54 protein-coding genes, 1 tRNA gene and 1 riboswitch (2 of these 56 running past the window's edge) are annotated in these 57,024 nt (G+C 69.4%); of the genes, 39 read left to right on the top strand and 16 right to left on the bottom strand.

The genetic code is table 11. From position 1 onward, the window contains the following. Positions 1–847, bottom strand: partial view of an aminotransferase class I/II-fold pyridoxal phosphate-dependent enzyme gene (locus tag BJY20_RS00545; RefSeq protein WP_185989733.1) — the 5' portion only. It extends 491 nt beyond the left edge of the window; 847 of the gene's 1,338 nt are visible here — the first part of the coding sequence; it begins with the start codon at positions 845–847; the stop codon falls past the left edge of the window. Positions 848–974: 127 nt separating this feature from the next. Between BJY20_RS00545 and pdxS the strand changes: the two genes are divergently transcribed. After that, entirely contained in the window at positions 975–1,871 is an 897-nt protein-coding gene (pdxS, locus tag BJY20_RS00540) for a pyridoxal 5'-phosphate synthase lyase subunit PdxS (RefSeq protein ID WP_185989732.1), read from the top strand. An 11-nt stretch (positions 1,872–1,882) separates the two neighbouring features. Here pdxS and BJY20_RS00535 read toward each other — a convergent pair whose 3' ends face one another. After that, positions 1,883–2,164, bottom strand: a complete 282-nt coding sequence (locus BJY20_RS00535; protein ID WP_185989731.1) for a YtxH domain-containing protein — start codon at positions 2,162–2,164, stop codon at positions 1,883–1,885. 134 nt (positions 2,165–2,298) lie between these two features. Between BJY20_RS00535 and pdxT the strand changes: the two genes are divergently transcribed. From pdxT to BJY20_RS00485, 10 genes are all read left to right on the top strand, one after another. After that, positions 2,299–2,931, top strand: a complete 633-nt coding sequence (gene pdxT, locus BJY20_RS00530) for a pyridoxal 5'-phosphate synthase glutaminase subunit PdxT (protein WP_185989730.1) — start codon at positions 2,299–2,301, stop codon at positions 2,929–2,931. A gap of 99 nt (positions 2,932–3,030) precedes the next feature. Further along, positions 3,031–3,789, top strand: coding sequence for a YebC/PmpR family DNA-binding transcriptional regulator (locus BJY20_RS00525; RefSeq protein ID WP_185989729.1), 759 nt, complete (start codon positions 3,031–3,033; stop codon positions 3,787–3,789). A gap of 112 nt (positions 3,790–3,901) precedes the next feature. Continuing rightward, positions 3,902–4,438, top strand: a complete 537-nt coding sequence (gene ruvC, locus BJY20_RS00520) for a crossover junction endodeoxyribonuclease RuvC (protein ID WP_185989728.1) — start codon at positions 3,902–3,904, stop codon at positions 4,436–4,438. Continuing rightward, positions 4,435–5,037, top strand: a complete 603-nt coding sequence (gene ruvA, locus BJY20_RS00515; RefSeq protein WP_185989727.1) for a Holliday junction branch migration protein RuvA — start codon at positions 4,435–4,437, stop codon at positions 5,035–5,037. Before ruvC ends, ruvA begins: the two co-directional genes overlap by 4 nt. Then, positions 5,034–6,158 carry a Holliday junction branch migration DNA helicase RuvB gene (gene ruvB / locus BJY20_RS00510; protein ID WP_185989726.1) on the top strand — a complete coding sequence of 375 codons (1,125 nt, stop codon included), beginning with the start codon at positions 5,034–5,036 and terminating at the stop codon, positions 6,156–6,158. The genes ruvA and ruvB overlap by 4 nt, the downstream gene beginning before the upstream one ends. A gap of 137 nt (positions 6,159–6,295) precedes the next feature. Beyond that, entirely contained in the window at positions 6,296–6,595 is a 300-nt protein-coding gene (gene yajC / locus BJY20_RS00505) for a preprotein translocase subunit YajC (protein WP_185989725.1), read from the top strand. Position 6,596: 1 nt separating this feature from the next. Beyond that, on the top strand, positions 6,597–8,480 hold the full coding sequence (secD, locus tag BJY20_RS00500) for a protein translocase subunit SecD (RefSeq protein WP_185989724.1): 1,884 nt from the start codon (positions 6,597–6,599) through the stop codon (positions 8,478–8,480). Further along, positions 8,480–9,706, top strand: a complete 1,227-nt coding sequence (gene secF, locus BJY20_RS00495; protein WP_185989723.1) for a protein translocase subunit SecF — start codon at positions 8,480–8,482, stop codon at positions 9,704–9,706. Before secD ends, secF begins: the two co-directional genes overlap by 1 nt. Next, positions 9,706–10,233 carry an adenine phosphoribosyltransferase gene (locus tag BJY20_RS00490; protein ID WP_185989722.1) on the top strand — a complete coding sequence of 176 codons (528 nt, stop codon included), beginning with the start codon at positions 9,706–9,708 and terminating at the stop codon, positions 10,231–10,233. The genes secF and BJY20_RS00490 overlap by 1 nt, the downstream gene beginning before the upstream one ends. Before the next feature lie 9 nt (positions 10,234–10,242). Next, complete coding sequence (locus tag BJY20_RS00485) at positions 10,243–12,537, top strand: RelA/SpoT family protein (protein WP_185989721.1); 2,295 nt, start codon at positions 10,243–10,245, stop codon at positions 12,535–12,537. Positions 12,538–12,630: 93 nt separating this feature from the next. Here the strand turns inward: BJY20_RS00485 and BJY20_RS00480 are convergent, their stop codons facing one another. Further along, positions 12,631–14,007 (bottom strand): DUF349 domain-containing protein, encoded by a 1,377-nt coding sequence (locus tag BJY20_RS00480; RefSeq protein WP_343062717.1) that lies wholly within the window; start codon positions 14,005–14,007, stop codon positions 12,631–12,633. Between the two features lie 57 nt (positions 14,008–14,064). Here BJY20_RS00480 and BJY20_RS00475 point away from each other — a divergent pair, with 57 nt between their 5' ends. Both BJY20_RS00475 and hisS read left to right on the top strand, forming a co-directional pair. Then, the gene (locus tag BJY20_RS00475) at positions 14,065–14,766 is read left to right on the top strand and encodes an MBL fold metallo-hydrolase (protein ID WP_185989719.1); all 702 of its coding nucleotides are present in this window, start codon (positions 14,065–14,067) and stop codon (positions 14,764–14,766) included. Next, on the top strand, positions 14,766–16,139 hold the full coding sequence (hisS, locus tag BJY20_RS00470; RefSeq protein ID WP_185989718.1) for a histidine--tRNA ligase: 1,374 nt from the start codon (positions 14,766–14,768) through the stop codon (positions 16,137–16,139). The genes BJY20_RS00475 and hisS overlap by 1 nt, the downstream gene beginning before the upstream one ends. 30 nt (positions 16,140–16,169) lie before the next feature. Here hisS and BJY20_RS00465 read toward each other — a convergent pair whose 3' ends face one another. Further along, positions 16,170–16,601: a helix-turn-helix domain-containing protein gene (locus tag BJY20_RS00465; RefSeq protein ID WP_185989717.1), complete on the bottom strand. Its 432-nt coding sequence runs from the start codon at positions 16,599–16,601 to the stop codon at positions 16,170–16,172. A 609-nt stretch (positions 16,602–17,210) separates the two neighbouring features. Here BJY20_RS00465 and BJY20_RS00460 point away from each other — a divergent pair. From BJY20_RS00460 to BJY20_RS00400, 13 genes are all read left to right on the top strand, one after another. Then, positions 17,211–18,122 carry a site-specific tyrosine recombinase XerD gene (locus BJY20_RS00460; RefSeq protein ID WP_246297183.1) on the top strand — a complete coding sequence of 304 codons (912 nt, stop codon included), beginning with the start codon at positions 17,211–17,213 and terminating at the stop codon, positions 18,120–18,122. A 23-nt stretch (positions 18,123–18,145) separates the two neighbouring features. Then, on the top strand, positions 18,146–19,072 hold the full coding sequence (locus BJY20_RS00455) for a ParA family protein (protein WP_185989716.1): 927 nt from the start codon (positions 18,146–18,148) through the stop codon (positions 19,070–19,072). Beyond that, complete coding sequence (locus tag BJY20_RS00450; protein ID WP_185992384.1) at positions 19,069–19,962, top strand: segregation and condensation protein A; 894 nt, start codon at positions 19,069–19,071, stop codon at positions 19,960–19,962. The genes BJY20_RS00455 and BJY20_RS00450 overlap by 4 nt, the downstream gene beginning before the upstream one ends. Then, positions 19,955–20,608 (top strand): SMC-Scp complex subunit ScpB, encoded by a 654-nt coding sequence (gene scpB / locus BJY20_RS00445; RefSeq protein WP_185989715.1) that lies wholly within the window; start codon positions 19,955–19,957, stop codon positions 20,606–20,608. Before BJY20_RS00450 ends, scpB begins: the two co-directional genes overlap by 8 nt. Then, on the top strand, positions 20,605–21,531 hold the full coding sequence (locus tag BJY20_RS00440; RefSeq protein WP_185989714.1) for a pseudouridine synthase: 927 nt from the start codon (positions 20,605–20,607) through the stop codon (positions 21,529–21,531). The genes scpB and BJY20_RS00440 overlap by 4 nt, the downstream gene beginning before the upstream one ends. After that, the gene (locus BJY20_RS00435; RefSeq protein ID WP_185989713.1) at positions 21,528–22,652 is read left to right on the top strand and encodes a prephenate dehydrogenase; all 1,125 of its coding nucleotides are present in this window, start codon (positions 21,528–21,530) and stop codon (positions 22,650–22,652) included. Before BJY20_RS00440 ends, BJY20_RS00435 begins: the two co-directional genes overlap by 4 nt. Before the next feature lie 22 nt (positions 22,653–22,674). Then, entirely contained in the window at positions 22,675–23,373 is a 699-nt protein-coding gene (gene cmk, locus BJY20_RS00430; RefSeq protein ID WP_185989712.1) for a (d)CMP kinase, read from the top strand. 127 nt (positions 23,374–23,500) lie between these two features. Then, on the top strand, positions 23,501–24,925 hold the full coding sequence (der, locus tag BJY20_RS00425; RefSeq protein ID WP_343062948.1) for a ribosome biogenesis GTPase Der: 1,425 nt from the start codon (positions 23,501–23,503) through the stop codon (positions 24,923–24,925). 99 nt (positions 24,926–25,024) lie between these two features. After that, positions 25,025–25,098: transfer RNA gene (locus BJY20_RS00420), tRNA-Pro, on the top strand. A 175-nt stretch (positions 25,099–25,273) separates the two neighbouring features. Further along, positions 25,274–26,668 (top strand): ABC transporter permease subunit, encoded by a 1,395-nt coding sequence (locus tag BJY20_RS00415; RefSeq protein WP_185989710.1) that lies wholly within the window; start codon positions 25,274–25,276, stop codon positions 26,666–26,668. A gap of 21 nt (positions 26,669–26,689) precedes the next feature. After that, positions 26,690–27,682, top strand: a complete 993-nt coding sequence (locus BJY20_RS00410) for a branched-chain amino acid ABC transporter permease (RefSeq protein ID WP_185989709.1) — start codon at positions 26,690–26,692, stop codon at positions 27,680–27,682. Between the two features lie 43 nt (positions 27,683–27,725). Then, the gene (locus BJY20_RS00405; protein WP_185992383.1) at positions 27,726–28,601 is read left to right on the top strand and encodes an ABC transporter ATP-binding protein; all 876 of its coding nucleotides are present in this window, start codon (positions 27,726–27,728) and stop codon (positions 28,599–28,601) included. Next, a complete protein-coding gene (locus BJY20_RS00400; protein ID WP_185989708.1) occupies positions 28,594–29,337 on the top strand; it encodes an ABC transporter ATP-binding protein in 744 nt (247 codons plus the stop codon). Before BJY20_RS00405 ends, BJY20_RS00400 begins: the two co-directional genes overlap by 8 nt. Positions 29,338–29,428: 91 nt before the next feature. On the opposite strand, the gene BJY20_RS00395 is transcribed toward BJY20_RS00400, so the two are convergent. Together BJY20_RS00395 and nhaA are read right to left on the bottom strand one after the other, a co-directional pair. Continuing rightward, entirely contained in the window at positions 29,429–30,682 is a 1,254-nt protein-coding gene (locus BJY20_RS00395; protein WP_185992382.1) for an ABC transporter substrate-binding protein, read from the bottom strand. Between the two features lie 210 nt (positions 30,683–30,892). Next, positions 30,893–32,185, bottom strand: a complete 1,293-nt coding sequence (gene nhaA, locus BJY20_RS00390) for a Na+/H+ antiporter NhaA (protein WP_185989707.1) — start codon at positions 32,183–32,185, stop codon at positions 30,893–30,895. 183 nt (positions 32,186–32,368) lie between these two features. Between nhaA and BJY20_RS00385 the strand changes: the two genes are divergently transcribed. Then, positions 32,369–32,641, top strand: coding sequence for a DUF7218 family protein (locus tag BJY20_RS00385; RefSeq protein WP_185989706.1), 273 nt, complete (start codon positions 32,369–32,371; stop codon positions 32,639–32,641). 69 nt (positions 32,642–32,710) lie between these two features. On the opposite strand, the gene BJY20_RS00380 is transcribed toward BJY20_RS00385, so the two are convergent. From BJY20_RS00380 to BJY20_RS00365, 4 genes are all read right to left on the bottom strand, one after another. Beyond that, the gene (locus BJY20_RS00380) at positions 32,711–33,100 is read right to left on the bottom strand and encodes an ectoine synthase (protein WP_185989705.1); all 390 of its coding nucleotides are present in this window, start codon (positions 33,098–33,100) and stop codon (positions 32,711–32,713) included. A gap of 36 nt (positions 33,101–33,136) precedes the next feature. Next, positions 33,137–34,417 carry a diaminobutyrate--2-oxoglutarate transaminase gene (ectB, locus tag BJY20_RS00375; RefSeq protein ID WP_185989704.1) on the bottom strand — a complete coding sequence of 427 codons (1,281 nt, stop codon included), beginning with the start codon at positions 34,415–34,417 and terminating at the stop codon, positions 33,137–33,139. Between the two features lie 55 nt (positions 34,418–34,472). Continuing rightward, positions 34,473–34,988 carry a diaminobutyrate acetyltransferase gene (gene ectA, locus BJY20_RS00370; RefSeq protein ID WP_343062715.1) on the bottom strand — a complete coding sequence of 172 codons (516 nt, stop codon included), beginning with the start codon at positions 34,986–34,988 and terminating at the stop codon, positions 34,473–34,475. 127 nt (positions 34,989–35,115) lie between these two features. Beyond that, on the bottom strand, positions 35,116–36,261 hold the full coding sequence (locus BJY20_RS00365) for a MalY/PatB family protein (RefSeq protein ID WP_185989703.1): 1,146 nt from the start codon (positions 36,259–36,261) through the stop codon (positions 35,116–35,118). A gap of 106 nt (positions 36,262–36,367) precedes the next feature. On the opposite strand from BJY20_RS00365, the gene BJY20_RS00360 reads away from it, so the two are divergent. The 9 genes from BJY20_RS00360 (at position 36,368) to gcvP (ending at position 44,487) form a co-directional block, all read left to right on the top strand. Further along, complete coding sequence (locus BJY20_RS00360) at positions 36,368–37,321, top strand: DUF881 domain-containing protein (RefSeq protein WP_185989702.1); 954 nt, start codon at positions 36,368–36,370, stop codon at positions 37,319–37,321. Then, on the top strand, positions 37,318–37,650 hold the full coding sequence (locus BJY20_RS00355) for a small basic family protein (RefSeq protein ID WP_185989701.1): 333 nt from the start codon (positions 37,318–37,320) through the stop codon (positions 37,648–37,650). Before BJY20_RS00360 ends, BJY20_RS00355 begins: the two co-directional genes overlap by 4 nt. Before the next feature lie 8 nt (positions 37,651–37,658). Next, the gene (locus tag BJY20_RS00350; protein ID WP_185989700.1) at positions 37,659–38,450 is read left to right on the top strand and encodes a DUF881 domain-containing protein; all 792 of its coding nucleotides are present in this window, start codon (positions 37,659–37,661) and stop codon (positions 38,448–38,450) included. A gap of 22 nt (positions 38,451–38,472) precedes the next feature. Next, positions 38,473–38,862 carry a glycine cleavage system protein GcvH gene (gene gcvH / locus BJY20_RS00345; RefSeq protein WP_185989699.1) on the top strand — a complete coding sequence of 130 codons (390 nt, stop codon included), beginning with the start codon at positions 38,473–38,475 and terminating at the stop codon, positions 38,860–38,862. A gap of 79 nt (positions 38,863–38,941) precedes the next feature. After that, positions 38,942–39,394 carry an FHA domain-containing protein gene (locus tag BJY20_RS00340; RefSeq protein ID WP_185989698.1) on the top strand — a complete coding sequence of 151 codons (453 nt, stop codon included), beginning with the start codon at positions 38,942–38,944 and terminating at the stop codon, positions 39,392–39,394. Between the two features lie 2 nt (positions 39,395–39,396). Further along, positions 39,397–40,104, top strand: coding sequence for a transcriptional regulator FtsR (gene ftsR / locus BJY20_RS00335; RefSeq protein WP_343062714.1), 708 nt, complete (start codon positions 39,397–39,399; stop codon positions 40,102–40,104). Between the two features lie 20 nt (positions 40,105–40,124). Then, positions 40,125–40,598, top strand: coding sequence for a bifunctional nuclease domain-containing protein (locus BJY20_RS00330; protein ID WP_185989697.1), 474 nt, complete (start codon positions 40,125–40,127; stop codon positions 40,596–40,598). A 202-nt stretch (positions 40,599–40,800) separates the two neighbouring features. Continuing rightward, positions 40,801–41,370: a MerR family transcriptional regulator gene (locus BJY20_RS00325; RefSeq protein ID WP_185989696.1), complete on the top strand. Its 570-nt coding sequence runs from the start codon at positions 40,801–40,803 to the stop codon at positions 41,368–41,370. Between the two features lie 44 nt (positions 41,371–41,414). Continuing rightward, a riboswitch (glycine riboswitch) is annotated at positions 41,415–41,508 on the top strand. A gap of 72 nt (positions 41,509–41,580) precedes the next feature. Further along, positions 41,581–44,487: an aminomethyl-transferring glycine dehydrogenase gene (gcvP, locus tag BJY20_RS00320; RefSeq protein WP_185989695.1), complete on the top strand. Its 2,907-nt coding sequence runs from the start codon at positions 41,581–41,583 to the stop codon at positions 44,485–44,487. Positions 44,488–44,654: 167 nt separating this feature from the next. Here the strand turns inward: gcvP and BJY20_RS00315 are convergent, their stop codons facing one another. The 6 genes from BJY20_RS00315 to BJY20_RS16330 form a co-directional block, all read right to left on the bottom strand. Then, a complete protein-coding gene (locus BJY20_RS00315; RefSeq protein WP_185989694.1) occupies positions 44,655–47,819 on the bottom strand; it encodes an AAA family ATPase in 3,165 nt (1,054 codons plus the stop codon). Then, complete coding sequence (locus tag BJY20_RS00310) at positions 47,816–48,991, bottom strand: exonuclease SbcCD subunit D (protein ID WP_185989693.1); 1,176 nt, start codon at positions 48,989–48,991, stop codon at positions 47,816–47,818. Before BJY20_RS00310 ends, BJY20_RS00315 begins: the two co-directional genes overlap by 4 nt. A gap of 112 nt (positions 48,992–49,103) precedes the next feature. Beyond that, the gene (locus tag BJY20_RS00305; RefSeq protein WP_246297177.1) at positions 49,104–51,578 is read right to left on the bottom strand and encodes an FtsX-like permease family protein; all 2,475 of its coding nucleotides are present in this window, start codon (positions 51,576–51,578) and stop codon (positions 49,104–49,106) included. A 2-nt stretch (positions 51,579–51,580) separates the two neighbouring features. Further along, positions 51,581–52,342: an ABC transporter ATP-binding protein gene (locus tag BJY20_RS00300; RefSeq protein WP_185989691.1), complete on the bottom strand. Its 762-nt coding sequence runs from the start codon at positions 52,340–52,342 to the stop codon at positions 51,581–51,583. Positions 52,343–52,419: 77 nt separating this feature from the next. Continuing rightward, positions 52,420–53,121: a response regulator transcription factor gene (locus BJY20_RS00295; protein WP_185989690.1), complete on the bottom strand. Its 702-nt coding sequence runs from the start codon at positions 53,119–53,121 to the stop codon at positions 52,420–52,422. Next, a complete protein-coding gene (locus BJY20_RS16330; protein ID WP_185989689.1) occupies positions 53,118–54,380 on the bottom strand; it encodes a DUF7134 domain-containing protein in 1,263 nt (420 codons plus the stop codon). Before BJY20_RS16330 ends, BJY20_RS00295 begins: the two co-directional genes overlap by 4 nt. A 119-nt stretch (positions 54,381–54,499) precedes the next feature. Here BJY20_RS16330 and BJY20_RS00285 point away from each other — a divergent pair, with 119 nt between their 5' ends. The 3 genes in view from BJY20_RS00285 to BJY20_RS00275 are tightly spaced (at most 7 nt apart) and all read left to right on the top strand, a layout consistent with a single transcriptional unit that may run on beyond the window. After that, on the top strand, positions 54,500–55,981 hold the full coding sequence (locus BJY20_RS00285; protein WP_185989688.1) for a glutamate-cysteine ligase family protein: 1,482 nt from the start codon (positions 54,500–54,502) through the stop codon (positions 55,979–55,981). 4 nt (positions 55,982–55,985) lie between these two features. After that, complete coding sequence (locus tag BJY20_RS00280; RefSeq protein WP_185989687.1) at positions 55,986–56,459, top strand: OsmC family protein; 474 nt, start codon at positions 55,986–55,988, stop codon at positions 56,457–56,459. A 7-nt stretch (positions 56,460–56,466) separates the two neighbouring features. After that, a protein-coding gene (locus BJY20_RS00275) for an ArsO family NAD(P)H-dependent flavin-containing monooxygenase (protein WP_185989686.1) crosses the window boundary here: on the top strand, positions 56,467–57,024 show its 5' portion. The gene runs 483 nt beyond the window's last position; only the first 558 of its 1,041 coding nucleotides appear in the window; the start codon lies at positions 56,467–56,469; the stop codon falls past the right edge of the window.

The raw sequence follows: 57,024 nt of genomic DNA, 5'->3' as shown, positions 1-57,024 counted from the left end.
GCTGGTGGTCGGGGCCGATGATCGAGTGGAAGGGCTGGCGGGAGAGGTAGGAGAAGTAGTCGTCCTGGACCACGAGGACGTACGGGTGCTCGGCGAGGACCTCCCTCAGGTCCGCGGCGCGACGGGCGCTCAGCGACGCGCCGGTGGGGTTCTGCGCCCGGGGGGTGCTCACGACGGCCCGGACACCCTGGTCGAGGGCATCGCGCAGTCCCTCGACCGTCATGCCCTCGGCGTCGACGGGGACCGGCACGGCGCGATATCCGCCGAGCTGGGCGAGGTGGATGCTGGCCAGGAAGCACGGGTCCTCGAGGGCGACCGTGTCGTCACGCAGCAAGGCCTGGGCCAGGAGCCGCTCGACGGCGTCGACCGCCCCACTGGTGAGGGTCAGGTGCAGGTCCTGCGTCTGCGTGGGGACATCGGGCGCGATCCACTGCTGTGCCCATGCCTTGAGACCGGGGTCGATCACGGGCTCGCCGTAGAGCACCGGTCGCCGCCCCGCGGCCGTCGCCAGCGCCGGCCCCAGGTCGGGGATCCAGCGCGGATCGGGGTTGCCGTTGCCCACGTCGCGCAGGGGCCCGGCAGCGGCGAAACCCTCCTGCGGCACGCGTGATCGCTGCGCGACCCGGGTGCCGGCCCGGCCCTGCGACACGACGACCCCGGAGCGGGCCAACGTGCGATAGGCGGCGACGGCTGTGTTGCGGTTGACGCCGAGCTGCTCGGCGAGGGCCCGCACAGGCGGCAGCGTCTCGCCGGGAGAGAGGTGGCCACGCTCGACGAGACCACGCACGCTGTCGGCGATCTGCGCCGCCGTGCCGCCGATGATCAGCGTTGCTGCCTTGGTACCCACGCGAGCGAGTCTAGGTGGCTTCCCGCTGTTCGCGGGCACCGACGAGAGTTTGACCTGTGCCGTGGTAATTTATGGCCTAGATCAAACAACTAGGTCGTGCGCACGCGACCGGGACGAGGAGTGAGTCATGAGCAGTGCCACCACCGGGACCGGGACGGCGCGCGTCAAGCGCGGCATGGCCGAGATGCTCAAGGGCGGGGTGATCATGGACGTGGTCACCCCCGAGCAGGCGAAGATCGCCGAGGACGCCGGCGCGGTCGCCGTCATGGCGCTCGAGCGCGTGCCCGCCGACATCCGTGCCCAGGGCGGCGTGTCCCGGATGAGCGACCCGGACATGATCGAGGGAATCGTCAACACCGTCTCCATCCCCGTGATGGCCAAGGCGCGCATCGGCCACTTCGTGGAGGCGCAGGTGCTGCAGTCGCTCGGTGTCGACTACGTCGACGAGTCCGAGGTGCTCACCCCGGCCGACTACACCAACCACATCGACAAGTGGAATTTCACCGTCCCCTTCGTCTGCGGTGCCACGAATCTCGGCGAGGCCCTGCGCCGCATCACCGAGGGCGCGGCGATGATCCGCTCGAAGGGGGAGGCCGGCACCGGTGACGTCTCCAACGCGACGACGCACATGCGCTCGATCCGCTCCGAGATCAATCGGATCGCCTCCCTGCCCGAGGACGAGCTCTTCGTCGCGGCCAAGGAGCTGCAGGCCCCCTTCGACCTGGTCAAGGAGGTCGCGACCCACGGCAAGCTGCCGGTCGTGCTCTTCACCGCAGGTGGCATCGCCACCCCGGCCGACGCCGCGATGATGATGCAGCTCGGGGCCGAGGGCGTCTTCGTCGGGTCGGGCATCTTCAAGGCCGGCAACCCTGCCGAGCGTGCCGAGGCGATCGTCAAGGCGACGACCTTCCACGACGACCCGGACACCCTCGCCAAGGTCTCCCGCGGCCTGGGCGAGGCCATGGTCGGCATCACCGTCGACGAGATCCCGCAGCCGCACCGGCTCGCCGAGCGCGGCTGGTGACCGGGGCCGGATCAGGCCCCGGTGCCGCCGGGCGGGGCCGAAGTCGGGAAGGGGTCGTCGCCGGAGCCATCCGACGACGAGCCGGTGCGCTCGACTGCCTCCGTGACCTTCTCCCCGGCCTTGTGGCCGAGGTCGTCAGCAGCCCGGCGGGCCTGCTGGGCCTTGTCCTTCACGCGTGGGTCGCGCCGCAGCCGCTGCACCTGGGCGGCCATGCGGTCGTACTTCTCACGTCCGGCCCGGGTTCCGAGCACGTAGCCGATCCCTGCACCAACCAACAGCGACATCTTGCGCATGGGGACCTCCACAGTCCGTTCGTCACGGCATGCCACGCCTCTCGTGGCCGCTGGTCAGGACCTACCCGGTTCGGTCGGTCCGGAAACGGGTACGAGGTAGGGCCCCGCCACGTGCGTCCTGTCGTTGGTGCCGCATGACATCCGCTCCGCTCGGGTCGTCGGTGCCCGGCGCTCGCCCGCGAATCGGCGTTCTTGCCGTCCAGGGAGACGTGCGAGAGCACCGGGCCGCCCTCGAGTCGTCGGGAGCGACCGCCACCCCTGTGCGCCGCCCCGAGGAGCTCGCCGAGGTGGACGCCCTGGTGATCCCCGGCGGTGAGTCGACGACGATCGACAAACTGACCCGGACCTTCGGGCTGCGTGACCCCCTTCGCTCCCGGATCGCCGACGGGATGCCGGTGTACGGCAGCTGCGCCGGGATGATCCTGCTGGCCGACCGGATCCTCGACGGCCACCGCGACCAGCAGACTCTCGGGGGGCTGGACATCACCGTCCGGCGCAATGCCTTCGGCCGGCAGGTCGACTCCCACGAGTGCGACCTCGAGGTTCGTGGCGTGGAGGGTGGTCCGGTGCGGGCGGTCTTCATCCGCGCCCCATGGGTCGAGGAGTGGGGAGATGGTGTGGAGGTGCTCGCGGCAGTCGGGGCGAAGGGGGAGACCCGCCCGGTCGTCGTGCGCCAGGGCCCTCTGCTGGCGACCAGCTTCCACCCCGAGGTCACCGGTGACCACCGGGTGCACCGGCTCTTCGTCGCAATGGCCGGGCCCGCCTGACACCCATCGCCGAGCGGGCGGGGCAGGACCGGGGCCGCGGCGACCACGGCGCGTAGGATCGACGATCGGACCATCCACCAGCCACCCGAGGAGACCTACGTGTCCGGCCACTCCAAGTGGGCAACCACGAAGCACAAGAAGGCGGCGATCGACGCCAAGCGCGGCAAGCTCTTCGCCAAGCTGATCAAGTACATCGAGGTGGCTGCCCGTACGGGTGGCGGTGACCCGGCCGGCAACCCGACGCTCTACGACGCCATCCAGAAGGCGAAGAAGAACTCCGTCCCCAACGACAACATCGACCGCGCGGTCAAGCGCGGCTCGGGGGCCGAGGCCGGTGGCTCCAACTGGGAGGCCATCACCTACGAGGGATATGCCCCGGGCGGGGTCGCCGTGCTCATCGAGTGCCTCACCGACAACAAGAACCGGGCGGCCACCGAGGTCCGGACCGCGCTCAGCCGCAACGGTGGCAACCTCGCCGACCCGAACTCCGTGGCATATCTCTTCAACCGTCGCGGTGTCGTGATGGTCCCCAAGGCCGAGAAGAGCGACGAGGAGCTGCTCGAGATCGTCCTGGAGGCCGGCGCCGAGGAGATCAACGACTACGGCGAGTCCTGGCAGATCGTCTCCGAGGCGACGAACTTCGTCGACGTGCGCACCGCGCTGCAGGAGGCGGACGTCGACTACGACTCCGCCGAGGCAGTCTTCCTCCCCAGCCTGGAGGTCCCGCTCGACCTCGACGGGGCGAAGAAGATGATCCGGGTCGTCGAGGCACTCGAGGACAGCGACGACGTGCAGAACGTCTACACCAATGGGGACGTCTCCGACGAGGTCCTGGAGCAGCTTGACGCCGAGGAGTGACCGGCGTGTCGGCGGTCGTCACGCGGCCGCCGACACGTAGTCTTCGACTAGAACAGGTGTTCTAAGCGGCGTGGTCAGGAGACGCGCTGCCGTCGGATCGAGGAGGGTGCACGTGCGCGTGCTCGGCGTGGACCCGGGACTGACCCGGTGCGGCCTCGGAGTCGTCGACGGCCGGGCCCGTGACCTGCGCATGGTTGCCGTCGGCGTCGTGCGCACCAGCGCGCAGCGCTCCCCGGGGGACCGGCTCGTCTACATCCAGGACCAGCTCGACTCGTGGGTGGACCGATTCGAGCCCGACGCGATCGCCCTGGAGCGGGTCTACGCTGCCGACCACGTGCCCACCGTCATGACCACCGCCCAGGTGAGCGGCCTCGTCCTGCTTGCCGGGGCACGCCGCGGACTCCCGGTCGTGCTCCACACGCCGACCGAGGTCAAGGCCGCGGTCACCGGGTCCGGGCGCGCCGACAAGGCGCAGGTGGCCACCATGGTCACGCGCATCCTCACCCTCGACGAGGCTCCCCGGCCGGCGGACGCGGCCGACGCCCTCGCCCTGGCCATCTGCCACCAGTGGCGGGGCGCCGGTCAGGCTCGACGCGAGCTCGCAGCTGCCGGCGAGAGAGCCCGCCAGCGGGCGGTGGCGGCCCGATGATCGCCTCGGTACGCGGGGTCGCCGGCCACGTCGGACTGGATCGCATCGTGGTCGACGTCCACGGCGTCGGTCTGCTGGTGCACACGCCACCCGCCGTGGCCGCCGGCTGCCGCCACGGGGCAGAGGTGGAGCTGGCGACGAGCATGGTCGTGCGCGAGGACTCGATGACCCTCTACGGTTTCTCCGCAGCGGGGGAGCGCGACACCTTCGAGCTGGCACAGACGGTCACCGGGGTCGGGCCCCGCGTGGCCATGGCGCTGCTGTCGGTGCTCAGCCCCGAGGAGCTGTCGGCGGCCGTGGCCGCCGACGACATCGCGACGCTGACGAAGGTGCCGGGCATCGGCAAGAAGGGCGCGGAGCGCATTGCCCTCGAGCTGCGCGGCAAGCTGCCCGAGGTCCCCGGGGCGAGGGCGACGAAGGCACCCGCTGGTGCCGGGGGATGGCACGACCAGGTCACCGAGGCCCTGGTCGGGCTCGGCTACTCGAGCAGGCAGTCCACGGACGCGGTGGACAAGGTCTCCCGCGAGGGCGGCGACGATGACGGACCTGCTGACGTGTCCACAGCACTCAAGGCGGCCCTGCAGGTGCTCGCGCGATGAGCGATGGCTTCAGCTCCGAGATCCGTGTGGCCGAGGACGACCCCCGGGAAGGCGACGGGTCCTACGACGCGACCGCCCGGATCGTCGATGCCGGGAGCACGGACGACGACGGGGTCGTCGAGGCCGCGCTGCGACCGCGTAGGCTCGCCGACTTCCCCGGCCAGCCGAAGGTGCGCGACCAGCTCGGGCTCGTCCTCGAGGCCGCCCGCCGACGCGGCTCGCCCCCGGATCACGTCCTGCTCTCCGGCCCTCCCGGTCTGGGCAAGACCACGTTGGCGATGATCGTCGCGGCCGAGCTCGAGCAGCCGATCCGGGTCACCTCCGGCCCCGCGATCCAGCACGCCGGTGACCTGGCCTCCGTCCTGTCCTCGCTGACCGAGGGGGAGGTGCTCTTCTTCGACGAGATCCACCGCATGTCACGTCCCGCCGAGGAGATGCTCTACCTCGCGATGGAGGACTTCCGGGTGGACGTCATCGTCGGCAAGGGCCCGGGTGCCACCGCCATCCCGCTGGAGCTGCCCCCCTTCACCGTCGTGGGCGCGACCACCCGGGCAGGACTGCTGCCGGCGCCGCTGCGAGACCGCTTCGGCTTCACCGGTCACCTCGACTTCTACGACGATGCCGACCTGGAGAAGATCCTCGCCCGCAGCGCAGGCCTGCTCGAGGTCGAGTCGGACGGGGATGCCCTGGCCGAGATCGCCCGGCGCTCCCGCGGGACCCCGCGCGTGGCCAACCGGCTGCTGCGACGGGTGCGGGACTGGGCCCAGGTGCACGGCACCGGCCGGGTCGGGCTCGATGCGGCCCACCGGGCACTGGCCCTCTTCGACGTCGACGAGATCGGTCTGGACCGCCTTGATCGGGCCGTCCTGGACGCCCTGTGCCGTCGCTTCGGTGGGGGGCCGGTCGGCCTGTCCACCCTCGCGGTCTCCGTCGGGGAGGAGACGGACACCGTGGAGACGGTGGCCGAGCCCTACCTGGTGCGACAGGGCTACATCGTGCGCAGCCCCCGGGGGCGCCTGGCGACGCCCGCGGCCTGGCAGCACCTCGACCTGAGCCCTCCGGCAGGGGCACAGACCCCCCTTCCCCTGCCTGACGACCCTGAGGCCGGACGCCTCGGATGACGCCGCGCGGAACCCCGTCACCGGCCTACCCGTTGGTCACGGCGGTGGCCTGATTAGACTCGGCCATTGGCTCGGGGCCTCCCGAGCCACTGTGACGTCGACCTGACCGATCGGTCCCGACCCAGGAAGTCCCACTCATGAACCAAGGCTCGCAGACCGCCAGCCTGCTCCTGCTCATCCTCCCGCTGCTGCTCATCGGCTTCATGCTCTACTCCGCCAGGAAGCGGCAGCGCACCATGGCGCAGTTCTCCGCATCCCTGCAGGTGGGGGACGAGGTCTTCACGACCTCGGGGATCCTCGGCCGGATCACCGACCTCGATGAGGACCGGGTTCGCCTCGAAGTCGCCCCGGGAACGATCCTCACCCTCGACCGTCGGGCGATCGGGATGAAGGCCGAGACCGGCACCCAGACGTCGACCGACAACGGGCAGGACTGACGTGGAGGCTCGCCGCAGCAAGGACGCTGCCCGCAGGGACAACGCCACCCGCACACTGATCTGGCTCTTCGTGGGCATTCTCGTGCTCGTCGGAGCGCTCAGCTACGGCGTCGCCAAGCAGAGCGCGACGTGGGCCCCGCGACTGGGCCTGGACCTGGCCGGTGGTACGCAGATCGTCCTCGAACCGAGGGTGGAGGGGTCGGCCGTCTCGTCCGATCAGCTGGCCCAGGCACGCGACATCATCGTCCAGCGCATCGACTCCCAGGGCACGACCGGCGCCGAGGTGACCACGCAGGGTGACAGCAACATCGTGGTCGCCATGCCGGGTACGCCGACCGAGGAGCAGGAGGAGGCCATCTCGGCCTCCTCGCAGATGCAGTTCCGCCCGGTCCTGGCCACCGCCGTCGGCAGTACGAAGGCCGCTGAGCCGACCCCGTCGGGTACCGAGTCACCGACGTCCGGCACGGGCGACGGAGAGAAGTCCGCCGACGAGAAGGTTTCCGACGGGAATACCTCCGACAAGGAGTCCTCCGACGGTGGCGCCCAGTCGGTGGAGACGTCTGCCGAGCCGACCGCACCCTCGGACGATCCCACGAAGTCGTCCACCTCCGACGAGACGACGCCGGCGCAGGACGAGACGCCCTCGAATGGCGAGGGTCAGCCGGCCCAGGACCCGGCTGCCGGGATCGACTGGACCCCCTCCGGCAAGCCGACGGGTCCGATGGACCCCAACCACGTGTCCACGAAGCTGTGGAACACGTTCCAGGAGCTGGACTGCTCGGAGCCACCGGAGCAGGCGCCCGTGGCGACGAAGGACCCGATCGTGGCCTGCTCCCAGGACGGGGCGCTGAAATACGTGCTCGGACCCGTCGTCGTCCCCGGCAAGGACATCGACGATGCCGAGGCCGGTTACCAGGTCAGCCCGCAGGGCGCCCAGACCAACAACCCGGAGATCTCGCTGACGCTCACGAGCGACGGCCGCGAGAAGTACAAGGAGATCTCCCAGAAGATGGTCGGCATGCAGCCGCTCAACACCACCTCGCCGGTCAACCCCCCGGGGTCCTACAACGCACTGGCGGCCGTGCTCGACTCCCAGGTGCTCATCGCACCCGGCTTCAACGAGGCCATCCCGAGCGGACGGGCGAGCATCACCGGCTTCGACATCGACGAAGCCCGCAGCCTGGCCCAGTCACTGAAGTTCGGTGCGCTGCCGATGTCCTTCGACCTGCAGACCCGCCAGGACATCAGCCCCACGCTGGGCTCCGAGCAGCTGCGCTTCGGCATCATCGCCGGCATCATCGGTCTGTTCATCGTGCTGCTCTACGCCCTGGTGCAGTACCGCGCCCTGTCGGTCGTCGTGGTCGGCTCGATGGTCGTCGCGTTCGGGATCACCTACCTGGCCATCGCCCTGTTGTCCTGGGGGTACAACTATCGCCTCGACATGGCGGGCGTGACAGGTCTGATCATCGCCATCGGTGTCACCGCGGACAGCTTCATCGTCTACTTCGAGAGAGTCAGGGACGAGTTGCGTGAGGGACGCAACCTGCGCGCCGCGGTCGAGGCCGGCTGGGCCCGGGCCAAGGGCACGATCCTCGTCGCCGACGGCGTCAACTTCATCGCCGCGGTCGTCCTGTACGTCCTGGCCAGTTCCGGGGTGCGTGGCTTCGCCTTCACCCTGGGCCTGACGACGCTGATCGACCTGGCGATCTTCTGGCTCTTCACCCACCCGATGCTCACGATCCTCGCGCGCAACAAGTTCTTCGCCTCCGGCCACCCGTGGTCCGGCTTTGACGTGAACACGCTGCGGGAGGCGAAGTTGCGCTATCGAGGACGTGGCCAGGTCGACATCGACCCAGCCGTCCGCCCGGCAGGAGGGAACGCCTGATGAGTCGCGTCGCGGACTGGGGAAATGACCTCTACACCGGCCGACGATCGTTCAACTTCGTCGGTCGGTCCAAGACCTGGTACAAGGTCTCGGCCGTGCTGTTGGTGATCGCTGCCCTGGGCTTCATCGTGCGACCGTTGAACTTCTCCCTGGAGTTCACCGGTGGTTCGGAGTTCCGGGTGGCCACCCAGCAGGCGCCCGCGGACTACGAGTCCCGGGCGACCCAAGCCGTGCGCGAGGTCGTCGGCTCCTCGGCCTCGGCGAATGTCTCCACCGTCGGTGGTGACATCGTGCGTGTCCAGACCGAGGAGCTGCCGGCCGACGAGATCCGCGACGTCAACGACGAGCTCGCCACGGCCTTCGACGTGAAGTCGAACCAGATCAGCTCGAACCTCATCGGCCCCTCGTGGGGTGAGTCGGTGAGCAAGCAGGCGCTGCGGGCCCTCGTGGTCTTCCTGCTGCTGACGACGTTGATGATGACGTTGTACTACCGCAACTGGAAGATGGCCGTCTCCTCGATGGTGGCCCTCGCCCACGACATGTTCATCACGGTCGGCATCTACACGTGGGTCGGATTCGAGGTCTCCCCGGCCTCGTTGATCGGCTTCCTGACCGTCTTGGGGTACTCCCTCTACGACACGGTCGTGGTCTTCGACCACGTCAAGGAGAACACCCGCGCAGCCTTCGCCAACCGGCGCAAGAGCTTCGCCGAGGCAGCCAACCTCGCCGTGAACCAGACGCTCGTGCGCTCGATCAACACCACGGTCATCGCCGTGCTGCCGATCATCGCCGTGCTCGTCATCGGATTCGCCTATCTCGGCCCCGGGACGCTGCTGGACCTCTCGCTCGCGTTGTTCATCGGCATGTCGGTCGGTGCCGTCTCCTCGATCTTCATCGCCACGCCGCTGCTGGTGGACCTGCGGCGCAGGGACCCCGAGGTGGTCCAGCTCGCCGACGATGCGGAGAAGTTCCAGGCTCGCCGACAGCGGGAGCTGGAGCGGACGACGACTGGGCCGGAGCTCGCCCCGGTCTCCGGTGCGCCGGGCGCGGCCACGGCGGCGAAGGGGGAGTCGGCCTCCTCACCGAGCTCCACCGTCGACGGTGGCTCCGCACCCGTCGAGGGCGATGCCCAGACGGTCACCGGCCGCAAGGTGCACAAGTACGCCCAGTCGCCGGGACCGCGCAACCAGCCGAAGAAGACACCCCGCAAGCGGCGGCGAGGCTGATGCGCGGGTCCCTGGCCGAGCGGATCCTCGCGACCGTGCGCGATGTCGAGGACTTCCCGCAACCGGGGGTGACCTTCAAGGACATCACCCCCGTCCTGGCCGACGGCGAGCTCCTCGCCGAGGCGGTGCAGGCGCACGCCGACCCGTACCGGGGCCGGGTGGACCTCGTCGCGGGGCTCGAGGCCCGAGGGTTCATCTTCGGCGCGGCAGTGGCCATGGAGCTGGGTGTCGGCTTCCTGCCGGTGCGCAAGGCGGGCAAGCTGCCCGGCCCGACGGTCGGCGTGGACTACGCCCTCGAGTACGGCAGCGCGCGAGTCGAGGTGCATGCGCAGGACCTGCCCGACGGCGCTCGGGTCCTCGTCGTCGACGACGTCCTCGCGACCGGGGGGACGGCGGCCGCGGGCTGTCGGCTCATCGAGCTGTGCGGGGGAAGCGTTGTCGCTGTGGAGGTCCTGACGGAGATCGCGGCGCTCGACGGGCGAACACTTCTGGAGGGGTACGCCGTGCGGAGCCTGGCGACGGTCTAGGCTCTCTGCATGAGTGAGCGCAACACGAGTACCGGGGGGTTCTCCCCGCGGTCCTTGGCGCGCGCCTCCTTGGCGCGGATCGGCGGCGGACGAGCAGCCACTCCTGGGGTACTCGACCCGCTGCTGACGATCGTGCGTCAGAGCCACCCCAAGGCCGACGTATCGATCATCGAGCGGGCGTACGACGTCGCCGAGCAGAAGCACCGCGGGCAGCGGCGCAAGAGCGGCGACCCCTACATCACGCACCCACTCGCCGTGACGACCATCCTGGCCGAGCTGGGGATGACCCCGCTGACGCTGGCCGCCGCGCTGCTCCACGACACGGTCGAGGACACCGACTACAGCCTCGACGACCTCGAGGAGGAGTTCGGGGCAGAGGTGGCCAAGCTCGTCGACGGCGTGACCAAGCTGGACAACGTCACCTACGGCGAGAGCGCGCAGGCCGAGACCGTGCGCAAGATGATCGTCGCCATGGCCAGGGACATCCGGGTGCTGGTGATCAAGCTCGCCGACCGACTGCACAATGCCCGCACCTGGCGGTACGTGTCCGTGCAGTCTGCCCAGCGCAAGGCCCAGGAGACGCTCGAGATCTACGCACCGCTGGCGCACCGCCTGGGGATGAACACGATCAAGTGGGAGCTGGAGGACCTGTCCTTCGCGACCCTGTACCCCAAGGTCTACGAGGAGATCGTGCGCCTGGTCGCCGAGCGGGCACCCGCCCGTGAGGAGTACCTCGCCACCGTCCGGTCCCAGGTCGTCCTGGATCTGCGCGAGGCCAAGATCAAGGCGACGGTCACGGGCCGGCCGAAGCACTACTACTCCGTCTACCAGAAGATGATCGTCGGGGGTCGGGAGTTCGGCGAGATCTACGACCTCGTGGCGGTGCGCGTCCTCGTCGACACGGTCCGGGACTGCTACGCGGCGCTCGGCGCGCTGCACGCCCGGTGGAACCCCCTTCCCGGGAGGTTCAAGGACTACATCTCACTACCGAAGTTCAACATGTACCAGTCCCTGCACACGACCGTCATCGGTCCGCAGGGCAAGCCGGTCGAGATCCAGATCCGGACCCACCAGATGCACCGTCGGGCCGAGTACGGCGTCGCTGCGCACTGGAAGTACAAGGACCGGGCGAGTCCCGACAGCGGCCAGGTCGTCGATGACGGACAGGTCGGGGATATGGCCTGGTTGCGTCAGCTGCTGGACTGGCAGCGTGAGACGGCGGACCCCAGCGAGTTCCTGGACTCCCTGCGCTACGAGATCAGCACGAACGAGGTCTACGCCTTCACGCCCAAGGGGCAGGTCATCGCCCTGCCGGCCGGCTCCACTGCCGTGGACTTCGCCTATGCGGTGCACACCGAGGTCGGCCACCGGTGCATCGGTGCGCGGGTCAACGGCCGACTGGTGCCGTTGGACTCCGCGTTGGACAACGGCGACGCCGTCGAGGTGCTCACCTCCAAGGCCGAGGGCGCTGGTCCCTCGCGCGACTGGCTGAACTTCGTCCGCTCGGCGCGGGCACGCAACAAGATCAAGCAGTGGTTCACCAAGGAGCGCCGGGAGGAGATGGTCGACTCCGGCAAGGAGGCCATCGCCAAGGTCGTGCGCAAGCAGAATCTGCCGCTGCAACGGATCCTGTCCGTGGAGAGCCTGACCTCCGTCGCGAGCGAGCTGCGCCGCCAGGACGTCGACGGCCTGTACGCAGCGGTCGGGGAGGGGCACGTCTCCGCCCAGCACGTGGTCTCGCGGCTGATCGCGGCCGCCGGCGGTGAGGACGGGGCCACCGAGGACCTGGCCGAGGCCACGCTGCCCGGACCGCCCCGTCATCGGCGCAGCGACGCGGACCCGGGCGTCGTCGTCAAGGGCGTCGACGACATGTGGGTCAAGCTCGCCAAGTGCTGCACCCCGGTGCCCGGCGACGCGATCATGGGCTTCATCACCCGCGGCAACGGCGTCTCCGTGCACCGCACGGACTGCACGAATGCCAAGTCGCTGCAGAAGGAGTCGGAGCGGTTCATCGAGGTCGAGTGGGCTCCCAGCAGCTCCAGCCTCTTCCTCGTGCAGGTCCAGGTCGAGGCCCTCGACCGTTCCGCGCTGCTCTCCGACGTCACCCGGGTGTTGTCGGAGTCGGGGGTGAACATCCTCTCCGCCACCGTGCACACCTCCCGCAACCGCGTGGCGATCCTGCGATTCACCTTCGAGATGGGCGACACCGGGCACCTCAGCCACGTCATCCAGCAGGTGAAGCGCACCGAGTCGGTCTTCGATGCCTTCCGCATCACCGGCGGTCAGCTGCCCAGCAAGGACTGACCCGCGCGGGGCACCACGTCGCCAGTCATGGCGGCAGCCCCGAGACCGACCGTGTCGTGGTCTCGGGACTGCTTGGGACGCTCGGTGTGGCGTTCAGCCGCCGAACTCGTCGAGGCCCTTGCGGGCCTGGTCCAGCCACATCTGCTGGGCGTCGATCTGCTCGCGGACCTTGGCGGCACGTGATGTGTCGCCCTTGGCCTCGGCCTTCGCCAGGTCGGCCTCGAGATCGGTGACCTTCGACTCGAGCTGGGTGACCATGGAGGCGGCCCGGGCGGACTTCTCCGGATTGACCGAGGCCCACTTCTTGTCCTCGGCGTCGCGCACGGTCTGCTCGACCCGGCGCATTCCCTTCTCCATGCGGTCGATGTCGCCCCGCGGGACCTTGCCCGCAGCCTCCCAGCGCTCCTGGATGTCGCGCAGTGCGCCCTTCGCCTTCGCCAGGTCCTTGACCGGTAGGAGCGCCTCAGCCTCGGCGAGGATGCCCTCCTTCACCTCGAGGTTGCCGCGGAAGGACTCGTCCTCCTTGGCCGCCTCGGCGTCCTTGGCATTGAAGAAGGCGTCCTGGGCGGTACGGAAGCGCTCCCAGAGCCGGTCGTCGTCGGCACGTCCCGCGCGGCCGGCCCGTCGCCACTGGTCCATCAACCGCTTGTAGGCGCCGGCGGTGGCATTCCAGTCGGTCGAGGAGGACATGCGCTCGGCCTCGGCGACGAGGTCCTCCTTCTGTGCCTTGATCTCGCCACGGGACTGCTCGAGCTTGGCGAAGTGGGCCCGACGTGCCTTGTCGAAGCCGTTGCGTGCCTTGGAGAAGCGCTGCCACAGCGGGGCCTCGACATCCTTGTCCAGTCGGACCTTGCCGCGCTGGTGCGCCTTCCACTCATCGAGCAGCGCACGCATCCGGGCCGTGGACTGCTTCCACTGCACCTTCTCCACCGGTTGCGCGGCGATCTTCTCCGCCTCCGCGACGATGACCTCGCGCTCGGCCGCCGCCACCTTCTTCGCCGCGGCCCGCTCGGTGGCCTCGTGCCGGCGCTTCTCGGCCAGGCCCGCGTCCACCTCGGCGATGAGGGCGGCCAGAGCCGGCAGGTCACCGACGACGTTGGGCTCGGCCGCGTGCTCGTGCAGGGACTTCAGGCCGTCCGCGACCTCCTTGGCGGTGACCTCGGGGGAGTCGAGGCGCTGACGCAGCAGCCCGGCGGAGGCGAAGAGCTCGTCGTACTTGCGGGCGAAGTACTGCAGGGCCTCCTCCGGCGAGACGCCCGGGTAGGAACCGACCTCACGTTCCTCCTGCCCGTCACGGACGAAGACACGTCCTTCCTCGTCGGCCCGGCCGAAGGCAGCGGACGCGCTGTGGTCGTCCGTGACCCCGTGGACCTCGGGGGCCGGGGTCACAGCCGGTCGGGTGGGAGCCAGCTTGGCCAAGGCTGCTGGCGATGGCGCCGTAGGGCGCGGGGCATCTGTCTCGTCGCTCACACTCCCGAGGCTACCCATTCGCGCGCCGGATGAGTGGCCCCACGTAGGGTTTGGTCCGTGCTGACCATCTCCTTCCCGGCGCAGGCCTTCGGGACGAACTGCTATGTCCTCGCGGACGGACCCGGCGAGGAGTGCCTCGTCGTCGACCCCGGTATCGGGATCGAGGAGAGCCTCCGTGAGGTGCTCACGACGCACCGGCTCAAGCCGGCGGCGGTGCTGCTGACCCACGGCCACATCGACCACGTCTACTCGGTGACCCCGGTGTGCGGCGGTGAACTCGCGGCCTACATCCACTCCGACGACCGCTACCGCCTCGAGGACCCGCTGGGCAGCTCCTCGCTCGGGGATCAGCTGACCGGGATGCTCGAGCAGCAGTTCGGCAGGAAGGCGAGCTGGCGCGAGCCCGAGCACGTCGTCGAGATCACCGACAGCCAGACAGTCTCGGTGGCCGGGATCGACCTGGATGTGGTCCATGCGCCCGGCCACACCGAGGGATCGGTGATGTTCTCCCTCCCCGGGTTGCCCGACGGGATCCCGGACGAGGCCGAGGTCGACCGAACCCTGATCACCGGTGACGTGCTCTTCGCCGGCTCCATCGGCCGGACGGACCTGCCCGGCGGCTCGGCAGAGGCGATGCAGCGCTCCCTTCGCGAGGTCGTCCATCCGCGGCCCGACTCCAGCCTCGTCCTGCCCGGCCACGGCCCGGCGACGACGCTGGCCCGCGAGAAGGCGACCAATCCGTACCTGCAAGGACTGTGATGAGCGATACCCGACCGACCAAGGTCAAGCCCCTCTCCGGCTTCCCGGAGTACCTGCCCGAGCAGCGGATCATCGAGCAGCACTTCCTCGACGTCATCCGTGCCACCTTCGAGCTGCACGGATTCCCCTCGATCGAGACCCGCTCGGTCGAGCCCGTGGAACGACTGCTCGGCAAGGGCGGTGACGCCGACAAGGAGATCTACGGCATCCACCGACTCGCTGACGAGGGTGGGGCCGGAGGGCGCGGAGAGGCCGAGCTCGGGCTGCACTTCGACCTGACCGTCCCCTTCGCCCGCTACGTGGTCGAGAACGCCGGTCGACTCAACTTCCCCTTCCGCCGCCACCAGATCCAGAAGGTCTGGCGCGGCGAGCGCCCCCAGGAGGGGCGCTACCGCGAGTTCACCCAGTGCGACATCGACGTCGTCGACGTGGGGGAGCTCGCGCCGCACTTCGAGGCCGAGATGCCGCTGGTCATGGCCGAGGTCTTCGCCGGGCTGCCCATCCCCGAGATGGTCATCCAGGTCAACAACCGCAAGATCCCCGAGGGCTTCTACCGCGGTCTGGGTATCGGTGCGGACGACGTGACCGAGATCCAGGACACCCTGCGCATCGTCGACAAGCTGGACAAGGTCGGCTCGGAGAAGGTCGCGGCCCTGCTCGTCGACGCCGGCCGCACGCCCGAGCAGGCACGGGCCGTTCTGGACCTGGCGGCGATCCGGACGCAGGACACCACCTTCGTCGAGCGCGTCCGCGACCTCGGCGTGGAGCACCCGGTCCTCGACGAGGGCCTCGCGGCGCTGTCCGCCGTCATCGAGACCGGCGCCGCAGCCGCACCCGGCGCGATGGTCGCCGACCTGCGCATCGCGCGGGGACTCGACTACTACACCGGCACGGTCTACGAGACCCAGCTCGTCGGGTACGAGTCGTGGGGCTCGTTCTGCTCGGGCGGGCGCTACGACGAGCTGGCCAGCGACGGCAAGAACACCTACCCGGGCGTCGGCATCTCCATCGGCCTCTCCCGTCTGCTCGGCCTGCTGCTCGGCAAGGGTCTGGTCGGCGCCAGCCGCAGGTCCCCGAGCGCGGTCCTCGTGGCCGTCACGGACGAAGGGAGCCGGCCGGCCTCCGTCGCAGTCGCCACTCGGTTGCGGTCCCGCGGGATCCCGTGCGAGGTGGCGCCTGCCGCAGCGAAGTTCGGCAAACAGATCCGCTTCGCGGAGCGTCGGGGTATTCCCTACGTGTGGTTCCCGGGTGCAGGGGAGGCGGATGACCAGGTCAAGGACATCCGCTCCGGCGAGCAGATCGACGCGGATGCGTCCTCATGGCAGTGCCCGCAGGAGGACCTGCGTCCGCAGGTCGTGCGTCTGGGGGAGTGACCCCGTCCCGACGACCCACGACCATGCGAGTCACTCCGGGTGCGTCCACACCCAGGGGCTCTCGTGGCCGATGCTCCGCCCGTCGACCAAGCGCTCTGTCGAGGGCCGGAAGCGCACGGTGCTGGCGGCCGGGAGTCGTCGCCCGCCCGCATCACGGGCAATGAGATCGGGAACGCCCCAGGCCAGGTCATCGTCCTCGCCGAGGGAACTAGCGGTTGCCCCGGTGTCGGGGACGATGGCGAGCCGATGGCCGGTCAGCGAGAGCAGCACCTCGATCTTGTGCAGCGCCAGAGCCGATGCATCAACCTCGGCCCTGGCGAGGGCGGAGCGGCTCCACCCGAGCTCCTGTGCGGTGTCGCGTTGGCTGTGACGGCACTCCCGTCGATGGCGCCTCAGGACGAGTCCGATCCGTTGCCCGAGGGTGATCCGCGCGCGCTCTGATGCGAGGATGTCCGAAAGCACGGGCGAGGTCCTGCCGGGGAGTGGCGGCGGGGCGACCTTCTCGATCGGCACAGTGTGTGGCCAGTAGAGGCAGGGCAGACAGTCCTCGCAGGCTCCGTCCCCCTGACCCGCACACCACGTACAGGGCGTTGGGCACGAAAAGCCCGCATCATCGTCGTCCTGGGCTGAGTCCATGTCCCCACTTCATCCCCGACCCGGATAGCTCGCTACCGGGGGGCGAAGGGTCGTGGGCCGTACCAGTGCGTGCCGGCTGCTTGTGGACGAGAACGCGCGGGTCGCCCGCGCGGTAGCCGAAGGTGCTGACAGGTTCCACAGCGGGCGAAACGTGGGTTCAACCGCCTACGCTCCTGCTCCATCTCGCGAGCACTGACCGCGTCGTGGAGCAGGAGCGTAGGCGCGAATCACCAGCACGAATGCACCGCTCGTCGTCGCGAGATGCCGGTCCAATCAGACGATCATTGCGAATCGGACACAGGCATGGTGTCCGTCACACACGCCGCCTAAACTCCCGACGTGGCTTCGCCACCCGTGGGCACAATGGCGTGTCCACGGCCCGACGAAGTCACCCACGTCTGCGGAAGGGAAACGCTGTCCGTGAGCACGACCCCGATGGAGCGGGCCGTGCGGACCTGGCTGACGCAGCTGGACGTCGAGCGAGGAGTCTCCGCCCACACGCTGACGGCCTACACGCGCGACTCACGGCGATACCTCGACCACCTGGTCAGCCAAGGTGTCACCGCACCGAACCAGGTCACCGAGGCCCACGTCGCCGGATTCCTCGCCTCCCTGCGCTCCGGTGACGAGAACCATCCGCCGTTGGCCGCCAGCTCGGCCGCCCGTTCGCTGACCGCCGTGCGCGGACTGCACAAGTTCCTTGTCCTCGAGGGGGAGACCCCGCACGACCCTGCCGGGGACGTCGCCCCGCCGGCGCCCCCTTCGCGCCTGCCGAAGGCCATCAGCGTGGGGGAGGTGACGCGGCTGCTCGACGCGGCCGGCGTCGGCGACGGGGCGCTGCCGCTGCGCGACCGGGCCCTGCTCGAGGTGCTGTACGGGACCGGGGCGCGCATCTCCGAGGCCGTCGGCCTGGACGTGGACGACCTCGACCTCGAGGCGGGAGCGGCGCGACTCTTCGGCAAGGGTGGCAAGGAGCGGATCGTGCCGCTCGGTTCCTACGCCTGCGAGGCCGTCGAGGTCTGGTTGGTGCGTGGACGGCCCGGTCTGGGCGCCAAGGGGAAGGCGGGTCCCGCGCTCTTCCTCAACCAGCGAGGGGCCCGCCTCTCCCGGCAGAGCGCGTGGACGGTCATCACCGCCGCTGCGGAGCGCGCCGGCCTGACCGGTCACGTCTCACCGCACACGCTCCGCCACACCTTCGCGACCCACCTGCTGGAGGGCGGCGCCGACGTGCGGGTGGTCCAGGAGCTGCTGGGGCACGCGTCCGTGACGACCACGCAGATCTACACGATGGTGACCGTCCAGCAACTGCGTGAGGTCTATGCGCAGAGTCACCCCCGTGCCCGCTGATAGTGTCATCGCTGATCAGCGAGATGCTGAACGTACGCGAGACGCGATGGAGTGATCCGACTGTGGCATCCGAGGTGACGCCGCCGCTCGACATCGAGCACGAGTGGACCCAGAACGGGCCGACCGGTCGACCCCTGCCCACGTTCCCGGAGCCCCAGCCGTTGGCCTCCCACGGCCCGGCGCGCATCATCGCGATGTGCAACCAGAAGGGCGGGGTCGGCAAGACGACCACGACGATCAACCTCGGCGCCGCACTGGTCGAGGCCGGACGTCGTGTGCTGCTCGTCGACTTCGACCCCCAGGGTGCACTGTCCGTCGGTCTGGGCGTGCCCACGCACTCGCTCGACACGACGATCTACGACCTGCTGGTCTCGCGTGGCCACGACATCGGCGAGATCATCCAGCGCACCTCGGTCGAGGGTCTGGACGTGGCCCCGGCCAACATCGACCTGTCCGCCGCGGAGGTCCAGCTCGTCGGCGAGGTCGCCCGCGAGCAGATCCTCTCGCGTGTGCTGCGCCCGGTCGTCGACGACTACGACGTCATCCTCATCGACTGCCAGCCCTCACTCGGGTTGCTCACCGTCAACGCGCTGACCGCCGCCCACGGCGTGATCATCCCGCTCGAGACCGAGTACTTCGCCATGCGTGGCGTCGCCCTGCTCGTCGAGACGATCGACAAGATCACCGACCGGCTCAACCCCGCACTGAACATCGACGGGATCCTCGGGACGATGTACGACGGGCGCACCCTGCACAGCCGTGAGGTCGTGGAGTCGGTCGTCGAGCACTTCGGTGACAAGGTCTTCCACACCGTCATCTCCCGCACGGTGAAGTTCCCCGACGCCACGCTCGCCGCCGAGCCGATCACCACCTACGCCACGGGCCACTCCGGCGCGAACGCCTACCGACAGCTGGCCCGCGAGCTCATCTCGCGCGGCGGGTCGCCCTGACGGCCGTGAACGGCGCTGACACCGCGGTTCCCGGCGGGGTCATCACCACACGCGGGTCCGAGAAGGCCTTCACCGTCCACCTGGACAACTTCGAGGGCCCCTTCGACCTGCTGCTCGGCCTGATCTCCAAGCACCAGCTGGACATCACCGAGATCTCCCTTGCCAGGGTCACCGACGAGTTCATGGCACACCTGCGGGCGCTGCAGGCCAGCGAGCCCGCATGGGACCTCGGCCAGACCAGCGAGTTCCTTCTCGTCGCCGCGACACTGCTGGACCTCAAGGCCGCCCGGCTGCTGCCCAACACCAGGGAGACCGACGAGGAGGACCTGGAGCTGATCGAGGCGCGGGACCTGCTCTTCGCCCGGTTGCTGCAGTACCGCGCCTTCAAGGACGTGGCCGATCATGTCGAGGCGACGATGGCCACGACCGGCCGGATGACCCCGCGGCAGGCCGGCCTGGAGCCGCGTCTGGCCACGCTGCTGCCGGAGCTGGTCATGACCGTCACCCCGGAGCAGCTGGCGATGGTGGCCGCGCGGACGTTGACCCCCAAAGAGCCGGAGACCGTCGGGCTGACCCACCTGCACGCCTCCGCCGTGAGCGTGCGTGAGCAGGCCGTCCTGGTCGTCGACCGGCTGCGCGCCGAGGGCACCCTCTCCTTCGCCACCCTGGTGGCGGACGCGGACTCCACCCAGATGGTGGTCGCACGCTTCCTGGCACTTCTCGAGCTATTCCGCGACCAGCAGGTCGTCTTCGACCAGCAGGAGGCACTCGGCGAGCTGGAGGTGCGGTGGACCGGCAGCGACGATGGCACCGTGGAGGTTGGCGCCGAGTTCGACGAAGCGGATGCGCCGCCCCCTTCGCCCGATGATGGAGAGAACAACGATGAGTGAGCCCACCGACCGCGCCGACCTCCCCGAGGAGGCGGACGTCGCCTCCGGGCCGGAGGGTGAGGACGTCCAGGTCGCCTTCGACGTCGGCGAGCTGCCCGGGGGAGCGAAGGGGGCGATCGAGGCCGTCCTGATGGTCGTCGAGGAGCCCGTGAGCGACTTCGCCCTCGCGTCCGTGCTGGAACTCCCCGTCGAGGAGGTGCGCACCCTCCTGACGACCATCGAGCTCGAGTACGCCGGCGGCGACCACGGCTTCACCGTGCGCAACGTCGGCGGCGGGTGGCGCTTCTACAGCCATGCCGCCTACGCGCCGGTCGTCGAGCGATTCATCCTGGACGGGCAGCAGGCCAAGCTGACGAGGGCCTCGCTGGAGACCCTCGCGGTCATCGCCTACCGCCAGCCGGTCTCGCGGGCCCGCATCGGCGCCGTGCGCGGCGTCAACGTCGACGGCGTGGTGCGCACCCTGCTCACCCGCGGACTGATCACCGAGGTCACCAAGGACGAGGAGTCCGGCGCGACCCTCTACGGCACGACCCCCTACTTCCTCGAGCGGATGGGACTGAACTCCCTGGACGACCTGCCCCCGCTCGCCCCCTACCTCCCCGATGCAGCAGTGCTCGACGATCTCGTGAGTGAGGCCCGCCCATGACCCCGCCCCGCAACCGACGCCCCTCCGGTGGCTCCGGAGCACCCAGCGGCCGCGGCCCCAACCGCGGCCCGGGCCAGCGCCGACGGTCCGGACAGGGCCGCCAACAGCCCGACCGGGGCACGACCGGACGTACTCGGCCCGGTCAGCCCGACCTCGCCCCGCCGGAGCCCAAGGGACCCCGGATCGATGTCCACGACCCCAAGGGCACTCGACTGCAGAAGGTGCTCGCCGCTGCGGGAATCGGCTCCCGCCGCGCGTGCGAGGAGCTGATCACCGACGGCCGCGTGATGGTCGACGGCCACGTGGTCACCGAGCTCGGGGTGCGGGTCGACCCCCTCAACCAGACGGTGCACGTCGACGGTGAGCGCGTGCAGCTGGACGAGTCGCGGGTCTACCTCGCCTTCAACAAGCCGGTGGGGGTCGTCACGACGATGTCCGACGAGCTCGGGCGGCTCAACATCGGTGACTACGTCGCAGGGCGCCCCGAGCGGCTCTTCCACGTCGGCCGGCTGGACGCCGACACCGAGGGACTGCTGATCCTCACCAACGACGGGGACCTGGCACACCGCCTGCAGCACCCCGCCCACGGCGTGTTGAAGACCTACGTCGCCGAGGTCCCCGGGCCGGTGGCCAAGGACCTCGGCAAGCGCCTGCGCGAGGGCATCGAGCTCGACGACGGGCCGGTCGCGGTCGACTCCTTCCGGATCATCGACTCCCGCCCGGGGAAGGCGATCGTCGAGGTGATCCTGCACGAGGGCCGCAAGCACATCGTGCGCCGGATGCTCGAGCAGGTCGGCCACCCGGTGCTCTCGCTCGTGCGCACGCAGGTCGGTCCGATCGCGCTCGGCACGACGAAGTCCGGTCGGTGGCGACCGCTCAACCGCAACGAGATCGGCAAGCTCTACAAGGCCGCGGGGCTGTGACGACCTCGGCGGAGGCGAAGGGTGCCGCCTCCGGACTCCCGCCGGTACACGTCATCGGTACCGGACTGATCGGTACGAGCGTCGGACTGGCGCTGCGGGCGGTCGGCGTCGACGTCTCCCTCGAGGACCAGTCCGAGACATCCGTGGCCCTGGCCCGTGACCTGGGGGCCGGGCGGATCACCGGCGAAGTGGCCCCGGGACTTGTGGTCGTCGCCACGCCCCCCGACGTCGCCCCCGGCCTGGTGCTGGAGTCGCTGCGCCGGTGGCCGGAGGCAGTCGTCACCGACGTCACGTCCGTCAAGCAGGTCATCCTCGCCGATGTCGTGCGGGCCGGGGTGGCGCTGGACCGATACCTGGGCTCCCACCCGATGGCCGGTCGCGAACGCTCAGGCGCGATCAGCGGCCGGGCCGACCTCTTCGAGGGCCGGGCATGGGTGCTCTGCCCGCACGAGACCACCGACGGCCGGGCCACCGAGCTCGTGGGCCGCCTCGCCCGGGCGACCGGCGCTGCGGTGAGCACACTCAGCCCGCTCGACCACGATGCCGCCGTGGCCGCCGTCTCGCACGTGCCGCAGGTGGCTGCCTCCCTCGTCGCCGCGCGTCTGGAGCACCTGAGCGAGCAGGCCATCGGGCTTGCCGGCCAAGGAGTGCGGGACGTCACCCGGATCGCGGCCAGCGACCCCGGGCTGTGGACCCAGATCCTCTCCGGCAACGCTCCGGCCGTGGCCGCGATCCTGCGCGACCTGTCCACGGATGTCACCCGGGTGGTCACCGCGCTGGAGGCGCTGGGGGAGGAGGCGAACGTCGCCGATGCGCCCGGAGCCCGTGCCGTCCTGGCGCGCAGCATCGCCGACGGCAACGCCGGGCACTCGCGGATCCCGGGCAAGCACGGTGCCGGCACGGCGACGTATGCGGTCGTCAGCGTCGTCGTCGACGACAGTCCCGGTGAGCTGGCCCGACTGCTCGTCGAGATCGGTGAGGAGGGCGTCAACCTCGAGGACCTGCGGCTCGACCACGGCCTCGGCCTGCCCTTCGGGTTGGCCGAGGTCCACGTGCTGCCGCAGGTCGCCGGACCCCTTACCGAGGCGCTGCAGTCACGGGGTTGGCAGATCCACGGCTGAGGAGCGACTAGGCTGACCCCTCGTGACCAGCCAGCCCACACCCTTCGTCATCGCCATCGACGGACCCTCCGGATCCGGCAAGTCGAGTGTCTCGAGGGCCGTCGCCAGCAGCGTCGGCGGCGGCTACCTGGACACCGGAGCGATGTACCGCGCCCTGACGTGGCGGTGCCTGCACGACGAGGTCGACCTGCAGGACCCCGAGGCCATCAGCGCGGCGGCACTGTCACTACCGCTGGAGATGGGTGACGATCCGTCGGCACCCAGCGTGCACGTCGGGGGGACCGATGTTGCCGAGGCGATCCGCAGCAGTGGGATCTCGTCGCGGGTCTCGCGGGTGGCCACCGTGCCGGCGGTGCGCACCGAGATGCAGCGACGCCAGCGGGCCCTCATCGAGGACATCGCGGCGCGTCGGGGCACATGCGTCGCCGAGGGGCGTGACATCACCACCGTGGTCGCCCCCGATGCTCCCGTGCGCATCCTGCTCACCGCGAGCCAGGAGGCCCGGCTGCGTCGCCGTTCCCTCGAGGTGCACGGAGCCAGCGACGAGGCCGCGATCGCCGCCACCCGCGACCAGGTCGTGCGGCGGGACCAAGACGACTCCACCGTCTCGCAGTTCACCGTCGCCGCCGACGGTGTCGTCGCCGTCGACACCTCGGACCTGGACTTCGACGGCTCGGTCGAGGCAGTGCTGACCGTGGTCCGCGCCGCGTGGGCCAGCTGACGCCCACACGTGCGGTCATCGTGGCGATGACTGCGACAATGGGTCACTCCCAACCGATTTCACCAGGAGCACCGTGGACACCACTCCCGAGCCGACCGACGCTGGGCACGAGCAGCATGCCGATGGCATCGAGCGCGTCCTGCGCGCGGGTCTGGATGACTTCGAGCTGACGCCGGAGGACCGGGCGCTCATCGACGGTTTTCAGGAGACGGTCGACGACACGCCCACCGGCCCCCTTCCCGTCGTCGCGATCATCGGGCGACCCAATGTCGGCAAGTCGACCCTGGTCAACCGCATCCTGCGGCGCCGCGAGGCCGTGGTGGAGGACACGCCGGGGGTCACCCGCGATCGCGTCGCCTACGACGCGGAGTGGGCCGGCCGCGACTTCACGCTGCTGGACACTGGTGGCTGGGAGATCGGTGTCGAGGGGATCAACCTACGGGTGGCCGAGCAGGCCGAGGTCGCGATCGAGATGGCCGATGTGGTCATCTTCGTCGTTGACGCCATCGTCGGCGCCACAGACGACGACGAGTCGGTCGTCAAGCTGCTGCGCCGCTCCGGCAAGCCGGTCGTGCTGGTCGCCAACAAGGTCGACGACCAGCGCTTCGAGGCCGATGCAGCCGCCCTGTGGAACCTCGGACTCGGTGAACCGATGCCCCTGTCGGCGCTGCACGGCCGGGGAAGTGGTGACGTCCTGGACGCCGTCCTCGACGTGCTGCCGCAGGTCTCGGCCGCCGGCAAGGCCCCGCTGCAGGGAGGGCCCCGTCGAGTGGCCCTGGTGGGCCGCCCCAACGTGGGCAAGTCGAGTCTGCTCAACCGCCTCGCGGGGGAGGAGCGGGTCGTCGTCGACGACGTCGCCGGGACCACCCGCGACCCCGTCGACGAGATCATCGAGCTCGGCGGCCGCCCGTGGAACTTCGTCGACACCGCCGGGATCCGACGACGGGTCAACCAGACCCGGGGAGCCGACTTCTACGCCTCCCTGCGTACGCAGGCAGCGCTGGAGAAGGCTGAGGTCGCAGTCGTCCTCATCGACACCCACGAGTCGATCACCGAGCAGGACCTGCGCATCATCAGCCAGGTCGTCGAGACCGGTCGGGCCCTGGTCATCGCCTACAACAAGTGGGATCTGCTCGACGAGGAGCGGCGCTACTACCTCGAGAAGGAGATCGACCGTGAGCTCGTCCGGGTCACCTGGGCGCCGCGCGTGAACGTCTCCGCGCTCACCGGTCGCCACGTGGACAAGCTGACGCCCGCCCTGGACACGGCTCTTGCGTCGTGGGACCGCCGCATCCCCACCTCCCGGCTCAACGGCGTCCTCGGGGAGATCGTGGCCGGTCACCCCCACCCCGTGCGGGGAGGCAAGCAGCCGCGGATCCTCTTCGCGACCCAGGCATCCACCCGTCCCCCCCGCTTCGTGATCTTCACCTCTGGCTTCCTCGAGGCCGGCTACCGACGCTTCCTGGAGCGGCGCCTGCGGGAGGAGTTCGGCTTCGACGGCACCCCGATCGAGATCTCGGTGAGGGTGCGAGAGAGGCGCCGGCGGCGCTGAGCGGCGCTGGGGCAGTAAGCGTCCCGGACACACAGTGGGTCGATTGTGATGGCGCGGCCCGCGTGGGATAAGGTGACGTGGCTCCTGAGGGAGCAGCCACGGGCTGTGGCGCAGTTTGGTAGCGCACGTGACTGGGGGTCACGGGGTCGCAGGTTCAAATCCTGTCAGCCCGACCGACCCGCCCTCGATCCGCAGTTGCAGATCGAGGGCGGTTTCATGTCCGGAATCGAGTGATCCCACCGAGTAAGGTCACAGTCAGGTGACTGTCCAGCATCCGGTCACCAGATCCCCTGTTGTGACGCTACGCTCCACACCGTTACGAACAACGACGTTTCCGGAGGACAGCACGTGCGAACGCGCTTCGCGGTGGCCTTTGCGGCGCTGCTCTTCACCCTCTTGGTGGCGCCCGCTGCGTGGGCGAGCACCACCCTGACCACAGCATCGACCTCTGCCGAGGAGCCGACCGGCGTGGGAATCACCGGCACCTTGCGGGGGCCGGACCGCGAACCGGTGAAGGGCGCCACCCTGACCGCCTCCGCTGACGGGAGTGAGGTCGGCACCGCGACCACGGACGCCGAGGGGGAGTGGCGCATCGAGGTCCCCGAGCCCGGCACATACTCGGTCGCCCTGGATGTCGACACCCTGCCCAAGGGTATGAAGACGCGGGACAAGGGTGGCGAGGAACTACCCGAGGTGGAGGTCAGGTCCGGACGGGACTCCACCGTGATCTTCGCGCTCATCGCCAACGACGAGCAGCAGGAGGCCGCGACACCCACGACATCCGCGACGTCATCCGGTGATGAGGGCGCCTCGGACCCGCAGGCCGACTCCGGATCCGCCGGCACCAGCGGCAGTGGGTTCACCGGCCGTTTCCTCCAACTCGTCGTCGAAGGGGTGAAGTACGGCACGATCATCGCCATCACCTCGGTGGGACTCTCCCTCGTCTTCGGGACCACCGGACTGATCAACTTCGCCCACGGGGAGCTGGTCACCCTCGGCGCCATCGCCGCCTTCTTCTTCTCCGCCGGGGCCTTCAACCTCCCCCTCGCGCTGGCTGCGGTCCTCGCCATCCTCATCGGCGGGGCCGCGGGTGCCGTTCTCGAGCGCGGGTTGTGGCGGCCACTGCGGCTGAGAGGCACCGGGCTGATCCAGATGTTCATCATCTCGATCGGTGTCTCCCTGTTCCTGCGTCACCTACTCCTCGTCCTCTACGGCGGCAGGCGCCAGCAGTACGACCAGTACGCGCTGCAGAAGGAGATCGACTTCGGCCCGGTCTCGATCACGCCCCGGGACCTCACGGTGACGGTCATCGCCATCCTCGTCATCATCGGCGTCGGATTGATGCTTCAGCGCACGCGGATCGGGAAGGCCATGCGCGCGGTCTCCGACAACCGTGACCTGGCCGAGTCATCAGGTATCGACGTCAACCGAGTGATCCTCTTCGTGTGGATCCTCGGTGGCGGACTGGCCGCCCTCGGTGGCGTCTTCTACGGACTGACCACAGCCGTCTACTGGGACATGGGGTTCAACCTGCTGTTGCTGATGTTCGCCGGCGTGATTCTCGGTGGCCTCGGAAGCGCCTTCGGCGCCGTGGTCGGAAGTCTGGTCGTCGGTCTCGTGGCCCAGCTGTCGACGCTCTGGTTCCCCACCGAGCTCCAGAACGCCTGGGCACTACTGGCTCTCATCATCGTCCTGCTCGTGCGCCCCCAAGGAATTCTTGGTCGGGCCGAGCGCGTCGGTTAGACCGACGAGTCAAGGAGAGAAATGGACTGGCCCAGCATCATCGGTAACGCCGTTCGCGGAATGTTCGGACCCGAGGCGGCGATCTTCGCCCTGTCCGCGATCGGTCTCAACATCCACTTCGGGTACACCGGCCTGCTCAACTTCGGTCAGGTGGGCTTCATGCTCGTCGGCGCCTACGGCGTCGCCGTCTCCGTGGCCACCTTCGGGTGGTCGATGTGGGTCGGGGTGCTCGTGGGAATCGCCTGCGCCGTCGTCCTCGCCCTGATCCTGGGGCTGCCGACCCTGCGACTACGGGGCGACTACCTGGCGATCGCCACCATCGCTGCGGCCGAGGTGCTTCGGTACTTCTACCGGTCGAGCACCCTCGAGCCGCTCACCGGTGGTGTCTACGGCCTGCGGCAGTTCGCCGACGAGTTCTTCGCGATCAACCCCTGGGCCGACGGAACGTACGGTTTCGGCCGGGTCACCTTCGATCACCGCTCGATGTGGGTGATGACGGTCACGTGGGGGCTGGTGGCACTGGGCTGCATCATGGTCAAGCTGCTCATCAGCAGTCCCTGGGGGCGCGTGCTGCGCTCCGTGCGCGAGGACGAGCTCGCGGCCCGCAGTCTGGGCAAGAGCGCCTACAGCTTCAAGCTGCAGAGCCTCGTGCTCGGCGGTGCCATTGGTGGCCTCGCCGGAGTCCTCATGGCGATCAGCGCACAGTCCGTCCAGCCGGACAGCTACGACCCGAAGGTGACCTTCTACCTCTACACGATCGTCATCCTCGGCGGAGCGAGTCGGGTGATGGGCCCCGTCCTGGGGTCGATCCTGTTCTGGTTCATCGTCACCTTCTTCGATGCGTTCCTGCGCAGCGCGACGGCCTCCGGGCTCATTCCCTCGAGCATCCTCGACAGCGGCGACGTCGGAGCAGCTCGCTTCCTCCTCGTCGGCCTCGGTCTGGTCCTGCTGATGGTCTACCGGCCGGCGGGGATCCTCGGTGACCAGAAGGAGCTGAGGCTCGATGTCCGATGACCGGGAACACGGCATCGCGGACGGACCCAAGGGGGATCCGACGATGAGTAGTGATGCACCAACCGTGGGAGCCGCCCAGCTCATGGGCGTGCGTCCGGAGCCGGGGGTCGCGAAGCCTGACGCGATCTTCGTCGCCGACGACGTCGTGCGCAGCTTCGGCGGGCTCAAGGCGGTCGATGTCGACCACCTCGAGATCCAGCGGGGCACGATCACCTCTCTCATCGGCCCCAACGGCGCCGGCAAGTCGACCTTCTTCAACGTGGTCTCCGGATTCGACACCCCGGACGACGGGACCTGGAGCTTCCAGGGATCGGACGTATCGAAGCTGTCCGCCCACCGGGTGGCCCGACGGGGAATGGTCCGAACCTTCCAACTGACGAAGGCCCTGACCAGGCTCACGGCACGCGAGAACCTCATGCTCGGAGCGACGCAGCAGGTGGGGGAGCGGTTCATCCCAGCACTGCTGAGGTTCCCGTGGCGGTCGCAGGAGGCAGTGATCGGCGCACGTGCCGACGAGCTCCTCGAGCGCTTCAACCTCGCCCACATGCGGGACGAGTTCGCCGGCACCATGTCGGGTGGGCAGCGCAAGCTGCTGGAGATGGCCCGGGCCCTGATGGTCGAGCCGACGATGATCATGCTCGATGAGCCCATGGCCGGCGTGAACCCGGCCCTGACCCAGTCCCTGCTCGGCCACATCCAGGCCCTGCGGGACGAGGGGATGACCATCGTCCTCGTCGAGCACGACATGGACGTCGTGATGGGGATCAGTGACTGGGTGACCACATTCGCCCAGGGCAGGCTCATCGCCGAGGGGCGCCCCGATGACATCCGACGGGACAAGGCGGTCATCGACGCCTACCTCGGAGCGCACCGGAGCCTGCCCCGGGACCAGGACGAGGAGGAGAGCAACGATGGATGACATCGACACCACCCGGGAGACCGTGCTCACCGCAGTCGATCTCGTGGCCGGATACATCCCGGGAGTCGACATCCTGCGGGGGTGCAACGCTCGCGTCGACCAGGGCGAACTCGTCGGGATCATCGGCCCCAACGGCGCCGGGAAGTCGACCCTGATCAAGGCCATGTTCGGCCTGGTACCGGTGACCGGTGGCAAGGTCCTGCTGGCCGAGAAGGACATCACGTCCTTGCCGGCGCACGCCATGGTCTCCGAGGGGATCGGGTACGTCCCGCAGAACAACAACGTCTTTCCGTCCCTGACCGTCGAGGAGAACCTCGAGATGGGGATGTATCTGCGGCCCAAGGAGTTCACAACGCGATTCGCGGTGGTGAGCGAGATCTTCCCGCTGCTGTCCGAGCGACGGAACCAGAAGTGCGGCTCGCTCTCCGGTGGAGAACGACAGGTGGTCGCCATGGGGCGCGCCCTCATGACCGACCCGGCAGTGCTCCTCCTTGACGAACCGTCAGCAGGCCTCTCGCCGATGATGCAGGACTCCGTCTTCGAGTCGGTCCTGACGATCAACCGATCCGGCGTCTCCATCCTCATGGTCGAGCAGAACGCCACCAATTGCCTGGAGATCTCCGACCGCGCCTACGTCCTCGACCAGGGCCAGAACGCCTACACCGGGACGGGACAGGAGTTGCTCCACGACCCGAAAGTGATCGAGCTCTACCTCGGGACCCTCGCGCGCATCTGAGCAACCCCGACACGCTTGCACCCACACGGGCGAAGGGCCCGACCGCATGGTGCGGTCGGGCCCTTCGAAGTGCAGCCGTGGCTGCTTCGACTCACTCCGGTGAGACTTCCTGGACCCGGACCGTCTTGAGGTCACCCTTGTCGTTGAAGGTGTAGACCTCGATCGAGGCCGCACCCGGCTCCCCGTCATCGGTGAAGTCCAGCGGACCGCTGGCCCCCTGGTAGTTGATGTCGGTGCCGTCGTCGATGAGTGCCTTGCATTCCTCGAAGGAGGAGCACTCCTCGCCGTCCTTGGTCACCCCGTTGACCTCGTCCTTGAACTCGGTCGGGTCAGTGCTGTCCGCCTGCTCGGCAGCCAGAGCGATGATGTTGACGCAGTCGAAGACCTGCGGTGCGAACTGCGTCTCCTTCAGGTCCGGAGCGAACTCCTTCAGGTCCTTCAGGAAGGCCTCGTTGGCCGAGGACGCCGGCGCCGTGCCCTTCATACCGGACAGGACGCTGGGGTCCTTCTTGTTCACCAGCTCCGGCAGCTCCTCGCTGCGCAGGCCGTCCGCCCCGTAGAGGCCGACCTTGTCGGTGGTCAGACCCGCCTCCACCAGACCGGACAGGATCTGCTTGCCCTCCTCGAAGGCCACCAGCACGACCGCATCCGGCTTCGCGGTGACGGCCTTCTGGACGACGGCGTCGAAGTTGGTCGCCTTGGGGTCGTACATCTCCTTGGTGGCGATCGTCGCGCCGGAGCTCTCCAGCGCCTTGGCGGTGGCATCCACCAGACCCTTGCCGTAGTCGTCGGCGCGGCCGACGAGCGCGACGTTGCTGTACCCGTCACCGATGATCGTCTCGGCCAGGACCGGCCCCTGCATCGCATCCGACGGTGCGGTGCGGAAGTAGTAACCGTCGTCCTTGTAGCCGGTGAAGGTCGGGGCCGTGTTGGAGCCCGAGCACTGCACGACCTGCGACCCGGTGATCTTGTCGATGATCGCCAAGGACATGCCCGACGCAGCCGCTCCGATGATGGCGTCCACGTCCGCGTTGAGCACGCGCTCGGCGGACTGGGAGGCGATGGCTGCCGTATCGGCCTCGTCACCGCTGACGAGCGCCGGGATGTCCTGCTCCAGGACACCGCCGGCATCGTTGATCTGGCTGATCGCGTACTTCGACGCCTGGATCTGGGGCGGCCCGAGGAAGGCGAGCTGTCCGGTCTCAGGGAGTACGTAGCCCAGCTTCAGGGGTTCGCTCGAACCGCCATCGCCGCCGGAATCGCCATCGCCTCCATCACCGCCCCCACCGCAGGCGGAAAGCACCATCAGCGCAGCCGCTGTGACACTGAGCGTCTTCGTGCGCATGCTCACACGCATACGTTCTCCTTAGACAGACTGCCGAGGGTCCGACCGGCATCGTTGTCGGCGTGACCCTTCCCCGGCCATGTGGATGCCGGAACGCTAGCATCCGGCGACGGGCACATCGGCTGTTCTGCTCCACCTGTGACCCGCTCGAGACATGCGCAGTGCGCCAACTGCGTCGTGGACGGGTGCGGGGCCGATGTCGTGGCGTGCTCAGGAGCTGGCGGCCTCGGTCCCTGTGGCTGCTGATCCGAGTTGGCGGCCACGGATACCGAGGATGACGGCACCGCAGACGGCGGCAGCGAAGGAGCCCAGGAGGACGCCGATCTTCACGTGCTCGTCGGCGACGCTGGAGCTGCCGAACGCGAGCTCTCCCACGAGCAGCGAGACCGTGAAACCGACACCGGCGACGAAACCCATCCCGATCATGTCCGGCCACCTCAGGGACGGATCCAGCTTGAAGGACGGCAACCGGCTGAGCAAGAAGCTGGTCCCGACGATGCCGATCGGCTTGCCGACGACGAGTCCCACGATGATGCCCAGGGTGATCGGGTCCGCGAGCGCCTTGGACATCCCCTCGACGCCACCGACGGTCACGCCTGCGGAGAAGAAGGCAAAGACCGGGACGGCGACCAGGGTGGAGAAGATGCCCCACTGGTCGGCCAAGTAGGCCGTGAACCCGTTGTAGATCGGCTCACCGTCCTGTGTGGTGGAACTTTGCACCCGGGCCCGTGCCGTGGCCACGACCGGGACGGTGAAGCCGAGGAGGACTCCGGCGACGGTGGCGTGGATCCCGGAGAGGTGTACCAGGGCCCAGGTCGCGAGTCCCAGGGGGCCCAGGAGCCACCAGGTGAGCACCCCTCGCTGGACGAGGATCGCGAAGAGGACCAAGGGGACGAGAGCGAGTAGCAACCACTGCAACTGCAGGCCCTCGGCGTAGAAGACGGCGATGATGGTGATGGCGATGAGGTCGTCGACGATCGCCAGCGTCAACAGGAAGACCCGCAGGGCGGACGGGAGCCCACGCGCGACAATGGCCAGGACCGCGACGGCGAACGCGATGTCGGTGGCCGTCGGGATCGCCCATCCCTGGAGCGCCTCGCCGCCGCTGGATGTCGTGATGAGGGTGTAGATGACCGCGGGGACGACCACCCCGCCGGCTGCTGCGGCGATCGGCAGTGCTGCCGTCTTGGGATCCCGCAGTTTTCCGGCGACGAACTCCTCCTTCAGCTCCAGGCCGACGACGAAGAAGAAGATCGCCAGCAGACCATCGGCGGCCCACTGCCCGAGGGACAGGTCCAGGTGCAGTGCAGAGGGACCGATCTTGGTGTCCCGCAGGGACTCGTACATGTCGACGGCGGGCGTGTTGGCGCAGAAGAGGGCGAACACCGTGGCAGCAAGCAGGAGACCACCACCGAAGGCGTCGCTGCGGGCACTTTCGCGGACCCCTCTCCACAGCTGGTGCGGGGCAAGGCTACTGCTCGAGGAGGTCTCGGGATCGGTCATCGGGAGCACGACCTCCAGGGATTGCGGGCGAGCGTTGTGGGGGCGGTCACAGGCCGAGTGTAGGGGGTGCCCCTCGCCGAGGACGGGAACGACGCTACTCAGTGGCATTCCCGTGGGCTGGCCACACGCGCGGATGAGAGCGACCATGACCTCACCGCAGTCACCGGAAGGATGGTCCCCACGATGCCCGAGAAGAAGAACCCCGGACCCAGCGTCAAGGATGACGAGCTCTACGAAGAGTTGCGTGACGAGGGAGAGAGCAAGGAGAAGTCGGCCCGCATCGCCAATGCGGCGGCTGCGTCGTCCAGGTCGCACGTCGGCCGCAAGGGCGGCGAGTCCGGCTCGTACGACGACTGGACCGTCGATGACCTGAAGAAGCGCGCGCAGGAGCTCGACATCGAGGGACGGTCGAGGATGGACAAGGACGAGTTGATCAGGGCACTGCGGGACCACTGAGTCACGCCGTGCCACGAATGAGGAAGGGGGTGAGCCGGTCGGCTCACCCCCTTCCTCATCACGTCGTGATCAGTCCTCCGTGAGTACCGGGTACACGCCGTTCTCGTCGTGGACCTCGCGGCCCGTCACCGGCGGGTTGAAGACGCACGCGCAGTGGATGTCCTCCTCGACGGTCACGGTGTGCTTGTCCGCGTCGTCGAGCAGGTACATCACGCCCGGCTCGAGAGGGTACGTCTCTCCGGTGTCGCGGTCGGTCAGCGTGCCCTTGCCCTGGTAGACGTACACGGCCTCGACGTGGTTGGCGTACCAGAAGTCGGACGAGGTGCCGGCCTTGAGAATCGTGATGTGGAAGCTGAAGCCCACCTTGTCCTTGGCCAGGACCATGCGGCGGCTCTGCCAGTTGCCGTGGACGACGTCGTACTCGGTGCCGTCGAGGTCGTTGACGTTCACAACCTTCATGTTGGATCTTCCTTCGTTGGTAGTGTCGGGGGAAACTCAGGCGCCCGCTCGGGCGGGAGCGCCCAGGACCTCACGTGCAGCGTCCTCGAGGATGTCCAGGCCGTCGGCGAGCTGCTCCTCGGTGATGGTCAGCGGCGGCATGATCTTGATGACCTCGTCGGAGGAGCCGGAGGTCTCGATGAGCAGCTTGCGCTGGAAGGCTGCCTTGGCGATGTTGTCCGCGGCCTCGAGGTCGGCGAAGGCGACGCCGGAGAGTAGACCGCGTCCACGGACCTTGCTCCCCTCGGCCAAACCGGCGATGACCTCGAGACGCGCGTACAGCTGCTCGGTGCGTGCGGCGACGTTCTTCTCGAGCTCGTCATCGGCCCAGTACGTGCGCAACGCCTTGGTCCCGGTGACGAAGGCCGGGTTGTGACCGCGGAAGGTGCCGTTGTGCTCGCCGGGCTCCCAGTCGTCGATCTCCGGCTTGATCAGGGTCAGCGCCATCGGGAGGCCGTAGCCGGAGATCGACTTGCTCAGGGTGATGATGTCCGGGTCGAGGCCGAAGTCCTCGAAGGAGAAGAACTTGCCGGTGCGGCCACAGCCGGCCTGGACGTCGTCGACGATGAGCAGTACCTCGTGCTCGCGGCAGAGCTCCTGCAGCTCCTTGAGCCACTGGCCACGTGCGGCGTTGAGGCCACCCTCACCCTGCACGGTCTCGACGATGACGGCGGCGGGCCGACTGTGACCGGAGCTGCTGTCGGCCCAGATGCGCTTGAGCCAGGCGAAGTCGGACGTCTCGCCGTCGATGTAGTCGTCGTAGGGGGCCGCCGTCGCGTGGTAAAGGGGCGTGCCGGCTCCGCTGCGCTTGAAAGCGTTCCCGGTCACGGCCAGGGCGCCCAAGGTCATGCCGTGGAAGGCATTGGTGAAGGAGACGATGTCCTCACGACCGGTCGCCTTGCGGGCCGTCTTCAACGCGGTCTCGACGGCGTTGGTGCCGGTCGGGCCGGGGAACTGGATCTTGTGGTTCATGCCACGCGGGGTGAGGACCAGATCGGTGAAGGTCTCGAGGAACTCACGCTTGGCCTTGGTGTACATGTCCATGGAGTGGGTGACGCCGTCGCCCGCGATGTACTCCAGGAGCACTTCCTTGAGGACGTCGTTGTTGTGCCCGTAGTTGAGAGCGCCGGCACCGGAGAAGAAGTCGGTGTAGCGCTCACCGTCCTCGGTGTACTGGTACGGGCCCTTCGCCGTGTTGAAGACGACGGGCCAGTTGCGGCAGTAGCTGCGCACCTCGGACTCGCGTGTGGTGAAGATGTCTGTGGCGGGATTGCTCATGGGAGGTCCTTCCTCGTCAGGGGCTCGGGGAGTGGGGAAGTCGTCGGGGTCGGGATCAGAACGGTCCGATGCGGTGCAGCACCTCCGGCTCGTGTCCCTCGTCGGGGAAGTGCTCGCGCGTGAAGAGGTCGATCTCCTGGTGGTTCGCGTCGCGCTTGCGGGCGAAGGCACCGAAGAGCGCACGGGAGGCGGCGTTGTCGTCGGTGATCGTCGTCTCGAGCGAGGTCATGCCCGGCACGGTGTCGGCCAGGTGGTCAAGCATACGGCCGGCCAGTCCATGACCGCGCTGGTCGGCGTCGACGGCAACCTGCCACACCATCAGGGTGTGCGGTGCGTCGGGACGGATGTAGCCGCTCACGAAGCCGACGACCCCACCGGCACGCACGGCGACGACGCTCGTCGTGGCGAAGTCCCGCGCCCACAACAGGTAGGCGTAGGAGGTGTTGAGGTCGAGTGTCCGGGAGTCCTTGGCCACACGCCACATGGCGCCACCGTCCGAAATGGTCGGCTGGCGCAGGACGAAGAGGGACTCGTCGGAGGGCTTTTGGTCATCTGATGCGTCGGGGGTCACCTGTTTCAACCTAACGTGACCTGCGCACAGATCAAGTCCGCGCTTCGCTAGTATGGCGAAACCCACTGCACGCCAAGGGAATTCGATGAATCGTGAGACCGGCCACGCAGCCTGCTGAATGCGTCGTTCACCAGTCGACTCGCTGGTCGAGGCCGTGCGCCATCCTGCGCACTGCCTCGTCGAGCACCACCGGGGAGGCGGCGAAGTTCAGGCGCGCGTGGCCACGTCCACCTCCGAAGGGCACGCCCGAGTTCAGGGCGACGCGTCCGTGGCGGAGGAAGTGGTCGGCAGGGTCGTCCCCCAGTCCGAGCGCACGGCAGTCCAGCCACGCGAGGTAGGTCGCCTCACCCGGGCGCCAGCGGACGTCCGGCACGTGCTGCTCGAGCAACCGGCCGAGGAGTGACCGGTTGGCGGCGAGGTCGTGGACCAGGTCGGCCAGCCAGTCCTGGCCCTCGTCCATGGCCGCGATGTGTGCCCGTATGGCCACGTGGCTCGCGGTGTAGGCCAGGTCCGCGGGCACCCGACCGATCGCGGCGGACGCATCGGGCCCGCCCACGACCGCCGCCGCCTTCAGACCAGCGAGGTTCCACCCCTTCGCCGCAGAGATCACGCTCAGCGCACCGCGCGCCTCCGGGACCGACACGATGGGGGTGAACTGCGCTCCGGGCAGGACCAGCGGCGCATGGACCTCGTCGCTGATGATCGCCACGCCGTTCCGCTCGGCGGCCCGGGCCAGATCGGTCAATTCACCGGCGGTGGGCACGGTGCCGGTTGGGTTGTGCGGGTTGGACAGCAGGACGGCACCACGGCCGGGGGAGGAGGTGAACGCCGCCTCCAGCGCCGGGACGTCCAGACGGCCGTCGGTCGTCAGTGCGACCGGGACCTTCTGCCGACCGCTTGCCGCGACCACGGAGTGGAACGGTGGGTAGACCGGCACCGTGACGTAGACCGGGTCGCCGGGATCGGTCATGGCGATGATCGCTCCCTTGACCCCACTCATGGCATCGGTGACCAAAGCCATCCGGGAGGGATCTGTCGCCGCGGACCACCGGGCATACCACCGGGCCACCGCCTCGAGGTAGGTGCCCGCGACGGGATAGCCGAGGTCCCCGTCCGCGACGACGCGCCGGATCTCATCGGCGACGGCAGGGGCAGGCTTCACGTCCATCTCGGCGACCCACAGCGGCAGGACGTCCGGGTCGTAGTGCTGCCACTTGATGCTCGTGCGCCGTCGACAGGTGGACGCGTCGTGGATGAGGACATGACGATGCATGTCCTCACTCTTCCACCGTCGACCACCACCTAGTCTGGGCAGGTGCGCATGTACGAGTGGTCCGGGCGGTCCGCGAGGGCCTCCCGATGGGGGAGAGGTGCCCCTCGTGCGACCTGACGAGCCGACCCCTGATGTCGACGAGAGCGAGGTGGACTACGTCGAGACGAAGGGGACGACCACGCCCAGGCGTCGCGCGGATGCCTCGATGACGCTGCTCACCTCGATGCTCGAGCGCCCGCTGGACCCCGGGTACGCCGCCGCTGCCGAGAGGCGGGAGGCGGCAGGACTACCTCGCTCCAGCGGCACTCGGCGCCCCGCTCTGATCGTCTGGGTGCTCGTCATCGGCCTGATGATCGGCGTGAGCACAGCCAATCTGCGAGGCGACGACGGCACACGTGCGGACGCCCGCGCACAGCTCATCGAGCAGATCGAGGACCGCCAGGAGGAGGTCGATGGCCACGACGAGCGGATCCGGGAACTGCGGGCGCAGATCAGCACGGCCACGGCCCTGCTCGATCCCGACGTCGCTGGTGACCGGCACGCCGGCATCGCTGTCGCCAGCGGACTCGTCCCCGTCGCGGGACCCGGCCTGCGCGTCACCCTCGACGACGCACCCGGCACGGGCACCAGCGCCGACGGCGATCCCCGCACCGGAGCCAACGACGAAGGCCGGGTTCGCTCCAAGGACCTGCAGCTGATCACCAACGGACTGTGGGGTGCCGGAGCGGAGGCAATCGCCATCAACGGGCAGCGCCTGACATCCAGGACCGCCATTCGGTTCGCGGGAGAGGCGATCCTGGTCAACTTCCGTCCGTTGACCCGTCCGTACACGATCGAGGCGATCGGCGACCCCCAGCAGATGCAGACCGACTTCGCCGAGAGTACGGCCGGCTCCTACTTGACGGGGCTGCGCAACAACTACGGCATCCTGACCACTCTGACCACGCAGGACGATCTCGACCTGCCCAGTGCCACCAACATCCGCACCCACGCTGCGAGCGCCATCCCCGCAGGGGCCACGCCCCCCGCGGTGATCCCCCGGAAGAAGGAGACCCCATGATCCCCGCATTCGGTCTGGTGGTCGGGATCGTCCTCGGCCTCATCCTCCAGCCCGACGTCCCCGTGTGGATGCAGCCCTACCTTCCGATCGCGGTCATCGCTGCCCTCGACGCCGTCTTCGGCGCCGTGCGGGCCACGCTGGACGGCATCTTCAACGACAAGGTCTTCGTCGTCAGCTTCCTGTCCAACGTGCTGGTAGCCGCATTCATCGTCTTCCTGGGCGACCAGCTCGGTGTGGGCTCACAGATGTCCACCGGCGTCGTCGTCATCCTCGGTGTGCGCATCTTCTCCAACGTGGCGTCCATCCGACGGCACCTCTTCAAGGCATGAGCGAGGACATGACTGACAGCGACGGGCCTGTCCCGAAGACGACGGGAGGCCGGGACGGCAGGTCCACGAAGGCGTCCTGGCGACGGATCTACCTGATGGCGCGGCCACGCGTGACGCGGGCCAACGTCTTCGCCCTCCTGCTCGCCTCCCTGCTGGGTTTCGCCCTGGCCACCCAGGTGCGCCAGACCCAGTCGCAGGGCCTGGAGGACCTGCGGCAGGACGAGCTCGTGCGCATCCTCGACGACGTCACCCAGAACAGCAATCGTCTCGACGACGAGATCGTCGAGCTCGAGGAGACGAAGAACCGGCTCGCCGACAGCGAGGGCAACTCGCCCGAGGCGATCGCTGCAGCGAAGGAGCGTGCAGACACCCTCGGCATCCTTGCGGGTACGGTGCCGGCGACCGGCCCCGGGATCACCCTGCAAATCGAGGACCAGGGTGGGGAGGTCGACGCCGCGACGCTGCTCGACGCCGTGCAGGAGCTGCGCGACGCCGGCGCCGAGGCCATGCAGGTCGGCGACACCCGGATCATCGCCAGTACGTGGTTCCGGGACAGCGAAGAGGGCATCGTCGTCGATGGCCAGACGCTCACGGCGCCGTACACCTTCATCGTCATCGGTGACCCGCAGACGATGAGCTCCGCGATGGAGATCCCGGGTGGTGTCTCCGAGTCGGTGCGTAGCAAGGGAGGCGAGGTGACCGTGCACGACTTCTCCTCGATCAACGTGGAGGCGTTGCACTCCAATTCATCGCCTCGTTACGCTCAGCCACACCCGGAGCCGACGGACGGCTTGAAGTGAGCCGGGAACACGAAGGAGAGAGATGAGCGACGCCACCTACCCCGAGGACCTCCGGTACAGCAGCGACCACGAGTGGGTCGCCACCACCGAGTCCGGTCGGGTGCGTGTGGGCATCACCCACTACGCCCAGGACGCGCTCGGTGACGTGGTGTACGTCAGCCTCCCCGAGGTCGGTGACACGGTCGCCGTCGGGGACTCCTGCGGAGAGGTCGAGTCCACCAAGTCCGTCAGCGACCTGTACGCCCCCCTCGCCGGCACGATCACCGCCGTCAACGAGGCGCTGGACGCGACGCCCGAGCTGGTCAACACCGCGCCCTACGGCGAGGGCTGGATGTACGAGCTCGAGCTCGCCGAGGGGACCGACACCTCGGGTCTGCTCGACGCTGCCGCCTACCGCGCCCAGATCGACTGAGGGCATCTGTCCCCGGCCGGCCCCGATGCGGGGCCGGTCACGTAGGCTTGACCCAAGACACGACAGGAGGGAGCGCTGGATGAGCGGCAACCAGAACGACCAGCCCGCACGACAGGACCCGGCGACTCAGCAGTTCACCGGGATGGGGAGCAGCGCGCCAGCCGACCTGCCGGAGTCCGACTACCACCTCAGCCGCGAGGAGCAGGCGACGGTGGACGCGCTCCACCCCGGGACTGCTCTGCTCATCGTCCTGCGTGGCCCCAACACCGGCGCCCGCTTCCTGCTCGACGACGCCGAGGTCACGACCGGACGCGGACCGGACCGGGACATCTTCCTCGATGACGTCACCGTCTCGCGCAAGCACGCGGTCTTCTCGCGCGAGGAGCGGGGATTCGGCGTGCGTGACGTGGGCTCCCTCAACGGGACCTACGTCAACAAGGAGCGGATCGACCAGGTTGCGCTGCGTACTGGCGATGAGGTGCAGATCGGCAAGTTCCGCCTCGTCTACTACGCCAGCGCCTCGACCAGCTGACGGTGCCCGACGAGCGCATCGGGATCGGCGCCCTCATCGCGCAGCTCGAGGGTGACTTCCCCGATGTCACCATTTCCAAGGTCCGGTACCTGGAGGCCGAGGGGCTGATCAGCCCCTCGCGCACGACCTCCGGGTACCGGAAGTTCTCCCGAGCGGACGTCGAGCGTCTGCGCTTCGTGCTTGCTGCCCAGCGGGACCGGTTCTGGCCGTTGAAGGTCATCCGCGAGCGACTCGACGCCATGGACCGGGGCCTGAACGTCGACGACGACGGCGCAGTCGCTGCCCCGCCCGGGCCCGCGCAGTCCGGCGTCCGTCTCGACCCGCCCCCGGAGCGGTCACGCCCCCTTCGCCTCACCGCGGTGGAGCTGCAGGAGGCCGCAGACATCGACACGGCGACCTTCCGGGAGCTCATCTCCTACGGCCTGTTGCCCAAGAGCAGCGAGTACTACGACCACGCCGATCTCGAGGTGGCTCGTGCCTCCGGTGCTCTGGTGGCGGTCGGGATCGACGTGCGTCACCTGCGTCCCTTCAAGAGCGCGGCCGAGCGCGACCTCGGTCTGGCCGAGCACGTCCTGGGGCAGCAGGCGCTGCATGGTCGGGCCGCCGGCGACGAGGGGCTCGACGACGACACCGTGACCAGGCGGGTCGTCGAGGACTGCCTCGACCTCCACATGGCACTGGTGCGCCGGGGGCTGCAGACGCGTACATGAGCGAGCGATAGGCTAGGGGTGTGAAGTTGCTCGACGTCCTCGGGGTCCGGGTGGAGATGCCCACCTCCCAGCCGATCGTGCTCCTGCGTGAGCGCGATGGCGGCCGACGCGTGCCCATCTGGATCGGGGCTGCCGAGGCCACGGCCATCGCCTACGCCCAGGAGGGGGTGGAACCTCCGCGTCCGCTGACGCACGACCTGCTGGTCGACGTCGTCGCAGCCGTGGGTCGTGAGCTGGCGACGGTGCGTATCGACGCGGTCCTCGAAGGCGTCTTCCATGCCACCCTCGTCCTCGACGACGGGACCGAGATCTCCGCGAGGACCTCCGACGGCGTGGCCCTGGCGCTGCGTACCGGGGCCGAGATCGTTGCCACCGACCAGGTTCTGGACGAGGTGGGCATCGAGTCATCGGACGATGACGAGGACGAGGTGGCCAAGTTCAAGGAGTTCTTGGACGAGGTCTCGCCGGAGGACTTCGACGAGCCCGGGACGTAGGTCCGCAGCAACCTCGACGTGGACGGGCCCTGACGTCCGTCCATCCCACCGCGACCTGATCGTTACCGACACGCGAGCCGCTCGCCGCAGGGGGTGTTTGACGCCCTCCCCGCGCCGCCGTAGCGTCGAAGACAGCACCGGGCCACACCGGTGCAATTCCACCCGGCTCGATCCGGGACCACGGTGAGGGCAGGAGGGCGTAGTGGACGCCACGAACGAGGAGGGCCGGACCGACGTCCGGACCCAGGGCGTGCTCTTCGACGACGACCTGCCCGAGTTGTCCGAGGACATCGGCTATCGCGGTCCTGCCGCCTGCAGCGCCGCCGGGATCACCTACCGTCAGCTCGACTACTGGGCCCGCACCGGTCTTGTCGAGCCAGCAGTGCGTGGCGCTGCCGGGTCCGGCAGCCAGCGGCTCTACGGCTTCCGCGACATCCTCGTGCTCAAGGTGGTCAAGCGACTCCTGGACACCGGCGTCTCCCTCCAGCAGATCCGGGTCGCGATCCAGCACCTTCGTGAGCGCGGCGTCGAGGACCTGGCCCAGATCACCCTGATGAGCGATGGCGCGAGTGTCTACGAGTGCACCTCCGCCGACGAGGTCATCGACCTCGTGCAGGGTGGGCAGGGCGTCTTCGGGATCGCCGTCGGGCGCGTCTGGCGCGAGGTCGAGGGCTCTTTGCTGGAGATCCCGAGCGAGCGCATGGACCAGACCGAGCCTGCCGCGGTGCCGGGAGACGAGCTCTCCGCCCGCCGACGCGCGAAGCTCGCCTGAGCCCGACCGCCATCGCGGTCACGCTGGTAGCCTGACAGCGCTGCTCACCCCACGGGGGAGAGTCCTCGTGCAACGCGCGAGGCGCCGAAGGGGCAAATCTCCCCGGAACCTCTCAGGCGCCAGGACCCCGCGGATCAGGCACCTCTGGAGCGCCTCGGCGTGACAGAAGGGGAGGCTGGCTTTGTACCCCCACGCGTCCAAGGGAGCCTCATGAGCGCCTCTACCCCCCTGTCCGAGTTCGTCGGTCGTCACATCGGCCCCCGAGGGAGCGATGTCCAGCAGATGCTCGAGGCCATCGGCCAGCCGAGTCTGGAAGCCCTGTGCGACACTGCCGTCCCCGCTGCCATCCGACAGACGGAGTCCGTCGACATCGAGGCGGCTGCCAGCGAGCTCGCCGTCATCGAGGAGCTGCGGGCCCTCGCGGCCAAGAACACCGTGATGACCTCGATGATCGGACTGGGCTACTACGGCACGATCACGCCGGCAGTCGTCCAGCGCAATGTCCTGGAGAACCCTGCGTGGTACACGGCGTACACGCCCTACCAACCGGAGATCAGCCAGGGGCGCCTCGAGGCGCTGCTGAACTTCCAGACGATGGTCGCCGACCTGACCGGCCTGCAGACGTCCGGATCGTCCCTGCTGGACGAGGGCACCGCCGCAGCCGAGGCCATGACCGTCATGCGTCGCTCCAGCAAGGTCGCCAAGGACGCGGTCATGCTCATCGACACCAACGCCTTCCCGCAGACGCGTGCCGTCATCGACACCCGAGCAGTGCCTCTGGGCATCGAGGTCGTCAGTGCTGACCTGACCGGTGTCACGACCACCGAGGAGCTGCGCACCGCGGCAGGGGACCGCGAGGTCTTCGGGGTGCTCGTCCAGTACCCCGCCGCGGACGGGACGATCACCGACTGGAGCGCGCTGGCGACCGCGGCGCACGAGGCCGGCGCGCTCGTGGCAGCAGCAGCCGACCTGCTGGCGTTGACCCTGCTCACCGCACCGGGGGAGTGGGGCGCCGACGTCGCCGTGGGCACCACCCAGCGCTTCGGCGTCCCGATGGCCTTCGGCGGACCGCACGCGGGGTACATGGCCGTTCGTGCGGGGCTCGAGCGCACTCTCCCGGGGCGACTGGTCGGAGTGTCCGTCGATGCCGAGGGCCGAGCCAGCTACCGGCTGGCCCTGCAGACCCGCGAGCAGCACATCCGACGCGACAAGGCGACGAGCAACATCTGCACCGCCCAGGTGCTTCTGGCCGTCATGGCCTCGATGTACGCCGTCTACCACGGGCCGGACGGGCTGCGCGCAATCGCGGAGCGGGTCCACGGCACCGCGGTCGCACTGGCGGCCACGCTCCGCGCGGGCGGCATCGAGGTCAACGACGCACCGTGGTTCGACACGCTACGGGTCAGCGTCCCCGGACGTGCCGACGAGGTCGTCGCCGCCGCACTGCAGGCCGGGGTCAACATCTGGCGCCACGACGCCGACACCGTCCTGCTGTCCGTGGACGAGACGAGCGACCCGAGCGAGGTCGCCGCGGTGGCCGGGGCCTTCGGTGTGAACGCCAGCAGTGTCGACGAGGACGAGGTCGACGGCTCGCACGCTGCGCAGGTCTGCCCACAGTGGTCCCCGGCGCTGCTGCGCACGAGTGAGTACATGACCCACCCCGTCTTCCACGAGCACCGCAGTGAGACGCAGATGCTGCGCTACCTGCGTCGGCTGTCCGACCGGGACTTCGCCCTCGACCGCGGCATGATCCCGCTGGGCTCGTGCACCATGAAGCTCAATGCGACCACCGAGATGGCGGCCATCACCTGGCCCGAGTTCGCCGGGCTGCACCCCTTCGCCCCGGACGAGCAGACGGTGGGCATCCGGGAGCTCGTCACTCAGCTCAGCGGCTGGCTCAGCGAGGTGACCGGATACCACTCGGTCTCCCTGCAGCCCAACGCCGGATCCCAGGGAGAGCTCGCCGGCCTGCTCGCCATCCGGGCCCACCACGCCGCCCAGGGTGAGCAGCAGCGCCGCATCTGCCTGATCCCCGCGAGTGCGCACGGCACCAATGCCGCTTCCGCGGTCATGGCCGGGATGAAGGTCGTCGTGGTCAAGAGCGCCGAGGGCGGCACCATCGACATGGACGACCTGCGGGCGAAGATCGAGCAGCACCGCGACGACCTCGCCGCGATCATGGTCACCTACCCGAGTACCCATGGTGTCTTCGAGGACACCATTGCCGACCTGTGCGGCCTCGTCCACGACGCCGGTGGTCAGGTCTACGTCGACGGGGCCAACCTCAACGCGCTCGTCGGTCTGGCCCAGCCGGGCAAGTTCGGTGCGGACGTGAGCCACCTGAACCTTCACAAGACCTTCTGCATCCCGCACGGTGGTGGTGGTCCGGGCGTCGGTCCGGTGGCGGTGCGTGAGCACCTCGCGGCGTATCTGCCCAACCACCCGCTCGCTCCGGCTGCGGGCCCGCCGACCGGTGTCGGTCCGATCAGCGCCGCGCCGTACGGCTCGGCAGGCATCCTGCCGATCTCGTGGGCGTACGTGCGCCTGATGGGTGGAGGCGGGCTCAGCCGCGCCACGCAGCTGGCAGTCCTGAGCGCCAACTACGTCGCAGCGCGGTTGGGGGAGCAGTACCCGGTGCTCTACGCCGGCCCGGGTGGGATCGTCGCCCACGAGTGCATCGTCGACCTGCGGCAGCTGACCAAGGACACGGGCGTGACCGTCGACGACGTCGCCAAGCGGCTGATCGACTACGGCTTCCACGCCCCGACGATGAGCTTTCCGGTCGCGGGAACGTTCATGATCGAGCCGACCGAGTCGGAGGACAAGGGCGAGATCGACCGATTCTGCGACGCGATGATCGCCATTCGTGGGGAGATCGAGACCGTGGCGAAGGGAGAGGACGTCGCCACCTCGATGCTGCGCCGGGCACCGCACACCGCTGCGTCGCTGACCGGCGAATGGGAACGTCCGTACAGTCGCGAGTCCGCGGTCTTCCCCGTCGGGGTGGATGCTGCGGACAAGTACTGGCCGCCGGTCGCCCGCATCGACGGCGCCTACGGAGACCGCAACCTCGTGTGCTCCTGCCCCTCGCCGGAGGAGCTCGCCGAGATCGGGTGACCCAGCCTTCGTCCGTGTAGCGGACAAAGGAACAACGGCGGTCCTTGGCGCGAAGTCCGCACTCGTTTCACCGGTGCCCTCACCGTGACCACGGGTCCGGACTTCTGCCTGAGCCGTACCACCCCTGTCCCTCCATCCGCTCTCTGGGTCGGGCGGCCGTCTTGGTGTCAGGCGACGTCGGGGGTGGTGCCGACGACGGAGACGGTGGAGCCCTGCTGGGTCTTGTGCACCTGCACCTGGGTAGGGATGCGGGTGCGCATCTCGGTGACGTGGCTGACCACGCCGATGGTGCGGCCGCCGTCGCGCAGGCGGTCGAGGACGTCGAGGACCTGCTCGAGGCTGTCCTGGTCGAGGCTGCCGAATCCCTCGTCGACGAAGAGGGTGCCGAACTCCTGACCACCGGACTCCTCGCGAATGGCATCCGCGAGGCCCAGGGCCAGGGCCAGCGACGTCGTGAAGGACTCGCCACCGGACAGGCTGGTGGTCGGCCGCACGCGGGAGGTCCACAGGTCTCGCACGACGAGACCGAGCCCCCCGCGGCGCTGGCCCCGGGCGCCTGAGTCGTCGTGGCCCAGCTCGTAGCGTCCGTCGGCCATGTCGACCAGACGCTCGTTGGCCAGCTCGACGATGCGCTCGAGCCGGGCCGCCAGGACGAAGGTCGACAGTCGCATCCGCTTGTCGTTGTCAGAGCTCGTCCCGGTGACCAGGCTGGCCATGCGGGTCACCACAGCGGCGTGCTCGGCCGTGGGGCCGAGTTGCGCACACACACGGCGGACATGGTCCCGCAGGGTGGTGAACTGCGTCCGTACCGTCTCCGCGGACGCCTGACGACGGGAGACGACCTCGGCGGCGACGCGTGCCTCTTCGGCAGCGACGCCGAGGTCGTCGAGATCAACCGTCTCCTCCTGCATCGCCGCAACGACGTCGTCCTCCTCGAGGACCGCCGTGGCGGCTGCACGCCGGGCCTCGTGGTCGTCGACCACCTGCTCGAGCTCGGCGAGTGCCGTCCGGGGCAGGGCTGCAGCAGCGACGGCGTCGGCATCGTCGAAGGCTGCCTCGGCCAGGGCGGCAGCAAGCAGGCCCTCCGCCTCGTCGAGGGTGGTCGTCCTGTGATCGAGGTCGGTCCTCGCGGCGATCGCCCGATCGGTGGCAGCGAGGTCGGCACGGTGCCCACGCACTGCGGCGGTGACGGCCGCGGCCAGAGCCTCGGGCGTGCGCTGCAGGTCCGGCTCGGTGGCAGCGCCTGGTGCTCCAGCCCCCCCCGGTGTCGGTGGCTCCCCGTCCGGGGGTACGAGCGAACCGCACGGGCACCCGTCGTCGTGTGCCTCGAGGGCCTGCACCAGACGGCGCGTGCAGTCGGCCTGTTCCTGAAGTACCTGCTCGTGCCGCACTCGGGCCTCCGCGAGAACGGCCGTCGCCTCGTCGTGGGCCGTCACCGCACGGGTGACCGCACTCGCGCAGGACTCGACGGCCTGATCGACGGCGTCCCGGCGGGCGGCGACATCGACGAGGCGCGCTCGCTGCTCCTCGAGGTCCACGAGGGGCCCGGACAGGTCCTGCTCTGCATCGATGTCGAGGAGGTCGTTCTCGGCGACGATCCGGGTGACGGTGAGCACCAGGTCCTCGACCTTGGCCGCGGCGAGCCCGAGGCGTGAGGCGGCGGACTCGTCCCGGTCACGGGCCCTCCCGAGTACGGCCTCGGCGGTCTCGACCTCTCCCCGTGCCGTCTCGATCTGCTCGGGCGTGACCTGGTGCACCGCGGGCGCGGGTGCCGGGTGGTCGGGTGAGCCGCAGACGGCGCAGGCCTGACCATCGACGAGCTGCGTGGCCAGCTCGCCGGCCATGGTGTCCAGGCGCTGCTGGACCAGCTGTTGTACACGCTCGCGTCGCGCCAGGACACTCTCGTGCGCGCTCTGGCGCAGGTCAGTCGTACTCCGGACCTCGTCCCGCAGCACCGCCACGGACGAGCGGGCCGTGCTCAGCTCGGTCAGGGAAGTGACCAGCGGCGTCAGCTGGTCCAGGCGCTCCTGGGCCCGCTGGACCTGGCCTCGGGTGGACTCGGTCTCCTCGGCCTGCGTCCGGGCCGCGGTCAGGGCCGTGGCGGCCACGGCCACTGTCTCCTCGCGGTCGTCGATGGCTGCCGTCGACCGTGGCAGGTCGCGGACGAGACGCTCGAGCCGCTGCGACTCGTGCCTGGCCGTTGCGAGGACCTCGTCGTGGTCGGTGAGCTCCTCCTGCAGCGTCGTGAGGTCCTGACCGGCCTCCGGCAGGGACGCCATCGCCTCGTCGCGGGTGGCTGTTGCCGTGGTGACGGACGTGCGGGCGCGCTCGGCGGCCCCGATGTGCGGCAGGACCGCCACGGCCTCCCTCGCCCGTGCCAGACGGCGGCGACGCGCACGGTGCTCGTCCGCGTCCTCGGCAAGCGTGTCGAGCACGGAATGGGCCCGGTGGCCCCGCCGCCGGCGCTCCTCCTGTCGACGAGCGACCTCCAACGACACGCGCTCGCTCTTCGCCCGGCTCCGGGCGTCGTCGACGAGGGCCATGATCTCGCCCGCATGCGCTTCCAGTGCCGTGTCGATGGTGTCCACGAGCGACAGCAGGTCCGCGGGAGCGAGGTGGTCCAGGGGCTCGTCGGGCTCGATGAGCTCCGACAGGTCGACGTCCGTCCCGGCGAGCAGCTCGGTCAGCCGTCCGGTGTGCCCGGCCAGTGCCGCCCGGGCAGCGGCCAGGGTTGCCTGCGCCTCCTGCCGCTGGACGGTCAGGTGCTGCTCCACGGCCACGTAGTCGGTGACGTCGAAGAGCCGCTCGAGGACTTCCCTGCGCTCCTCGTCGGTGGCGCGGAGGAAGGCGGCGAAGTCGCCCTGAGGCAACATGACCACACGTCGGAACTGGTCCAGGCCCATGCCCAGCAGGTCGTCGAGCACCCGCGCGGTCTCGTCGATGCGCGAGCTGAGCGTCTGCCAGCGGCCGCTGACGTACTCCTCCAGCTGGACGTGTGCCTGCTCGGTGGTCGTGCCGGTACCGCGCTTCTTGGGCCGCTCGTAGGCCGGGCTGCGCGTGACGCACAGACGCCGACCGGCCAGCGTCAGCTCCAGGACGACTGTGGTCGGCTCGGTCGCCGCCGCGTGCTGGCTGCGCAGCGACGTCGTGAGTCGGTCGCCGGGGACGTTGGCATACAGCGCGAAGCAGATGGCGTCCAGCAGGCTCGTCTTGCCCGAGCCGGTCGGTCCGTGGATGAGGTAGAGGCCCGAGCCGCTGAGGTCCTCGAGGTCGAGGTGCACCGTCCCGGCGAAGGGGCCGAAGGCGGTCGCCGTGAGACGGTGGAGCCTCATGCCGCACCGCGCTCGCGCGCGCGGCCCTCGTCCTCCCGGTCGCCGCGTGCCGCACGTCCGGCCTCGAGCGCGTCCCGGAGCAGTCGGGTCTCGGCCTCGTCGGCGCCGGCCCCGCGTCGCACGTCCTCGACGAAGTCGCAGCACACCTCCAGCGGCTCCCGATGAGCGACCTTGGCGGCGTAGCTGCGGACGGGCAGAGCTTCGCCCTGCGGGTCGAAGCGCAGTTGCAGCACGTGCGGGAACCGCCGGGTCACCTGCTCCAGGGCCCCGACGGGACGTATCGGGTCGGTCAGCGTGACTTGGACCCAGGCGCTCTCCGCCCCGGTATGACGCGGGTGCTCGAGGACCTCCTCTAGGGTGCCGCGAACCTGCGCCAAGCGCCGGTGGACCGGGGCCTCGACCTGCTCGACCTGCACCCGGCCGTCGACGTCCAGGTCGAGCAGCAACGTGCCCTTGGTGTGGTGGGTCTCGCTGAAGGACATGGCCAGCGGTGAGCCGCTGTAGCGAACCGTGTCGTCGATCTGCTGGGACCCGTGCAGGTGCCCGAGTGCCGCATAGGCGACACCGTCGAAGGTGCTCGTCGGGACCATCGCCACCCCGCCGGTGCTGATGTCACGCTCGGAATCGCTCGTGGCACCACCACCGACGAAGCAGTGCGCCATGGCGATCGTCCTCGGACCGCGCGTCGCTGCATCCGCCCGCACCCGGTCCATCGCGGCACCGAGCACCGCGGTGTGGGTGCGCTTGTCGACGCCCAGCTCCTCGGTCACCGACGACGCGGCCGGCTCCAGGTAGGGGAGTGGGTAGACCGCTGCGTCACCCACCATGACCGGTGTCCCGATCGAACCCAGGCTGGAGCGGATGTGCAGACCGGCCCGGGAGAGCAGGTCGGAGGCGAAGCCGAGGCGGATCGCCGAGTCGTGGTTGCCGCTGGAGATGATCACCTGCGACCCGGCGTCGATCAGGCGCGTCACCGCCTCCGAGAGCAGCCGCACGGCGTCGGGCGGAGGAAGCGCCCGGTCGTAGACGTCCCCGGACACCAGGACCGCGTCCACGCCCTGCTCGCGGACCGTCGACACGAGGTGGTCCACGAACTCGGACTGCGCACCGAGCAGCCCCACCCCGTGGAAGGAGCGGCCCAGGTGCCAGTCGGAGGTGTGGAGGAACTTCATGGTCCCCACGCTATGAGGGGGCACCGACAACGCTGCGGTCCGACACTCCCGTCGACCCGCGGACGGCGCCGGTGGCGGAGCGGCCCCCTGCGCCGCCCCACCACCAGCCGGACTACTCGACCGCCAGCGCCTGCGCGGGGGAGACGCGCGCCGCCCGCCGGGCCGGCAGCACAGAGGCGAGGAGCCCCGCGACGACGGCAACCGCAGCGATGGCGGCGAGCTGCCCCCACGGCAGGGTCGCACTGACCGCGATCTGCTCACCGAAGAGAGCCTGCACCCCCGCGAGGCCGTAGCCGATCCCCAGAGCGCCCCCCAGGACGACACCGACGAGGGCCAGCAGGACCGACTCGATACCGAGCATCCCGCGCAGCTGACCCCTGGTCATGCCCAAGGCCCGCATGAGTGCCGACTCCCGGGTGCGCTCGATGACACTCAGCGACAGCGTGTTGGCGATGCCGACGACGGAGATGATCACGGAGATCGCCAGCAGCGCGAGAACCACCACGAGTGCGGTGTCGAGGGCCTGCATGTTGGCCGCCCGGACGGGGGCACCGCCGCTGACCCGACCCTGCTCGATACCCGCCGCCAACGCCTTTACCTCGTCGACGGTGGCCTGGACGTCGGCGCCGTCCTCGAGTCGGACGAGGAGCGCCCGGTCGGCAGGACCCCGATCGATCTCGCCCAGCGTCGCCGGGCTGACCAGCCACGCCGTCTCGAAGCCGCCCTCGACCCGCGCGGTGAGGGCCACCCGCCCGTCCGGTCCCTGGATGACCACGCGATCCCCGGAGGAGATGTCCGCAACACCGGCTGCGCCTTCGGAGATCGTGACGGATCCTTCGCTGACCGTGGGCATCACGTCCGGTGCGCGCACGACGTCATCGACGTCCTGCGACAACCCGGCGACCATCGTCTCGGTGGACGTGTCGCCGACGAGGGCGGTTGCGGTCGTGCCGGTCAGGGCGGCGGTGTCCACCACGCCGTCGACGCGGCCGATGGCGGCAGCGGACGAGTCGGTGACGTCCATGCCCTCGACGAGCACATCCACCGGGTACTGCCCGTTGATGAAATCGGTGACCGCGGCGCGGGCCGTCGCCGCCCCGACGGCGGTCATCGTCACCAGGGTGACGCCGACGAGCAGGGCGGAGGCGGTGGCGGCCGCCCGGGCGGGATTGCGCACCGCGTTGTCCACGGCCAGGCGGCCGGCCGGACCGAAGGGCCGCGCCGCCACCAGTCCCACGCCCCGGACGGCCCAGGGCACCAGCACGGTGCCCACGAGGATGACGCCGGTGAAGGAGACCAGACCACCGGCCACACCGACGAGCACCGAGGGGAGGGCAGCGCCGGCCACGAGTGCGCCGGAGCCGCCGAGCACGAGCAGAGCACCAACGACGATCCGCCACCGTCCGGCGCGGGAGCCGGCGGTCAGGGCTGCATCAGGTCGCAGCGCCTCCAGCGGCGCCACCCGTGAGGAGCGGACCACCGGTCGCAGCGCAGCCACGAGCACCACGACCACCCCTGCGACGACGGGGACCAGCACGGCGCGGGGCGCCACGGTGAAGACGAGATCGGGGAGCGTGTCCCCGGCCAGCGCCCACCCGATCCGTGCCAGGCACCACGCGGCAGCGATGCCGACGAGCACTCCGGTGACGGCGAAGAGCACGGCGACCACCAGCGACTCGACCAGCGCGGAGCGGATGACCTGGCCGCGGGTGGAGCCCACCGCACGCAGCAGCGCGGTCTCCCGGGCGCGTCGGGCGAGCAGGATGGAGAAGGTGTTGGCGATCACGATCGCGGAGACGAAGAGTGCGATGGCCGCGAAGGCGAGCAGGAAGATGGAGATGAAGTTCGTCCCTCCGGAGAACTGCCTGACCTGCTCATCAGCCTGGGCGGTGGCGGTACGGACGGTGACGTCGGCCCCCTCCGCCTCGAGTGCTGAGCGGAGGGCGGCGGTCGTCGCCTCTTCGTCGCCGGACCCGACGACGTCGATCTCCTCCCACCCGGTCGCGCCGGTGAGCTCGGTGACCCCCGATGCGGTGGCGAAGACCGCTGGGGTGCCACCGGCGTAGCGGGGGTCACCGGCGACATCGACGATCCCGGCGACGGTGGCCCGGGTCGTGGAGTCTTCCCCACCCGACAGGGCGGCCACCCGGACGCTTTCTCCGACGTCCAGCTGACTGCCCGCGGCGACGGTCTCGCTCAGGGCGATCTCGCTCGCGCTGCCCGGCATGCGTCCCTGCACCAGCGGGTGGGGGGAGATCTCGGACTCGGTGGTGACCATGGCGAAGGACTCGCCACCGCCGCCGCGAAGCATGGCGGACCCGCTGCGGACGGGATCCACGGCTTCGACGCCGTCGATGCCGGCCACCTGGGCGGCCAGGTCCTCCGGGATGGGCCCGTCGGGGCCGGGGACGACGACGCCGGAGTAGGGGGCGTACTGGCCGGCGACCGCAGCGCGCACGGACGAGGACAGCGTGCCGGTCAGGGCGAGGGTGGCGGCGACGAAGGCGACGCCGAGGACGACGGCCAGGCCCGGGGCGAGGTACTGGCGGGACTGGTGGCGCAGCGAGGCGAGGGAGAGGCTCAGCATCGTCACTCACCCAGGCCCTTCATGGCCGCGAGGACGGAGTCCTCGGTCGGGTCGTGCAGCTCGCCCGCGAGGCGGCCGTCGGCCAGGAGCAGGACCCGGTCGGCGTAGGACGCGGCGCGTGGGTCGTGGGTGACCATGACGATGGTCTGGCCGAACTCGCGCACGCTGGAGCGCAGGAAGGACAGCATCTGGGTGGACGAGCGCGAGTCGAGGGCGCCGGTCGGCTCGTCGGCGAAGAGGACGTCGGGGCCGGTGACCAGGGCCCGGGCAACGGCCACCCGCTGCTGCTGGCCGCCGGAGAGCTCGCTCGGCCGGTGTCCGAGCCGGTCCTGGATGCCCAGGACCGTGACGATGCGGTCCATCCGCTCCCGGTCCACCGAACGTCCGGCGAGGGTCAGCGGCAGCTCGACGTTCTGCCGGGCGGTGAGCATCGGCAGCAGGTTGAAGGACTGGAAGATGAAGCCGATGCGCTCACGGCGCAGCAGGGTGAGCGCCTTGTCGGACAGCCGGGTGAGGTCGGTGTCGCCGAGGAGGACCTGCCCGCTCGTGGGGGTCTCCAGGCCGGCGAGGCAGTGCATGAGCGTTGACTTCCCGGAGCCGGACGGCCCCATGATCGCGGTGAACCGGCCCACCTCGATGCCGACGTCGACGGCGTCCAGCGCGGTGACGCCGGAGTCGGTGGTGCCGAAGATCTTGGTCAGGCCGATCGTGCGGGCCGCGGTGGCGATGCTGGTCGCGGACGGGCTGGGCGTGGTTGTCGTCATGACAGCCACTCTCGCCCGGGGAGGGCAGGGCGCACATCGGTCCGTGGTCTGGTCCTGCGACGGTGTGCCGGTGTCGACTACGACCGTGGTCGTACGTCCACCAGTCCGCTCTCGTAGGCCAGCAGCACCATCTGCACCCGGTCACGCAGATGTGCCTTGGCCAGGATGCGGCCGATGTGGGTCTTGACCGTCGCCTCGGCGAGGTACAGCTCGGCGGAGATCTCGGCGTTCGTCAGGCCCCGGGCGACGGCGGTGAGGACCTCGACCTCGCGGGTGGTCAGGTCGGTCAGGCGGGGGTGGTCCTGCGGGCGCGACGCCGCCGGTGAAGGGGACGGCCCGGGTTGGTCCGCGAAGTGCTCGATCAGCCGCCGCGTCGTGCTCGGGGCGATGACCGCATCACCGCCGTGGACTGATCGGATCGCGGCGAGGAGGTCCTCCGGACCTGCGTCCTTCAGCAGGAACCCGGAGGCCCCCGCGCGCAGCGCCGCGTGGGCGTACTCGTCCAGGTCGAAGGTCGTCAGGACGATGACCCTCGGGCCGTTGGGGCGCAGGCACAGGGCCTCGGTCGCGGCCACCCCGTCCATGCGCGGCATCCTGATATCCATCAGGACGACGTCGGCGGCGGTGGTGTGCAGCAGGTCCAGCGCGGCCTGACCGTCACCGGCCTCCCCGACGACGGTCATGTCGGTCTGTGCATCGAGGACCATGCGGAATCCGGCGCGGACCAGGGACTGGTCGTCGACGAGGACGAGCCGGATGGGCTCGGTGCTCGGGTTCATCGGCTCTCCTGAGGGGGACGAAGGGGGAGGGCCGCGGCCACGCGGTAGCCACCGCCCGGGGCGGGTCCGGTCACGACGGTGCCGGACGCGCTTGCTGCGCGTTCCCGCATGCCGATCAGGCCGTGGCCGCGGCCGTCATCCGGTGCTGCGGCGCCGCGCCCGTCGTCGCGTACCTCGACCCTCAACTCGTCGCCGGTGGTGGCGACCCCCACCCGGACCCGTGCGCCGGGACCGGCGTGCTTGATGGCGTTGGTCAGCGACTCCTGGACGATCCGGTAGGCCGCCAGTCCCGCTTCCCGCGGAACTGCCTCGAGGTCCGAGGGTGCATCGAGGGTGACGTCGAACCCGGACGCCGCCATCCGATCCACGAGGTCCGGGAGCTCGGTCAGGGCGTCGGTGGGCGAGTAGTCGAGGTCGGTGATCCCGCCCTCTTCGTCATCGGCAGTGCGCAGCACACCCACGAGGCGGCGGGTCTCGGCCAGTGCCTCCCGCGCGGTCGTCCCGATGGTCGTCAGGGCGCCCCCGGCGTGCTCCCGATCGAAGTCGCCGGAGTGCATCGCCGTGTACGCCGCGCCGTCAGCCTGCACGACGACGACGCTGAGGGAGTGGGCGACGATGTCGTGCATCTCCCGGGCGATACGGGTGCGCTCGTCCTGCGCGGCCAGACGTGCTCGCTGGTCCTGGTCGCGACGCAGTGCCTCGTTCTGCTCGCGCAGACGCAGGACCAGCTCGCGGCGCTTGCGGGTGAGGTCACCCCAGAGCCAGCACAGCATCGCCATGCCGCTGAACATCAGCGAGGACACGATCAGTCCCACCGTGCCGGAGTCCCGGTAGCCCTCCCAGTCCAGGGTGGCGAGCCAACCCGAGGCAGCGGCGACGGCCAGGGCAGCCAGACGGACCTGTCGGCGCCGGGAGTAGCCGGCAACCGCGTACGCCGACATCAGGGCCGCGATGTTGGAGGGGGCCGGGTTCGAGTTCACCACCAGCTGCAGGACGTGACCGGCGGTGATGAGGACGAAGGAGAGGTCGGCACGGGTACGGCGCCACGCCAGGGGGAGTATCTGGGACGAGCTCACCACGACCAGCCAGAAGGTCTCCCGGCCGGGCAGCACGGACACCGACGCGACGAAAGTGACGAGGGTGAACAGGACCCACATCAAGAGCGCCAGGGCAGCGTCGACGAGGCCGCGGTGCGCCCGGAACCACTCCTGGCCCCGGACGAAGGGAGCCCGGAGCGGGGCAGTGGCGTCGACGATCACCCGGTGAGCCTAGGCAAGGCCGGTGGACTGCGCATCCGACCACGGTCTGACTCTGTCGGCACCGGCATTCCCTCGGTAGATTCATCACACAGCCGACCCTCGGCGAGAGGTGGAGTCCCATGGGCAAGGAAGTCAGGACCCAGAGCTACACACGCGAGGAGCGCCAGCACTACCGGGAGAAGGTGCGCCAGAACCTCGATGTCTTCGAGCGGATGCTGGCCGAGAGCGTCTTCGACGACGCAGTGCCCCTCACCGGCCTGGAGATCGAGCTCAACCTCGTCGACGAGGACAACCAGCCGGCCTTCGTCAACGACGAGGTGCTCGAGTCCATCGCGGATCCCGATTACCAGACCGAGCTCGCGCAGTTCAACATCGAGCTGAACGTCGCGCCCCGGCCGCTGCCGGGGGACTCCGCCCTGGACCTGGAGACCATGCTGCGGGACTCGCTCAACCGGGCCGACGAGAAGGCGGCCGAGCGCGGCGCCAGACTTGTCCCGATCGGGATCCTGCCCACCATTCGACCGGAGCACTTCCAGGGGGAGTGGATCAGCGCCAACAACCGCTACACCGCCCTCAACGACTCCATCTTCACCGCGCGCGGTGAGGACGTCGTCATCGACATCGAGGGACCGACCGGGGAACGGCTGAACTGCTTCGCCGACTCCATCGCCCCGGAGTCGGCCTGCACCTCCGTGCAGCTGCACCTGCAGGTGGGGCCCACCCAGTTCGCCGACCACTGGAACGCCGCGCAGGCCATCTCGGCCGTCCAGGTCGCGCTCGCGGCCAACTCGCCGTTCTTCTTCGGCAAGCGCCTGCACGCCGAGACCCGGATCGCGCTGTTCTCCCAGGCCACGGACACCCGGCCGATCGAGCTGAAGAACCAGGGGGTGCGCCCACGCGTGTTCTTCGGGGACCGGTGGATCACCTCCATCTTCGACCTCTTCGAGGAGAACGTGCGCTACTTCCCGGCACTGCTCGCCGAGGCCACGGACGAGGACCCGATCGCCGTCCTCGACGCCGGCGGAACCCCGCAGCTCGGGGAGCTCAACCTGCACAACGGCACCGTCTACCGGTGGAACCGCCCGATCTACGAACCCGGCGACGGCACCCCCCACGTGCGCGTGGAGAACCGCGTCCTCCCGGCCGGGCCGACGATCGTCGACGTGCTGGCCAACGCGGCTTTCTACTACGGCGTGGTGCGCACTCTCGCGAACGAGGACCGGCCGGTGTGGACCCAGATGTCCTTCCCCGCTGCGCAGGCCAACTTCGAGGCGGCCGCCCGGGACGGACTGACGGCCCGCCTGTACTGGCCGGGGCTCGGGCAGCTGACGGCTGACGAGCTGACCGTGCGCCACCTGCTGCCGATGGCCCGCAGCGGCCTGGAGGACTGGGGCGTGTCCTCGACGGTGATCTCGAGGTACCTCGACGTCATCGAGGGGCGGTGCACCTCCGGCGTCAACGGCGCCGTGTGGCAGACCGAATGCGTTGCCCGCCTTCAGGAGCGAGGCATGGAGCGTGCTGCCGCGTTGGCCGACATGGTCGGTCGCTACCGCGATCTGATGAGCCGCAACGAACCGGTCCACACCTGGCCACTACCCTGAGGCCATGGCTGCCGATGAGACCACCACCACGGACGAATCGACCGGCGGTACCGGGCCCGGGTACCGCAGTGTCGAGCTGACCCGAGAGGCCTTGGGGCGGTACGAGATCCGTAATGCCCGGGGAGGCACGATCACCATCGGCGACGGCAGTACCGACGACTTCACCCCGGTCGAGCTGCTCCTGGCTGCGCTGGCCGGGTGCAGCTCCGTCGACGTCGACCACATCACCTCCCGCCGGGCGGAGCCGGAGAGCTTCGTCGTCGTCGCCGAGGGGGGGAAGGCCTCGACGCCGGAGGCCGGGAACCACATGACGGACCTCGAGGTCACCTTCCGTCTGGGGTTCCCCGAGGGCGAAGGGGGCGACTCGGCCCGAGCCGCCTTCCCCCGCTCCGTGGCCCAGTCCCGGGACCGCCTGTGCACCGTCTCCCGCACGGTCCAGCTGGGGATGCCGGTGGCCATGACCGCGCAGGACTCGTAGGAGGGCGATGCGCACCGACGTCGACATCGCTGTCATCGGCGGGGGACAGGCGGGACTGGCCTGTGGCTACTACCTGAGCCGGGCCGGTCTGGACCACGTCATCCTCGACCGTCAGGAGTCCTCCGGTGGCGCCTGGCAGGCCACGTGGCCCTCACTGCGCCTGTTCTCCTCGTCGATCCACTCGTCGTTGCCGGGACGACCGATGCCGCCACACCCGGACACGTTCCCGCCGGTCGACCACGCGCTGGACTACCTCACCGAGTACGAGCACCGCTATGACCTTCCGATCGAGCGCCCCGTGCGGGTGTCCGATGTGCATTCGCTCGACGACGGGCTCGCGGTGATCACCGACAACGGGACTCTGAGGGCGAATTACGTCATCAACGCCACCGGGACGTGGGCAGCGCCCTTCGTCCCGCAGGTGGAGGGCGCCTCGGACTTCCGGGGGCTGCAGCTGCACAGCGCCCACTACCGCGGCCCGCACGCCTTCGACGGTCAGCGTGTCGCGGTCGTCGGTGGCGGCAACTCCGGAGTGCAGATCACCGCGGACCTGGTCGACCACGCA

The organism is Janibacter cremeus (assembly GCF_013409205.1).
Classification (GTDB): Bacteria; Actinomycetota; Actinomycetes; order Actinomycetales; family Dermatophilaceae; genus Janibacter; species Janibacter cremeus.
Note: the sequence above shows the minus strand (reverse complement) of the source record. Positions and strands in the feature narration are given on the sequence as shown.

What these genes read in the sequence shown, in the direction of transcription:
- BJY20_RS00460 (WP_246297183.1), top strand. Translation starts at nt 17,211, where the DNA reads ATGGAGCGGGCCGTGCGGACCTGGCTGACGCAGCTGGACGTCGAGCGA.
- BJY20_RS00405 (WP_185992383.1), top strand. Translation starts at nt 27,726, where the DNA reads ATGAGTAGTGATGCACCAACCGTGGGAGCCGCCCAGCTCATGGGCGTG.
- BJY20_RS00455 (WP_185989716.1), top strand. Translation starts at nt 18,146, where the DNA reads ATGCTGAACGTACGCGAGACGCGATGGAGTGATCCGACTGTGGCATCC.
- BJY20_RS00280 (WP_185989687.1), top strand. Translation starts at nt 55,986, where the DNA reads ATGGCTGCCGATGAGACCACCACCACGGACGAATCGACCGGCGGTACC.
- ruvB (WP_185989726.1), top strand. Translation starts at nt 5,034, where the DNA reads ATGAGCGATGGCTTCAGCTCCGAGATCCGTGTGGCCGAGGACGACCCC.
- BJY20_RS00315 (WP_185989694.1), bottom strand. Translation starts at nt 47,819, where the DNA reads ATGAGGCTCCACCGTCTCACGGCGACCGCCTTCGGCCCCTTCGCCGGG.
- gcvH (WP_185989699.1), top strand. Translation starts at nt 38,473, where the DNA reads ATGAGCGACGCCACCTACCCCGAGGACCTCCGGTACAGCAGCGACCAC.
- BJY20_RS00385 (WP_185989706.1), top strand. Translation starts at nt 32,369, where the DNA reads ATGCCCGAGAAGAAGAACCCCGGACCCAGCGTCAAGGATGACGAGCTC.
- BJY20_RS00305 (WP_246297177.1), bottom strand. Translation starts at nt 51,578, where the DNA reads ATGCTGAGCCTCTCCCTCGCCTCGCTGCGCCACCAGTCCCGCCAGTAC.
- BJY20_RS00535 (WP_185989731.1), bottom strand. Translation starts at nt 2,164, where the DNA reads ATGCGCAAGATGTCGCTGTTGGTTGGTGCAGGGATCGGCTACGTGCTC.
- scpB (WP_185989715.1), top strand. Translation starts at nt 19,955, where the DNA reads ATGAGTGAGCCCACCGACCGCGCCGACCTCCCCGAGGAGGCGGACGTC.
- pdxS (WP_185989732.1), top strand. Translation starts at nt 975, where the DNA reads ATGAGCAGTGCCACCACCGGGACCGGGACGGCGCGCGTCAAGCGCGGC.
- BJY20_RS00285 (WP_185989688.1), top strand. Translation starts at nt 54,500, where the DNA reads ATGGGCAAGGAAGTCAGGACCCAGAGCTACACACGCGAGGAGCGCCAG.
- BJY20_RS00380 (WP_185989705.1), bottom strand. Translation starts at nt 33,100, where the DNA reads ATGAAGGTTGTGAACGTCAACGACCTCGACGGCACCGAGTACGACGTC.
- nhaA (WP_185989707.1), bottom strand. Translation starts at nt 32,185, where the DNA reads ATGACCGATCCCGAGACCTCCTCGAGCAGTAGCCTTGCCCCGCACCAG.
- BJY20_RS00395 (WP_185992382.1), bottom strand. Translation starts at nt 30,682, where the DNA reads ATGCGCACGAAGACGCTCAGTGTCACAGCGGCTGCGCTGATGGTGCTT.
- BJY20_RS00295 (WP_185989690.1), bottom strand. Translation starts at nt 53,121, where the DNA reads ATGAACCCGAGCACCGAGCCCATCCGGCTCGTCCTCGTCGACGACCAG.
- BJY20_RS00365 (WP_185989703.1), bottom strand. Translation starts at nt 36,261, where the DNA reads ATGCATCGTCATGTCCTCATCCACGACGCGTCCACCTGTCGACGGCGC.
- BJY20_RS00350 (WP_185989700.1), top strand. Translation starts at nt 37,659, where the DNA reads ATGACTGACAGCGACGGGCCTGTCCCGAAGACGACGGGAGGCCGGGAC.
- BJY20_RS00310 (WP_185989693.1), bottom strand. Translation starts at nt 48,991, where the DNA reads ATGAAGTTCCTCCACACCTCCGACTGGCACCTGGGCCGCTCCTTCCAC.
- ruvA (WP_185989727.1), top strand. Translation starts at nt 4,435, where the DNA reads ATGATCGCCTCGGTACGCGGGGTCGCCGGCCACGTCGGACTGGATCGC.
- BJY20_RS00300 (WP_185989691.1), bottom strand. Translation starts at nt 52,342, where the DNA reads ATGACGACAACCACGCCCAGCCCGTCCGCGACCAGCATCGCCACCGCG.
- ectB (WP_185989704.1), bottom strand. Translation starts at nt 34,417, where the DNA reads ATGAGCAATCCCGCCACAGACATCTTCACCACACGCGAGTCCGAGGTG.
- gcvP (WP_185989695.1), top strand. Translation starts at nt 41,581, where the DNA reads ATGAGCGCCTCTACCCCCCTGTCCGAGTTCGTCGGTCGTCACATCGGC.
- secF (WP_185989723.1), top strand. Translation starts at nt 8,480, where the DNA reads ATGAGTCGCGTCGCGGACTGGGGAAATGACCTCTACACCGGCCGACGA.
- BJY20_RS00440 (WP_185989714.1), top strand. Translation starts at nt 20,605, where the DNA reads ATGACCCCGCCCCGCAACCGACGCCCCTCCGGTGGCTCCGGAGCACCC.
- yajC (WP_185989725.1), top strand. Translation starts at nt 6,296, where the DNA reads ATGAACCAAGGCTCGCAGACCGCCAGCCTGCTCCTGCTCATCCTCCCG.
- BJY20_RS00340 (WP_185989698.1), top strand. Translation starts at nt 38,942, where the DNA reads ATGAGCGGCAACCAGAACGACCAGCCCGCACGACAGGACCCGGCGACT.
- pdxT (WP_185989730.1), top strand. Translation starts at nt 2,299, where the DNA reads ATGACATCCGCTCCGCTCGGGTCGTCGGTGCCCGGCGCTCGCCCGCGA.
- hisS (WP_185989718.1), top strand. Translation starts at nt 14,766, where the DNA reads ATGAGCGATACCCGACCGACCAAGGTCAAGCCCCTCTCCGGCTTCCCG.
- BJY20_RS00490 (WP_185989722.1), top strand. Translation starts at nt 9,706, where the DNA reads ATGCGCGGGTCCCTGGCCGAGCGGATCCTCGCGACCGTGCGCGATGTC.
- BJY20_RS00400 (WP_185989708.1), top strand. Translation starts at nt 28,594, where the DNA reads ATGGATGACATCGACACCACCCGGGAGACCGTGCTCACCGCAGTCGAT.
- BJY20_RS00410 (WP_185989709.1), top strand. Translation starts at nt 26,690, where the DNA reads ATGGACTGGCCCAGCATCATCGGTAACGCCGTTCGCGGAATGTTCGGA.
- BJY20_RS00485 (WP_185989721.1), top strand. Translation starts at nt 10,243, where the DNA reads ATGAGTGAGCGCAACACGAGTACCGGGGGGTTCTCCCCGCGGTCCTTG.
- BJY20_RS00355 (WP_185989701.1), top strand. Translation starts at nt 37,318, where the DNA reads ATGATCCCCGCATTCGGTCTGGTGGTCGGGATCGTCCTCGGCCTCATC.